The 56,025-nt window shown below is 65.0% G+C and carries 52 protein-coding genes and 1 pseudogene (1 of these 53 only partly in view); 30 read left to right on the top strand and 23 right to left on the bottom strand.

From position 1 onward, the window contains the following. The first annotated feature begins 24 nt into the window (after nt 1-24). Nucleotides 25-219: a hypothetical protein gene (locus Q0082_RS12245; protein ID WP_147158801.1), complete on the top strand. Its 195-nt coding sequence runs from the start codon at nt 25-27 to the stop codon at nt 217-219. A 138-nt stretch (nt 220-357) separates the two neighbouring features. On the opposite strand, the gene Q0082_RS12250 is transcribed toward Q0082_RS12245, so the two are convergent. Next, entirely contained in the window at nt 358-1,335 is a 978-nt protein-coding gene (locus Q0082_RS12250) for a serine hydrolase (protein ID WP_298192976.1), read from the bottom strand. A gap of 185 nt (nt 1,336-1,520) precedes the next feature. On the opposite strand from Q0082_RS12250, the gene Q0082_RS12255 reads away from it, so the two are divergent. Next, nucleotides 1,521-2,918, top strand: coding sequence for a phosphotransferase (locus Q0082_RS12255; protein ID WP_298192979.1), 1,398 nt, complete (start codon nt 1,521-1,523; stop codon nt 2,916-2,918). After that, nucleotides 2,915-4,216 carry an acyl-CoA dehydrogenase gene (locus Q0082_RS12260; RefSeq protein ID WP_298192981.1) on the top strand — a complete coding sequence of 434 codons (1,302 nt, stop codon included), beginning with the start codon at nt 2,915-2,917 and terminating at the stop codon, nt 4,214-4,216. Before Q0082_RS12255 ends, Q0082_RS12260 begins: the two co-directional genes overlap by 4 nt. An 84-nt stretch (nt 4,217-4,300) precedes the next feature. Here the strand turns inward: Q0082_RS12260 and metK are convergent, their stop codons facing one another. The 6 genes from metK to hisS all read right to left on the bottom strand — a co-directional run bounded on the left by metK (nt 4,301) and on the right by hisS (nt 11,484). Then, nucleotides 4,301-5,506, bottom strand: coding sequence for a methionine adenosyltransferase (gene metK, locus Q0082_RS12265; RefSeq protein ID WP_298192984.1), 1,206 nt, complete (start codon nt 5,504-5,506; stop codon nt 4,301-4,303). A gap of 40 nt (nt 5,507-5,546) precedes the next feature. Then, a complete protein-coding gene (gene lnt / locus Q0082_RS12270) occupies nt 5,547-7,091 on the bottom strand; it encodes an apolipoprotein N-acyltransferase (RefSeq protein ID WP_298193147.1) in 1,545 nt (514 codons plus the stop codon). 60 nt (nt 7,092-7,151) lie between these two features. Then, entirely contained in the window at nt 7,152-8,015 is an 864-nt protein-coding gene (locus Q0082_RS12275; RefSeq protein ID WP_298192986.1) for a DUF4167 domain-containing protein, read from the bottom strand. A 295-nt stretch (nt 8,016-8,310) separates the two neighbouring features. Further along, entirely contained in the window at nt 8,311-9,141 is an 831-nt protein-coding gene (prmC, locus tag Q0082_RS12280) for a peptide chain release factor N(5)-glutamine methyltransferase (protein ID WP_298192987.1), read from the bottom strand. Continuing rightward, on the bottom strand, nt 9,134-10,204 hold the full coding sequence (gene prfA / locus Q0082_RS12285) for a peptide chain release factor 1 (RefSeq protein WP_298192990.1): 1,071 nt from the start codon (nt 10,202-10,204) through the stop codon (nt 9,134-9,136). Before prfA ends, prmC begins: the two co-directional genes overlap by 8 nt. Then, complete coding sequence (gene hisS / locus Q0082_RS12290) at nt 10,201-11,484, bottom strand: histidine--tRNA ligase (RefSeq protein WP_298192993.1); 1,284 nt, start codon at nt 11,482-11,484, stop codon at nt 10,201-10,203. The genes prfA and hisS overlap by 4 nt, the downstream gene beginning before the upstream one ends. Before the next feature lie 117 nt (nt 11,485-11,601). Here hisS and Q0082_RS12295 point away from each other — a divergent pair, with 117 nt between their 5' ends. The 3 genes from Q0082_RS12295 to ppa all read left to right on the top strand — a co-directional run bounded on the left by Q0082_RS12295 (nt 11,602) and on the right by ppa (nt 14,933). After that, a complete protein-coding gene (locus tag Q0082_RS12295) occupies nt 11,602-13,605 on the top strand; it encodes a peptidase M61 (protein ID WP_298193151.1) in 2,004 nt (667 codons plus the stop codon). Between the two features lies 1 nt (nt 13,606). Then, nucleotides 13,607-14,293 carry a DUF1345 domain-containing protein gene (locus Q0082_RS12300; RefSeq protein WP_298192996.1) on the top strand — a complete coding sequence of 229 codons (687 nt, stop codon included), beginning with the start codon at nt 13,607-13,609 and terminating at the stop codon, nt 14,291-14,293. Nucleotides 14,294-14,399: 106 nt separating this feature from the next. After that, nucleotides 14,400-14,933, top strand: coding sequence for an inorganic diphosphatase (gene ppa, locus Q0082_RS12305; RefSeq protein WP_298192997.1), 534 nt, complete (start codon nt 14,400-14,402; stop codon nt 14,931-14,933). 28 nt (nt 14,934-14,961) lie between these two features. Here ppa and Q0082_RS12310 read toward each other — a convergent pair whose 3' ends face one another. After that, the gene (locus Q0082_RS12310; RefSeq protein ID WP_298192999.1) at nt 14,962-16,308 is read right to left on the bottom strand and encodes a TldD/PmbA family protein; all 1,347 of its coding nucleotides are present in this window, start codon (nt 16,306-16,308) and stop codon (nt 14,962-14,964) included. A 69-nt stretch (nt 16,309-16,377) separates the two neighbouring features. Beyond that, complete coding sequence (locus tag Q0082_RS12315) at nt 16,378-16,761, bottom strand: hypothetical protein (protein WP_298193001.1); 384 nt, start codon at nt 16,759-16,761, stop codon at nt 16,378-16,380. Between the two features lie 187 nt (nt 16,762-16,948). On the opposite strand from Q0082_RS12315, the gene lptB reads away from it, so the two are divergent. Both lptB and rpoN read left to right on the top strand, forming a co-directional pair. After that, entirely contained in the window at nt 16,949-17,716 is a 768-nt protein-coding gene (gene lptB / locus Q0082_RS12320) for an LPS export ABC transporter ATP-binding protein (RefSeq protein WP_298193004.1), read from the top strand. A 50-nt stretch (nt 17,717-17,766) separates the two neighbouring features. Next, entirely contained in the window at nt 17,767-19,296 is a 1,530-nt protein-coding gene (gene rpoN / locus Q0082_RS12325) for an RNA polymerase factor sigma-54 (protein WP_298193007.1), read from the top strand. A 66-nt stretch (nt 19,297-19,362) separates the two neighbouring features. On the opposite strand, the gene Q0082_RS12330 is transcribed toward rpoN, so the two are convergent. From Q0082_RS12330 to Q0082_RS12345, 4 genes are read right to left on the bottom strand one after another with little or no spacing between them, the layout of a single operon-like run. After that, nucleotides 19,363-20,211 (bottom strand): phosphodiesterase, encoded by an 849-nt coding sequence (locus tag Q0082_RS12330; protein ID WP_298193010.1) that lies wholly within the window; start codon nt 20,209-20,211, stop codon nt 19,363-19,365. A gap of 19 nt (nt 20,212-20,230) precedes the next feature. Then, a complete protein-coding gene (locus Q0082_RS12335; RefSeq protein WP_298193013.1) occupies nt 20,231-22,114 on the bottom strand; it encodes a cytochrome c3 family protein in 1,884 nt (627 codons plus the stop codon). A gap of 8 nt (nt 22,115-22,122) precedes the next feature. Then, the gene (locus Q0082_RS12340) at nt 22,123-23,040 is read right to left on the bottom strand and encodes a hypothetical protein (protein WP_298193015.1); all 918 of its coding nucleotides are present in this window, start codon (nt 23,038-23,040) and stop codon (nt 22,123-22,125) included. Between the two features lie 3 nt (nt 23,041-23,043). After that, nucleotides 23,044-25,620 carry a cyclic nucleotide-binding domain-containing protein gene (locus tag Q0082_RS12345; protein WP_298193018.1) on the bottom strand — a complete coding sequence of 859 codons (2,577 nt, stop codon included), beginning with the start codon at nt 25,618-25,620 and terminating at the stop codon, nt 23,044-23,046. Nucleotides 25,621-25,881: 261 nt separating this feature from the next. On the opposite strand from Q0082_RS12345, the gene Q0082_RS12350 reads away from it, so the two are divergent. Beyond that, the gene (locus tag Q0082_RS12350) at nt 25,882-26,925 is read left to right on the top strand and encodes a tetratricopeptide repeat protein (RefSeq protein WP_298193021.1); all 1,044 of its coding nucleotides are present in this window, start codon (nt 25,882-25,884) and stop codon (nt 26,923-26,925) included. Nucleotides 26,926-27,189: 264 nt separating this feature from the next. Further along, on the top strand, nt 27,190-27,891 hold the full coding sequence (gene ctrA, locus Q0082_RS12355; RefSeq protein WP_054121404.1) for a response regulator transcription factor CtrA: 702 nt from the start codon (nt 27,190-27,192) through the stop codon (nt 27,889-27,891). Nucleotides 27,892-27,970: 79 nt separating this feature from the next. Here ctrA and Q0082_RS12360 read toward each other — a convergent pair whose 3' ends face one another. Continuing rightward, nucleotides 27,971-28,852: a helix-turn-helix transcriptional regulator gene (locus Q0082_RS12360; RefSeq protein ID WP_298193026.1), complete on the bottom strand. Its 882-nt coding sequence runs from the start codon at nt 28,850-28,852 to the stop codon at nt 27,971-27,973. 65 nt (nt 28,853-28,917) lie between these two features. Continuing rightward, nucleotides 28,918-30,099 carry a calcium-binding protein gene (locus tag Q0082_RS12365; protein ID WP_298193029.1) on the bottom strand — a complete coding sequence of 394 codons (1,182 nt, stop codon included), beginning with the start codon at nt 30,097-30,099 and terminating at the stop codon, nt 28,918-28,920. A 179-nt stretch (nt 30,100-30,278) separates the two neighbouring features. Between Q0082_RS12365 and Q0082_RS12370 the strand changes: the two genes are divergently transcribed. From Q0082_RS12370 to Q0082_RS12380, 3 genes are all read left to right on the top strand, one after another. Then, complete coding sequence (locus tag Q0082_RS12370) at nt 30,279-32,639, top strand: TonB-dependent receptor (RefSeq protein WP_298193031.1); 2,361 nt, start codon at nt 30,279-30,281, stop codon at nt 32,637-32,639. Between the two features lie 56 nt (nt 32,640-32,695). Continuing rightward, the gene (locus Q0082_RS12375; protein WP_298193034.1) at nt 32,696-33,424 is read left to right on the top strand and encodes a tRNA (guanine(46)-N(7))-methyltransferase TrmB; all 729 of its coding nucleotides are present in this window, start codon (nt 32,696-32,698) and stop codon (nt 33,422-33,424) included. Between the two features lie 129 nt (nt 33,425-33,553). Further along, a complete protein-coding gene (locus tag Q0082_RS12380; RefSeq protein ID WP_298193037.1) occupies nt 33,554-34,801 on the top strand; it encodes a site-specific integrase in 1,248 nt (415 codons plus the stop codon). A 164-nt stretch (nt 34,802-34,965) separates the two neighbouring features. On the opposite strand, the pseudogene Q0082_RS12385 reads toward Q0082_RS12380, so the two are convergent. The 3 genes and pseudogenes from Q0082_RS12385 to Q0082_RS12395 all read right to left on the bottom strand — a co-directional run. Next, nucleotides 34,966-35,361: pseudogene (locus tag Q0082_RS12385) on the bottom strand (EAL domain-containing protein); the annotation flags it as partial. 184 nt (nt 35,362-35,545) lie between these two features. Beyond that, entirely contained in the window at nt 35,546-36,961 is a 1,416-nt protein-coding gene (locus Q0082_RS12390) for a hypothetical protein (RefSeq protein ID WP_298193040.1), read from the bottom strand. Continuing rightward, the gene (locus Q0082_RS12395; RefSeq protein WP_298193043.1) at nt 36,958-38,787 is read right to left on the bottom strand and encodes an SIR2 family protein; all 1,830 of its coding nucleotides are present in this window, start codon (nt 38,785-38,787) and stop codon (nt 36,958-36,960) included. Before Q0082_RS12395 ends, Q0082_RS12390 begins: the two co-directional genes overlap by 4 nt. A gap of 42 nt (nt 38,788-38,829) precedes the next feature. On the opposite strand from Q0082_RS12395, the gene Q0082_RS12400 reads away from it, so the two are divergent. Further along, the gene (locus Q0082_RS12400) at nt 38,830-39,108 is read left to right on the top strand and encodes a hypothetical protein (RefSeq protein WP_298193045.1); all 279 of its coding nucleotides are present in this window, start codon (nt 38,830-38,832) and stop codon (nt 39,106-39,108) included. 9 nt (nt 39,109-39,117) lie between these two features. Here the strand turns inward: Q0082_RS12400 and Q0082_RS12405 are convergent, their stop codons facing one another. Genes Q0082_RS12405 through Q0082_RS12420 form a run of 4 tightly spaced genes read right to left on the bottom strand, consistent with a single transcriptional unit; the run spans nt 39,118 to nt 44,542 of the window. Then, nucleotides 39,118-41,022, bottom strand: coding sequence for an ATP-dependent helicase (locus tag Q0082_RS12405; protein ID WP_298193047.1), 1,905 nt, complete (start codon nt 41,020-41,022; stop codon nt 39,118-39,120). 2 nt (nt 41,023-41,024) lie between these two features. After that, the gene (locus tag Q0082_RS12410) at nt 41,025-43,007 is read right to left on the bottom strand and encodes an AAA family ATPase (protein WP_298193050.1); all 1,983 of its coding nucleotides are present in this window, start codon (nt 43,005-43,007) and stop codon (nt 41,025-41,027) included. 13 nt (nt 43,008-43,020) lie between these two features. Beyond that, nucleotides 43,021-43,875 carry a nucleotidyl transferase AbiEii/AbiGii toxin family protein gene (locus tag Q0082_RS12415; RefSeq protein ID WP_298193052.1) on the bottom strand — a complete coding sequence of 285 codons (855 nt, stop codon included), beginning with the start codon at nt 43,873-43,875 and terminating at the stop codon, nt 43,021-43,023. After that, complete coding sequence (locus Q0082_RS12420) at nt 43,868-44,542, bottom strand: hypothetical protein (RefSeq protein ID WP_298193054.1); 675 nt, start codon at nt 44,540-44,542, stop codon at nt 43,868-43,870. The genes Q0082_RS12415 and Q0082_RS12420 overlap by 8 nt, the downstream gene beginning before the upstream one ends. 226 nt (nt 44,543-44,768) lie before the next feature. Between Q0082_RS12420 and Q0082_RS12425 the strand changes: the two genes are divergently transcribed. Genes Q0082_RS12425 through Q0082_RS12445 form a run of 5 tightly spaced genes read left to right on the top strand, consistent with a single transcriptional unit; the run spans nt 44,769 to nt 48,056 of the window. Then, nucleotides 44,769-45,776, top strand: a complete 1,008-nt coding sequence (locus tag Q0082_RS12425) for a zincin-like metallopeptidase domain-containing protein (protein WP_298193057.1) — start codon at nt 44,769-44,771, stop codon at nt 45,774-45,776. Continuing rightward, the gene (locus Q0082_RS12430) at nt 45,773-46,174 is read left to right on the top strand and encodes a DUF2958 domain-containing protein (protein ID WP_298193059.1); all 402 of its coding nucleotides are present in this window, start codon (nt 45,773-45,775) and stop codon (nt 46,172-46,174) included. The genes Q0082_RS12425 and Q0082_RS12430 overlap by 4 nt, the downstream gene beginning before the upstream one ends. Further along, entirely contained in the window at nt 46,174-47,406 is a 1,233-nt protein-coding gene (locus Q0082_RS12435; protein WP_298193061.1) for a hypothetical protein, read from the top strand. Before Q0082_RS12430 ends, Q0082_RS12435 begins: the two co-directional genes overlap by 1 nt. Next, complete coding sequence (locus tag Q0082_RS12440) at nt 47,403-47,789, top strand: hypothetical protein (RefSeq protein WP_298193063.1); 387 nt, start codon at nt 47,403-47,405, stop codon at nt 47,787-47,789. Before Q0082_RS12435 ends, Q0082_RS12440 begins: the two co-directional genes overlap by 4 nt. Before the next feature lie 57 nt (nt 47,790-47,846). Further along, nucleotides 47,847-48,056, top strand: a complete 210-nt coding sequence (locus tag Q0082_RS12445; protein ID WP_006954992.1) for a hypothetical protein — start codon at nt 47,847-47,849, stop codon at nt 48,054-48,056. Here Q0082_RS12445 and Q0082_RS12450 read toward each other — a convergent pair. Continuing rightward, complete coding sequence (locus tag Q0082_RS12450) at nt 48,040-48,228, bottom strand: DUF6771 family protein (RefSeq protein ID WP_298193066.1); 189 nt, start codon at nt 48,226-48,228, stop codon at nt 48,040-48,042. The two genes, Q0082_RS12445 and Q0082_RS12450, sit on opposite strands and share 17 nt — an antisense overlap. A gap of 180 nt (nt 48,229-48,408) precedes the next feature. Between Q0082_RS12450 and Q0082_RS12455 the strand changes: the two genes are divergently transcribed. The 11 genes from Q0082_RS12455 to Q0082_RS12505 form a co-directional block, all read left to right on the top strand. Next, complete coding sequence (locus Q0082_RS12455) at nt 48,409-48,627, top strand: hypothetical protein (RefSeq protein WP_298193067.1); 219 nt, start codon at nt 48,409-48,411, stop codon at nt 48,625-48,627. Nucleotides 48,628-48,764: 137 nt separating this feature from the next. Beyond that, a complete protein-coding gene (locus tag Q0082_RS12460) occupies nt 48,765-50,969 on the top strand; it encodes a ParB/RepB/Spo0J family partition protein (protein ID WP_298193068.1) in 2,205 nt (734 codons plus the stop codon). Nucleotides 50,970-51,035: 66 nt separating this feature from the next. Then, nucleotides 51,036-51,230: a hypothetical protein gene (locus Q0082_RS12465; RefSeq protein ID WP_298193074.1), complete on the top strand. Its 195-nt coding sequence runs from the start codon at nt 51,036-51,038 to the stop codon at nt 51,228-51,230. 84 nt (nt 51,231-51,314) lie between these two features. After that, nucleotides 51,315-51,782 (top strand): DUF6878 family protein, encoded by a 468-nt coding sequence (locus Q0082_RS12470; protein ID WP_298193076.1) that lies wholly within the window; start codon nt 51,315-51,317, stop codon nt 51,780-51,782. Nucleotides 51,783-51,792: 10 nt separating this feature from the next. After that, nucleotides 51,793-52,206 carry a hypothetical protein gene (locus Q0082_RS12475; RefSeq protein ID WP_298193079.1) on the top strand — a complete coding sequence of 138 codons (414 nt, stop codon included), beginning with the start codon at nt 51,793-51,795 and terminating at the stop codon, nt 52,204-52,206. Then, complete coding sequence (locus Q0082_RS12480; RefSeq protein WP_298193082.1) at nt 52,203-52,472, top strand: hypothetical protein; 270 nt, start codon at nt 52,203-52,205, stop codon at nt 52,470-52,472. Before Q0082_RS12475 ends, Q0082_RS12480 begins: the two co-directional genes overlap by 4 nt. A 77-nt stretch (nt 52,473-52,549) precedes the next feature. Next, complete coding sequence (locus tag Q0082_RS12485; protein ID WP_298193084.1) at nt 52,550-53,296, top strand: hypothetical protein; 747 nt, start codon at nt 52,550-52,552, stop codon at nt 53,294-53,296. Between the two features lie 76 nt (nt 53,297-53,372). Continuing rightward, nucleotides 53,373-53,846 (top strand): hypothetical protein, encoded by a 474-nt coding sequence (locus Q0082_RS12490; protein WP_298193087.1) that lies wholly within the window; start codon nt 53,373-53,375, stop codon nt 53,844-53,846. After that, the gene (locus Q0082_RS12495; RefSeq protein WP_298193090.1) at nt 53,843-54,646 is read left to right on the top strand and encodes a hypothetical protein; all 804 of its coding nucleotides are present in this window, start codon (nt 53,843-53,845) and stop codon (nt 54,644-54,646) included. The genes Q0082_RS12490 and Q0082_RS12495 overlap by 4 nt, the downstream gene beginning before the upstream one ends. Before the next feature lie 324 nt (nt 54,647-54,970). Then, the gene (locus Q0082_RS12500; protein WP_298193092.1) at nt 54,971-55,165 is read left to right on the top strand and encodes a hypothetical protein; all 195 of its coding nucleotides are present in this window, start codon (nt 54,971-54,973) and stop codon (nt 55,163-55,165) included. Between the two features lie 94 nt (nt 55,166-55,259). Then, nucleotides 55,260-56,025, top strand: the 5' end (the start) of a protein-coding gene (locus Q0082_RS12505; RefSeq protein ID WP_298193094.1) for a strawberry notch-like NTP hydrolase domain-containing protein. The gene runs 3,590 nt beyond the window's last position; 766 of the gene's 4,356 nt are visible here — the first part of the coding sequence; the start codon lies at nt 55,260-55,262; the stop codon falls past the right edge of the window.

A 56,025-nucleotide genomic window follows, 5' to 3' on the forward strand; every position in this document is an offset into this window, starting at 1 on the left:
ACTTCAATCCAGGGATTGTAACGCATGCGCAAGCTCCTCCTCGCCGCAGTCGCCGGCACTGCCTTCGCTCTCGCCGGTTGCTCGGAAAAGGCTCCTGAAGCCCCCGCCACCGAAGCCGCCATGGAATCGACCGACGCTGCCATGGACGCCTCGGCTGCTCCTTCGGAAGACGCTTCGGCTCCGGCTGCTGACGCTTCGAGCGAAGCCGCCAAGATGTAATCAACCCCGCAAGGGTTTGATAGAGATAGAGGGGCGTGATCGCATCGGCGGTCGCGCCCCTTCTCTTTTGTGCGCCACTCGCGCGCATAGAGAGCCCGCACCTGATCCAGTGCGGTACATTGCCTGCGTATCAGAAAGTCAGCGGCGCGCCGTCTCGAAACCGCTGGGCAGCGGCGTCTGGCTGAAGCCATCGTAAAGCACGCGCGCGATCTGGGCGATCATCCCGGCATGCGCGGTATGGCCTTCCGGCCCTGTGACGAAGATCGCGATGGCAAGGTGCCGCCCATCGGGCAGGCGCACGATGCCGACATCGTCGGTCACCCCGGCTAGCGTCCCCGTCTTGTGCGCAAAGACCACGCCTTCGGGCAGGCCGCTGCGGATGCGGTTCTTGCCGGTGCTCGTGCGGGTCATCGTATCGAGCAGCACCGCGCGGCTTTCCGGGCTCAGCGCGCCGCCGCGATCGATCGCAGCCAGCAATTGCACCATCGCGCGCGGCGTGCTGCTCGTGCGCGTGTCGATCGTCGTCACCGGATTGACCTGGCCGTCGTCGCGCACCAGCGTTGCCATCGTGTGATCGAGGTGCTGGCCTGACACGCCGATGCGGCTGAGCCAGGTGTTGACCGCGCCGATCCCGCCGACTGCGGCAATCAGGCCATCGGTTGCGTGATTGTCGCTGCGCGTGATGGAAAGCTCCATCAGGCTCTGCGCGGACATCACCATCCCCGGGCGGACCGCCGCGACCGCGCCGCGCGCATCGGCGGATTCGGCGACGGGCACCATCATCGGGAACTGCTGGTCAAGCCGCAGCCTTCCCTGCTCGACGCCGGAAAGATAGGTTGCGGCAACGGCGATCTTCGCCGTGCTCGCCATCGGAAACGGCATATCGCCGTTGATCAGGATCTGCCCGCTGCCATCGAGATCGACTGCGGCAACCCCGATCCGGCCGCGCCCCTGCGCGACGATCGCGGAGACCTGACTCTCGATCGCGGCTTCGCGCGCGGTCTGCAGGCTGGAACCGGGACGCGCCTCGGCAGCAGGGGCGCCGAGCGCGAGCGGAACGGCGCACCACAGTGCCGCTGCGATCCACTTGCTCAGTCTTTTGGTGCCGGACGCCATGGTCCCCCTTAGCTGATGATCCGTTTAGGATTGATTAGCACCCTAACCTGTTGTGATTCCCCGGCAAGCGCCGATTGCTGCAAGTGGTCGCATGTGCCGCGCGGCCTGCCGTGCCGACGCGGGTGCTGGACATTAACCGCGCGATTAATGATAGTGGCGCGAAGAACAGCAAAGCGAATAGCCCGGTGCAGATCGGGCGAGAGGAGCAGATGGCGGCGCAGGCGCAGCAAGGCGGTGCTGATGGGCTGGCTGATAGCCTGGCCAAGGGGTTGGAGCACGTCATGATGCGCGCCGGCTGGCCCGGCCCGGTCACCGGTCTCCTGCGCTTGTCCGGTGGCGCCAACATGCAGAGCTGGCGCTTCGAAACGGGCGGTGAAGCCTTCGTGCTGCGCCGCGCGCCTTCAGCCGAATGGGTTGCCAATCGGCAGCTCGACATGGCCAAGGAAGCTGCGGTGATTCGCTGTGCGCTTGCCGGCGGCGTGCCCGCGCCCGAAGTGGTGGCCGAACTCGCACCTGAAGACGACATCGGCCTCGGCTTCATCATGCGCTGCGTGCCGGGCTCGCCTGATCCTGACAACGCGCTGTCCTCCCCGCCGGCGCTGCTCGATGAGATCGCTGCGGCGATGGCCGGGGTCCACGCGCTCGATCCCGCCGATCTGCCGTTCCTCCCCGTGCTCGAACCCGCCGCCGGGGTCGAGGCGCTTGCCGCCCAGTTCGCCGAAGCGGGTGGCGACCGGCCACCCATCGCGCTTGGCCTTGCCTGGCTGCGCGCAAACCTGCCGGCGCCCGTGCCACTCGCCGTGCTCCATGGCGATCTACGCATCGGCAACATCATGGTCGAAGACGGGCGCCTCTCCGCACTGCTCGATTGGGAACTTGCCCACCTCGGCGATCCGCACGAGGACCTCGCCTTTGGCTGCATGACCGTCTGGCGGTTTGGCCGGCTCGACAAGCGCGGCTTCGGCCTCGGTCAGATCGAGGACCTTGCGCGCGCCTATGAAGCCGCAGGCGGCACCACGTTCGATCCGCCGCGCTTCCGCTTCTGGCTCGTTTACCGCACGGTGTGGTGGGCGCTCTCCGCGCTCTCGATGGGCAGGGGCTGGCGCAGCGGTGCGGACCGCTCGCTCGAACGCGTGGTCGTTGCCCGCCGCGCGGCGGAGCAGGACCTCGACCTGCTCCTGTTGCTGGAGGACGATGCCCCGGTGGCGGAGCGTGCACGGCCCCTGCCACCATCTCCTCCCCCGCCGCCGCCCGGCGAAGGCGAACCGAGCGCAGCCGAAATCCTCACCGCCGTGTCCGAATGGCTCGCGGCGACGGTCAAGCCGCACATGGCAGCACCGCGCGAACGCTTCGAGCTCGCCGTCGCGCAGAACGCGCTCGGCATCGTGCGCCGCGAACTCGCCGGTCGCCCCAGCCCGCACGACAAGGCGCTCAGTGATGCCATCCTTGCCGGGGGCACCACGCTGGCCGAGCCTGGCCTGCTCGCACGTCTGCGCCGCCGGGTGCTCGATACGCTGGCCGCCGACATGCCGAAATACCCTGCGCTCAGCGAAGCGCGCCGCATCTGGGAGAGAACGGAATGAACTTCGATCTGCCGCAGGATCTCGTCGATTATCTCGCCGAGCTCGACGCCTTCATCGAGGCCGAGATCAAGCCGCTCGAGCAGGCGGACGACAACATCCGCTTTTTCGACCACCGCCGCGAATACGCGCGCACTGATTTCGAGAATCAGGGCCTGCCCCGCCACGAATGGGAAGCCCTGCTCGTCGAAGCCACCCGCCGCGCCGATGCTGCCGGCCACTGGCGCTTTTCCGCGCCCAAGAAGTATGGCGGCAAGGACGGCAAGAACCTCTGGATGGCGGTGATCCGCGATCACTTCACGCAGAAGGGCCTCGGCCTCCACAACGATCTGCAGAACGAGCACTCGATCGTCGGCAACTTCCCGTTCGTCAACATGTTCGAGCACTTCGGAACGCCCGAACAGCAGGAGGAATTCATCCTCGGCGGCTTTGCGCGCACGCGCCGCGTTTCCTTCGGCCTCACCGAAGCGCGGCACGGTTCGGACGCGACACACATGGAAACCCGCGCGGTGCGTGAAACGCGCGATGGCGTTCCCGGCTGGCGGATCGACGGCGAGAAGATGTGGATCACCGGCATGCACATCGCCAGCCACTGTGCAGTCTTTGCGCGCACGGCGGGCGAGCCGGGCGATGCGCGCGGGATCACCTGCCTCCTCGTGCCCAACCCTTCGCCGGGGCTGGTGATCGAGGAATACATGTGGACCTTCAACATGCCGACGGACCACCCGCGGCTTTCGCTCACCAATGTCTGGGTGCCGGAATCGGCGATGCTCGGGCCGGAAGGCGGCGGCCTCGCCATCGCGCAAAGCTTTGTCCACCAGAACCGCATCCGGCAGGCTGCGTCCTCTTTGGGCGCCGCCACATTCTGCATCGAGGAATCGGTGCGCTATGCGCGCGAACGCAAGCCCTTCGGCGAAGAGCTGGCGCGCAATCAGGCGATCCAGTTCCCGCTCGTCGAGCTTGCTACCCAGTGCGAGATGCTGCGCCTGCTGATCCGCAAGACGGCGTGGGAAATGGACCGGCTCGAAGCTGAGGAAGGGGGCCACAAACGCATCGAGCGCGAGCTGTCTGACAAAGTCTCGATGTGCAATTACTGGGCGAACCGGCTGGTCTGCGAAGCGGCGGACCGGGCGATGCAGGTCCATGGCGGCATCGGCTATTCGCGCCACAAGCCGTTCGAGCACATCTACCGCCATCACCGCCGCTACCGCATCACCGAAGGCGCGGAGGAAATCCAGATGCGCAAGGTCGGTGCCTACCTGTTCGGCTATCTCGGGCCGAGGAAGGGCATGTTCGGATAAAGGAAAAGGCGCAGGAGCCCCAAGCTCCTGCGCTGTCTCTTTGTCCGGTGCCCGAGGGCCATGCCGCCCGGACCATTCTCGTGCTTAGGCGAACGCCGCCTTGAGGTCGTCGACCAGATCGAGGCGTTCCCACGGGAAATAGTCGCCGTCCGCCTTGCGGCCGAAGTGGCCATAGGCGGCGGTCGGCTGGTAAATCGGCTTGTTGAGGCCGAGGTGCGTGCGGATCGCGCGAGGGGTGAGGCCGCCCAGCTTGGCAATGCCCTTGATCGCCGCTTCGATCTTGTCGTCGCCGACAGTCCCGGTGTCGTGCGTGTCGACATAGAGCGAGAGCGGCTCGGAAACGCCGATGGCATAGGCGATCTGGATGGTGCAGCGGGTGGCGAGGCCGGCGGCCACTACGTTCTTGGCGAGGTAGCGGGTGATATAGGCCGCCGAGCGATCGACTTTGGTCGGATCCTTGCCCGAGAACGCCCCGCCGCCGTGCGGGGCCGCGCCGCCGTAGGTGTCGACGATGATCTTGCGGCCAGTCAGGCCGGCATCGCCATCGGGGCCGCCGATCTCGAACGAGCCGGTCGGATTGATGTAGTACGTCGTCTCGCGCAGCAACACAGGCGGGATAACCTCGGCCACCACGCGTTTCACGTAGGCGTGGAGCTCAGCTTCCTTCTCACCCTCGTCATAGCCCGGTGCGTGCTGGGTCGAGACGACAACGGCCGTCGCGGCGACCGGGAGCGAGCCCTCGTAGCGTAGCGTAACCTGGCTCTTGGCATCGGGTTCGAGGAAGGGTGCGGCGCCCGAGTGGCGGTCGGCGGCCATCCGCTCGAGGATCTTGTGGCTGTAGTAGAGCGTCGCCGGCATCAGGTCGGGCGTCTCGTCGGTCGCATAGCCGAACATGATACCCTGATCGCCCGCGCCCTCGTCCTTGTTGTCCGCCGCATCGACGCCTTGCGCGATGTGGGCCGACTGCCCGTGCAGCCGGTTGATGAACTCGAGCTTCTCCCAGTGGAAGCCGTCCTGCTCATAGCCGATCCGCTTCACTGTCTCGCGCACGGTGCGTTCGATCTCGTCCTGCGCGCCGGGCGCCCATGCGCCGTTCTCATAGACGCCCTTGCAGCGGATTTCCCCTGCCAAAACAACAAGCTGGGTTGTCGTCAGTGTCTCGCAGGCGATGCGCGCCTCGGGGTCCTTCGAAAGAAACAGGTCCACGATAGCGTCGCTGATCTGGTCGGCAACCTTGTCCGGGTGGCCTTCGGATACGCTTTCGGACGTGAACAGGTAATCGGTGCGCATGCTGGATCCTGCAATATAAAGATTTCTTTATGTGGGTTCCCTAGCGCCCTCGGCGGCGCCTTGCAACCACGAGCGAAGCGCCGAGCAGCGCAAAGACCCAGGCCAGCGCCAGCCGGTTGCCAAGCCGGGCGAACAGCGTGGGCGGATGCGCAGGCGGCACTCGGCCGTCGAGACGGCCGGCGGTGAGCCGCGGCACGGACTGGCGAACCACGCCGTCGGCGTCGATCACTGCGCTGATCCCGGTGGTCGTGGCACGCAGCACCGGCAGGCCTTCCTCGATCGCCCGCATCCGTGCCTGCGCAAGGTGTTGCGGCGGGCCCCAGGCGCCAAACCAGCCATCATTCGACGGGTTGAAAATGTAGTCCGGCCGGTGGGCGCGGTCGGTCACTTCACCGGAGAAGACGATTTCGTAGCAGATCTGCAGGCCGGCCTTGCCAAAGCTGCCCATCTCGAGCGTGCGCGGCCCGGGACCGGGCAGGAAATCAAGGCTGCCCGAAACCAGCCGCGACAGGCCGAGCGGGGCGAGCCATGTGCGTAGCGGCAGATACTCGCCATAAGGCACCAGATGCGCCTTGGCATAGCTGCCGCGGATCGCGCCATCGGCTCCGAGCGCGGTGACGACATTGCGCGCAGCCGCCACCTCGCCGCCCTGCACGACAAGGTCGGTCGCTCCGGTCAGCAGCAGGCTACCTCGCCCGATAACCTGCCCGATGCGTGCCCGGGCGAGGGCGGGATCAGCGGCGAAGGTCGTCGCATTGTAGAAGCCCTGCGGGTAGCCCGGGCGCAGATAGTCGGGCAGGCCGCCTTCGGGCCAGAGCACCACGCGCGGTGTGTCGGCTGCGCGGGGTAGCGAGAGGCGGGCGATGCCCTGAAACTGGCTCTCGTAGAGACTGGGCTCGTTGATCGTGTCCTGCCCGATATTGGGCTGCACCAGCGTGTAGGTGAGGTGGCCTTCCCCGCCGCTTCCCTGCAGGGGCAGCATCATGAGCCCCGCTGGAACCGCGGCGACGACTGCCGATGCATAGAGCCGATAGGCCTGTGCCACGCGCCACGCGAACAGCCAGAGGCCGGCGAGCAGCACCACGATCCCCGACAGGGCATAAGTCCCCGTCCACGGTGCAATCGCGGCAAGGCCGGGGCGGGTGAATCCGCCCAGCGCCACCATCGCGAGCGGATTCCAGGCAAAGCCGGTGAACAGGGTCGCCCGGAGCAGTTCCGCGATGACCCACGAGCCCGCGAATGCCGGCAGCAGCGCGGCGCGCCAGCGCCTGGCCAGCCAAACAGCAAAGAATGCGGCGAACGCCGGGAACACCGCGAGGTACACCGCCAGCAGCACCACCGCGATCCACCCCAGCCACGCCGGCATCGCCGCCTGATAGGTGAAGGCCGTGGCGATCCAGTTGTTGCCGAGCGCGAAATAGCCGAGCCCGAACAGCCAACCGGCCAGCGCCGCGCGGCGGGCCGAGCCGGCCTGTTCGAGCCGGTCGATCAGGAAGGCCAGCGCGGCCAGCGTGAACGGCCACAGGGCAAGCGGCTGGAAGCCAGTCGCCGCCAATGCGCCCGCGCCGATCAGCGCGAACGGCATCCAGCGCGGGGCAGGTTTCTGCAAGCGGCGGCCTCGGTCAGGCGCTGCGAACGGCCGCGATCAGCCTTCCGCCGCCTCGGGCAGCGGGTTCTTGCGAGGGCGACCACGGCGCTTGGGCGCAGGAGCCTCAGCCGCAGGCACATCCGCAGCAGGGGCTTCTTCCACTGGCTCGGGTGCCGCGCGGACGCCGATTGCCGGGGGCAGGCTCATCGGATCGAGTGCTGCAACCGGGGCTTCGTCGGCCTCACGGCGCGGGCGGCGGTCGGTGCGCGGGCGCAGGCCGCGCTGCGAACGGCTTTCGCGCACGAAGGGATTATCGGCGGCATCGCCGACAGGTTCGCCTTCATCGGCGCGCACCATGCTTTCGGTGGCGGCGGCAGGCTCGAAGCGGGGACGCGGAGTCTCGCGCGGCTCACGCGGTTCGCGGTTCTCACGCGGTTCCCGATTTTCGCGTGGCTCGCGGTTCTCGCGGGGTTCGCGCGGTTCGCGGAACTCGCGCTGGTCCCGGCCCTCGCGCGGTTCGCGGTTCTCACGCGGCTCGCGCTGCTCACGCGGCTCGTCGCGGCGGCTCTGCGGGCGGTCGAATGCGGGGAAATCGTTGTCCATCGAGAAGTCGGTGCCGTCGTCCTCGCCTTCACCCTCGGTCCAGCGCTCGCCATTGGGGCGCTGCCGCTGGTCTTCGACCCGCGTGCGGCTGTCGGCGATCACGCGGAAGTAGTGATCGGCAAACTGCAGATAGTACTCGGCCTGGACCCGGTCACCATTGAGGTGCGCGTCTTGCGCAAGCTTGCGATACTTCTCCAGCATCTGGGGGGCATTGCCCCGCGCGCGGCTATCGATGCGGTTGAGCTGCTGGCCGCCACCCTGCGGGCGGTTGTTGTTCCCGCGACCGCGCCGGCGGTTGTTACCACGATTGTTGTTCAAGTCAGGCACTTTCCTGTTTCGGTGCAACCTTGGCCCAGGCACGTTAAACTTTGTGTTCAACCTGGATCCGACGTGGCGCAACTCGTGGGTCCTGTAAGGCAAGCCCCGCCGCCGCGCATATTGACCACGAGACGTACTATTCGTGGTTCCCAGCATCTGCGCGTTGCCAGCCTGCCTTGCCGGCGATCGATGCAAATGGTGGAATGAGCCGGGACGGGAAGCCTTCATCCGTCGCCCTGCCTGAAGCCTGATTAGTGACGCACCGCTGCCTTGCCAAGCGAAATGTTTGCCAAAATCACGCCATTTCGACGCAGCGGGGCCGTCCGGCGAGGTCGTGGTGCACTTTGGCGGCAAGCCCCGTCCCTTGCGCCAGTGCCGTCACCGCGTCTGCCTGCGCCGCGCCGATTTCGAACAGGGCGGTGCCGCTGCGCGCCAGCAGGGCGGGCAATTCGGGGATCAGCAGGCGGTAATCGGCAAGCCCGTCCGGGCCGGCAAAGAGGGCCTCGGCAGGCTCGTGCGCGCTGACGGAGGGGGCCAGCGCAGCATCGTCTTCTACATAGGGCGGATTGGCGAGCACGAGATCAAACCGGCCAAGTCCGTCTGCCCAGCCGCGCTGCGTCCAGTCACCAGCGATGATCTCGGCCCGCTCGGCAAGCCCATTGGCGGCGGCGTTGTGGGTGGCGATGGCCCGCGCCGGGGCCGAGCGTTCAAGGCCGATCCCTTGCGCCTCCGGCCAGAGCGAAAGCGCGGCCAGCAGCAAGGCGCCCGAGCCCGTGCCGAGATCGAGAATGCGCGTCGGCGGCCGTCCTTCACGTGCCGCGCGTGCTGCGTCGATCACGGTTTCGCTGTCTCCGCGCGGAATGAGCACGGCCGGACTGACGGTGAGGTCGAGCCCGTAGAATGGCTGCGTGCCAAGGATATAGGCGATCGGCTCGTGGTTCAGCCGGCGATCCAGAATGGACGTGAAGCTCGCTGGAGGTCCGGAATGGAGGTGCCGCAGCAGCAGTTCGGTGCGGGAAACGCCGAGCGCATGCGCCATCAGCAGTTCGGCGTCGAGCCGCGCGGTATCGCTGGTGGCGGAAAGCAGTTCCGCCGCCTCGCGCAGCGCCGATCTGATGTCAGGCATCGAGCGCCGCGAGGCGCTTGACCTGATCCTCGGCGGCCAGTGCGTCGATCAGTTCGCCAAGGCCCGGGCCTTCGAGGATCTCGGGCAGGCGGTGGAGCGTGAGGTTGATGCGGTGGTCGGTGACGCGGCCTTGCGGGAAGTTGTAGGTGCGGATGCGTTCGGACCGGTCGCCAGAACCGACCATCGCCTTGCGCGCCTCGGCCTCGGCGCCCTGTGCCTCGTCGCGCATCTTCTCGTAGAGCCGCGCGCGCAGGACCTGCATGGCCTTGGCCTTGTTCTTGTGCTGGCTGCGCTCGTCCTGGCAGGTGACGACGATTCCCGAGGGCAGATGCGTGATGCGCACCGCGGAATCGGTGGTATTCACATGCTGCCCGCCCGCGCCCGAGGCGCGGTAGATGTCGATCTTGAGGTCCTTGTCCTCGATCGCGACGTCGACCTCATCGGGTTCCGGCAGCACGGCGACGGTGGCGGCGCTGGTGTGGATGCGTCCGCCGCTTTCGGTGACGGGCACGCGCTGTACCCGGTGGACGCCGCTTTCGTACTTGAGCCGCGCGAACACCCCCTGCCCGGCGACGTTGGCGACGACTTCCTTGAAACCGCCGATTTCGTTGGCGTTGGCCGAAACCATCTCGACCCGCCAGCCCTGCTCGGCGGCAAAGCGCTCGTACATGCGGTAGAGGTCTGCGGCGAAGAGCGCTGCTTCGTCGCCGCCAGTGCCGGCGCGGATTTCGAGCATCGCGGGGCGGCTGTCCGCGCTGTCACGCGGCAGCATGGCGATGGCGAGCGCGCGTTCGGCTTCCGGCAGTTCGGCGCGCAGATGCGTGATTTCCTCTTCGGCGAGGGCGCGCATCTCCGGATCGGGATCGCTGCTGGCGCTGAGCGCGGCGAGCTCGCTGCGCATCGTGCTGACATGGGCAGCGGCGCGAGCGACGGGCTCCAGCTCCGCGTAGTCCCGGCTCGCCGTGACAAACGCCGGGCCTTCCAGCGTGCCCGAAGCCAGCCGCGCTTCGAGCTCAGCGAAGCGGGCCGCGATCTGGGCAAGGCGGGTGTCGGAGACGCTCACCGCAGCTCCGCGAAGAACGTGTCGTAGACTTCGCCCGCCTTTGCAGCGACGGGCGAGCCTTCCTCCGTAGCGCGGAACGACTTCGAGGGATTCCCATCGCGCACGTCGAGCGACACCAATGCAGCCGGGTTAAGCTTCTTGGCGCGATCGAACCGCTTGCGCGGGCTGCCGGTTGCAACCAGTTCCGCCGCCAGACCGGCTCGCCGCATGGCGGCAACGAGCGCCAGCGCTTCAACCTCGCGAGCTTCGTTTTCAGCGACAACAGCCACGTCCGGCCCGGCCTCGCCCTTGTCCCCCACCAGCATCGCCAGCCGTTCGATACCCGCCGCCCAGCCGACCGCAGGAGTGTGCGGCCCGCCGAGCGCCTCGATCAGGCCGTCATAGCGTCCGCCGCCGAGCACGGTGCCCTGTGCGCCAAGCCGGTCAGTCACGAACTCGAATGCGGTATGGCGATAGTAGTCGAGGCCGCGCACCAGCGTTGGCGCGCGGGTCCATGCGACGCCTGCTGCGTCCAGTCCGGCGGTCACCTTGCCGAAGAACGCCTGCGCTTCATCCGAAAGGAACGCGTCGATCATCGGCGCATCGGCGGTGAACACCTTGTCGCGCGGGTCCTTGCTGTCGAGGATGCGCAGCGGGTTCTTCTCGAGGCGCTCCTGCGAATCTTCGGACAGGTCGCCCTTCACGGCGCGGAAGTACTCGATCAGCGCAGCGCGCCAGGCCTCCCGGCTAGGGGCATCGCCCAGCGTGTTAAGCTGCAGCGTGACGCCGTCCGCAATGCCCAGCTCCTTGAGGATCTGGTCCGCCATCACCAGCAGCTCGACATCCGCCTGCGGTTCGGCCGCGCCCAGAATCTCAGCGTCGATCTGGTGAAACTGCCGGTAGCGACCCTTCTGCGGGCGCTCGTAGCGAAACAGGGGGCCATGCGTGGCAAGCTTCAGCGGCGCATGCTGCTGCCAGCCGTTCGTCAGGTAGGCGCGCGCGATTCCGGCGGTGAACTCGGGGCGCAGCGTCAGCGATTCGCCGCCGCGATCCTCGAAGCTGTACATTTCCTTGGAAACGACGTCGGTCGTCTCGCCCAGGCTGCGGCTGAACACGGCGGTCTTCTCGAACACCGGCATTTCGGCGCGGCGGAACCGGTAGAGCCGGCGCACGCGCTCGAACGTCTCGACCACGAAGGCAAAGCTTTCCGCATCGGGGCCGAAGATGTCCTGCGTGCCGCGGATCGCCTGCGGGGTCGATGCGGCCTGCTTAGGGGCGGATCTGGGGGTTTCGCTGCTCATTGCGCCTGCGCGATTAGCGCCAATGCGGGCGCGGGGAAAGGGGCCGGGATTTTCCGGCGGACTGCCCTCTTGGCTAGGCCGGTTGCAGTCTGGAAGGGTTCGCGCCATGAAGCGGCGATGTTCACCACGCACAAGCGGCCTTTGCGCCCCGCCACCCTGCGCCCTGTCCTCGCCTTGATTGCAGCGCTCCTTGCCACTTCCGCTCCCGCCGGCGCGCAGGTCCAACCGCCGTCGAATACCCGCCCGATGGCGGTGCCGATTGTGCAGTCGATCCCGGATGCCGAGGACAAGCCCTATCCCGGCACGATCCAGCTCGCGATCGATGCCAGCGATACCACGACCGGCGCCTACCGCGTGACCGAGACGATCCCGGTGCCCGCGGGCCTTTCAAGGCTGACGCTGCTCCATCCCAAGTGGCTCCCCGGCAACCATGGGCCAAGGGGGACTATCGCCGAGCTTGTCGACGTGCGGTTCTACGCCGGTGGCCGGTTGTTGACCTGGACCCGCGATCCGGTCGACGTCTTTGCCTTCCATGTCGATGTGCCGGCCGGCGCGAGTGAAGTGACCGCAAGGTTCATCCACACCTCGCCGCTGCGCGAGAGCGAAGGCCGCGTGACGATGACGCGCGAGATGCTCAATCTGCAGTGGGAGAAGATGAGCCTCTATCCCGCCGGGTACTACGTGCGGCAGATCAAGGTTAAACCCATCGTCACCGTCCCGGCAGGCTGGCAGGTCTTCACCGCGCTGGATGGCAAGGCCGCGAATGGTAACGTCGTGACGTGGGACGTGACCGACTATGAAACGCTGGTCGATTCGCCGATTTATGCCGGGCTTTACGCCGCCCGCCACGATCTGGGGCAGGGCGTGTGGCTCGATCTCGTGGCCGACAAGCCCGAGCTGCTGAAGATCGCGCCGGAGAACCTCACGACGTTCCGCAACATGGTGGATGAGGCGATGCTGGCCTTTGGCGCCAAGCATTTCGATCACTACGATTTCCTGCTGGCGATGACCGACCGCATGGGCGGCATCGGCCTCGAGCATCACCGCTCGAGCGAGAACCAGTACGAGCCGCGTACGCTGGTCGACTGGGCGGCAGGTGACTGGGACCGCAATGTGATCCCGCACGAGTTTTCGCACTCATGGGACGGCAAGTATCGCCGCCCGGCCAAGCTGTGGACGCCGGACTATCGCGTGCCCATGCAGGACAACCTGCTGTGGGTCTATGAAGGGCAGACCCAGTTCTGGGGCCTTGTCCTCGCGGCGCGCTCGGGCGTTCAAAGCAAGGAGCAGGTGCTGGGCCAGCTGGCCAATTATGCGGGTTCCTTTACCCAGTATCCGGGGCGCGAATGGCGCTCGGTCGAGGATACGACGCATGATCCGATCATGGCCAGCCGCAAGCCCAAGCCGTTCTCATCGCTCGCCCGCAACGAGGAGTACTACACCGAAGGCGCGCTGGTCTGGCTCGAAGCCGATGCGATTATCCGCGATGGCACGGGCGGCAAGAAGGGCATCGACGATTTCGCCAAGGCATTCTTCGGCGTGCGCGATGGCGATTGGGGCGTGCTGACCTACGAGTTCGAAGACGTCGTGAAGACGCTGAACGGCGTTTATGCCTACGACTGGGCGAGCTTCCTCAAGACCCGGATCCAGACACCTGGCCAGCCGTCGCCGCTCGGCGGGATCGAGCGCGGCGGTTACCGGCTGGCGTGGAAGGAAGAGCCCAATCCTTATGACAAGGCGCGCATGGCATCAGCGAAGTACATCTCGCTCAACCACTCGATCGGCCTTGCCATCGACAACGACGGCAAGGTGAGTGGCAGCCGCTGGGATGGCCCGGGCTTCAAGGCCGGGATCGTCACGGGGATGCAGATCGTCTCGGTGAATGGCAAGACCTACGATCAGGAAACGATCAAGGCCGCGATCACCGCCGCCAAGGGGACGACTGCACCCATCGAGCTGATCGTGAAGCGCGACGATGTCGTGCGCACGGTGCAGATCCCCTACTACGACGGTCTGCGCTGGCCCTGGCTGGAGCGCGCCGCGCCGGGCACCGCGCCCACCGGGCTCGACAGGCTGTTGGCGCCGCGTGCGCCCGCTGCAAAAAAGCCGGCCGCGAAGTGACGTGAGCAGCGGCGGCCGCACCAGCGCTGACCGGGCCAGACGGAGGTTCGGCCAGCGCTATGCGCCGCTGCGCTTTGTGCTGTTTCTCGTGCTGCTGATTACTGGTTCGGCGACGCGCGGCTGGATGACCGGTTATGGCGATCCTGCAGATGTGCTGGTCGTCGGCTTCGATTTCGCGGCGGCAGGCTTCCTGGTCTCGCTGATACCCCTGCTGCGCGCCTGCGACATCGCGACGATGCGGCAGCATTCAGAGGAGAACGATGCCAACCGCACGATCGTGCTCGCGGTCAGCACGCTGATCACGCTGGTCGTCATGGCCGCGATCGCGGGCGAACTGCCCGCCGCCAAGCACGGCGAGCCGGGTGCGCTGCTGCGGCTGATTGTCACGCTGCTGCTGACCTGGCTTTTCGCCAATGTCGTCTACGCGCTGCACTATGCGCATGAGTATTACCGGGGCGGGTCGGTACCCGGCGAGGATGCCGGCGGGCTCGAGTTTCCCGGCAGCGGACATCCCGATTACCTCGACTTTGCCTACTTCTCGCTCACGCTCGGGATGACCTTCCAGACCTCCGACGTCGTGATCTCCTCGCGCGCGATTCGCCGGATCGTGACAGCGCATTCGTTCGCCGCCTTCGTGTTCAACATCGGGGTGATCGCTTTCACCATCAACGGTATCGGCGGGATATGAGGCGCGCTTTCGCGCATACCCCTCACGTTCATGTTGCGGCGCACAACGCGCGGCGCTAGAGGCGCGTTACGTTCTCCAAGCCACCCCGGCACAGCGAAGGCATCCCATGCGCATCGACATGATCCCTACCGGCGAAAATCCGCCCGAATCGCTCAACGTGATCATCGAAGTGCCGGTCGGCGGCGAGCCGGTGAAGTACGAGTTCGACAAGGCCTCGGGCGCGCTGTTCGTTGATCGCATCCTGCACACGCCGATGCGCTATCCCGCGAACTACGGCTTCGTGCCGCACACGCTTTCGCCCGATGGTGACCCGCTTGATGCGCTGGTCATCGCGCGCTCGCCGTTCGTGCCCGGTTCGGTCGTGCGGGTGCGGCCGATCGCGGTACTCAATCTGGAGGACGAGCACGGCGGCGACGAGAAGCTCGTCTGCGTGCCCGACGACAAGACGTTCCCCTATTACCGCGACGTTGCCGAGCAGAGCGACCTGCCCGAGATCGTGCTCCAGCAGATCGAGCACTTCTTCACCCACTACAAGGACCTCGAGAAGGAAAAGTGGGTTCGCGTCGGCAAGTGGGGCGGCGCCGAGGATGCCAAGCGCATCACCCTTGAAGCCATCGAGCGCGCAAAGACCGCAAAGTAAGCTGCGGAATGAGGGTGCTGCGGCGCCCTCAATCCCCCGCGACGCTGAGCCCGTCGATCCTGAGCGTGGGCACGTCGATGCCGCGCCAGATTTCGAGGTCGTCCGCCGCGACCAGCCGGGCGAACATGTCGATCAGGTTGCCGGCCACGGTAAACTCGGCGATCGGCCCGGTGATTTCGCCATTCACGATGCGGAAGCCCGAAGCGCCCCGGCTGTAGTCGCCGGTGACGCCGTTCACGCCGTGGCCGATCAGTTCGGTCACGTAGATCCCGTCGGCAATATCGGCCATGAGCGCGGCCCGGCTGACCGCACCGGGCTGCAGCACGAGATTGCCGGCCGTGACATGCGGCGCGCCCGATCCCCCGCGCGAGGCGTGGCCGGTGGGTGCTGCGCCAAGCTGGCGCGCTGAAGCGGTGTCCATCAACCAGCCGGTGAGGCAGCCGTTCTCGACCAGGTTGCGCGGAGCGGTGGGCAGCCCCTCGCCATCGAACGGGCGCGAGCGGGGAGCACGTTTGCGCTGCGGGTCCTCGCTGATGGTGATGCTGGAATCGAAGATCTGCGCCCCATCCTTGTCGAGCAGGAAGCTGGCCCGGCGCGCTATGGCGGAGCCCGACATGGCGCCGAGCAGGTGGCCGATAAGCGAACTGCCGACGCGCGGATCGAACACAATCGGATACGTACCGCTCTTGACCCGGCCCGGATTGACGCGGGCGATAGTGCGCTCCCCCGCCTCACGGCCGATTTCGGCGGGCGAGAGCAGGTCGGCCCTGTGGCGCGCGCTACGCCAAGAGTAATCGCGCTGCATGCCGCTGTCTGTACCCGCGAGCACACTGGCCGAACGGCTGTGGCTGGTTGCGGCATAGGCGCCGCCGAAGCCGTGGCTGGTGGCGAGCGCGACGACCCCGCGCCCCGCACTGGCGCTGCCACCCTCGCTGTTGGTCACGCCGGGAACGGCGCGTGCGGCATCCTCGGCTTCCTCGGCCCAGCGCCGCAGCGTCTGCGGATCGGGCTCCTCCTCGTCGACTAGATCGAGATCAGGCACGCCGGTGCGCAGCAGCAACTCTTCGGGCGCGAGGCCTGCGAATTTGTCGGCCGGCGCGGCGCGGGCCATGTCGACCGCTCGGCTGGCGAGTTCATCGAGCGCGCTGTCACCAAGGTCGGTCGAGCCGATCGAGGCCGATGCGCCGCCAACGAATACGCGCAGGCCGATATGCTCGGATTCGGAGCGCTCGACATCCTCGAGCGCGCCAAGGCGGACCGAAACGGCTTCGGACGAATCGGCGAGGTAGACGGCATCGCCGGCTTCGGCTCCGGCCTTCAGCGCGCGCTCGATCAGCGCGTGGCAGAGCTCCTGCGCCTCATGGGGGGAAAGCATGGGGGAAACGGGCCTTTCAAGCGAACGTTCGTCTGGCCCCGCATATAGGCGCCGCCGCGCGGCGGGCAATCAGAACAGCGAAACAAGCGCCCTGAATACCGCAGCGAGCAGGAATGGCAGACCGATCGCCACGGCCCAGGTTGCAAGCTGATCGCGGCGGAAGCTGGCTTGCAGCGCTGGATCAGCGGCTTCGGCGTCGCTCAGCTTTTCCCAGCGGCGTTCGAAATGGCGGAACATGGGAATGATCCCGGCCACAAGCACGACCAGCGCCAGCATCGGCAGCATGGAGCCGCCTTCGCCCTCTAGCGTGCGCAAGGTCACGAAGATCTGGAGGCTGGTGTATACGAGCAGACTGTAGGCGACGGTGTCGCTCATCCGCTTGCGCCAATCGAGTGCGTGGCCCTGCATCGCTGTGCCCTCGCGTCCCAGATCCGCAGCAATACCCTTGCGCATCGGATGTGCCCCCCGTTTTGTACCTCTCCGCAAAGAGTAGAACACGCATTCGGCTATGTTTCAAGCACTGCAATATTACCGGGGCCCAATCGCCCTGCATCTTGCAGCAAGCCATGCATAAATCCTGCCAGATTCGCGCAGACGGGCTTTGCCCGCGCGGCGGACCGGGCTATGGACCAACGCGATTATGGACGAAACGCCCGCCACTGCGACCAATCTTGCCGCGCTCGAGAAGGGCGGTCTGGAAGTCGTCTCGATCGCCAAGAGCTACGACAAGCGCGCCGTGCTCACCGATATCTCGCTGTCGGTAGGCAAGGGCGAAGTGCTCGGGCTGCTCGGCCCCAACGGCGCGGGCAAGACCACCTGCTTCTATTCGATCATGGGGCTGGTGCGGCCGGACTCGGGGCGCATCCTGCTTGACGGGGTCGATATCACGCGGCTGCCGATGTACCGCCGCGCCATTCTCGGCCTCGGCTACCTCCCGCAGGAAACCTCGATTTTCCGGGGCATGACGGTCGAGCAGAACATCAACACCGTGCTCGAACTGGTCGAACCCGACAAGGTCACCCGCGCCGCGGAGCTTGACCGGCTGCTCGATGAGTTCGGCCTCACCCGCCTGCGCACCTCGCCCGCGATGGCGCTTTCGGGCGGCGAGCGGCGGCGCTGCGAGATTGCCCGCGCGCTGGCAGCCAACCCCTCGATCATCCTCCTCGACGAGCCGTTCGCGGGCATCGATCCACTCTCGATCAGCGATATCCGTCACCTTGTCATCGATCTCAAGAATCGTGGCATCGGCGTGCTGATCACCGATCACAACGTGCGCGAGACGCTCGATATCGTCGACCGTGCCTGCATCATCTATGGCGGGCAGGTGCTGTTCGCCGGCAGCCCCGAGGCGCTGGTCGCCGATCCCAACGTGCGCCGCCTCTATCTGGGCGAGGGCTTCACGCTGTGATGCCGCGCTCCGGCATGAGCGCGTCGCCCGGGCCGGGAGGCTAGCGGACAATGGCGCTGGGTCCGCGGCTCGACCTCCGCCAGAGCCAGTCACTGGTCATGACCCCGCAGCTCCAGCAGGCGATCAAGCTGCTGGCACTGTCGAACCTCGAGATCGAGGCCTTCATCGGCGAGGCGCTCGATGCGAATCCATTGCTCGAACTGGGCGAAGCCGCACCCGAAAGCGGCCTCGATTCCGCCTTCGAGGGCGAGCCCGAGGCGCTGCGGCGCACGACGCTTGAAAGCTCGCCGGTCGATCAACTGGTGAGCGAAGGGCGCGCGGCAGATGATCGACCGCTCGATATCGACGCTGCCACGCTCGACCGCGACCGGGATACCGGCGATGGGGCGCGAACCGACTTTACCGAAAGTCTAGGCGACTCCGGTGCGGGCGGCAGCGGCGGCGAAGGCCCTGATATCGACGAGCGTGGCGGCGCCAGTGAAACGCTGGCCGAGCATCTCCATGCCCAGATCGGCGCCGTGACGTCGGACCCGGCGCTGCTGTTCGCCGCGCGCTGGCTCATCGATCAGATCGACGAGGCGGGCTACCTCACCACCACGCTGGAAGACGCGCGCGAAGCGTTGGGCTTGCCGCAAACGGCGATGCAGGCGGCGCTCGGCCTCGTCCAGTCGCTCGATCCGACCGGGGTCGGCGCGCGCTGCCTTTCCGAATGCATTGCGTTGCAGGCGCGCGAGGCGGACCGCTACGACCCTTGCATGGCGCGGCTGATCGACAATCTCGACCTCCTCGCGCGCGGCGAGATCGCGCGGCTGAAGCGCCTGTGCCAGGTCGATGACGAGGACTTTGCCGACATGCTGCGCGAACTGCGCAGCTATGATCCCAAGCCGGGCCTGCGGTTCGGCAGCGGCCCGGCCGAGGCGGTGGTACCCGATATCCTCGTGCAGGCGGTCACCGGAGATGACGGAGTTCCGGGCTGGGACATTGCGCTCAATCCGGCGACGCTGCCCCGCCTCGTCGTCAACCGGCGCTACTATGTGGAAATGCGGCACGCCTGCGTCGCGAAGGATGCCAAGGCCTGGCTCGGCGAACGGCTGGCGGATGCCAACTGGCTGCTCAAGGCGCTCGACCAGCGGCAGAAGACGATCCTCAAGGTCGCGGCGGAGATCGTGAAGCAGCAGGAAGGCTTCTTCCGCCTCGGGGTGGCGCACTTGAAGCCGCTGACCTTGCGCACCGTGGCCGAGGCGATTGCGATGCACGAATCGACCGTGAGCCGGGTGACCTCGAACAAGTACCTCCACTGCGCGCGGGGAACCTTCGAGCTCAAGTATTTCTTCACATCAGGCGTTGCTTCGTCCGATGGCGAGAGTTCGGTTTCGGCGGAAGCGGTCAAGGCGGCGATCCGCCAGTTGATCGATGCGGAAGATCCCAAGGCAGTCCTCTCGGACGATGCGCTCGTCGATCTGCTCAAGGAACGCGGCTTCGACCTCGCGCGGCGCACGGTGGCGAAGTACCGTGAAGCGATCGGGCTCGGCAGTTCGGTGCAGCGGCGCCGGCAAAAGGCGCTCGCCGGCGTGCGTTGAATTGATCCGCTCACGCGGATGCGGCCCCGGTCCGCTCCTGTTTATGCTAGGCAGAAACAGGCAAAGTCAGCTCGGCCGCTCGGCCAGCATATGCTGGATCATCCCCTGCAGATTGGCGTCATAACGCGCCAGCACGGTGTGGTCCTCTGCGGTCTGCCAGTGGGTCACCAGTTCGCGACCATTCCACCAGTGCAGCGCATAGGCGGGCGGATCGGCGACGATCAGCGGCCGCTGGTCGGGCTGGTCGGGATCTATCGGCCTTAGGTCGAGCGCGACTTGCGGCGCGGTCGAGGGGCAGGTGGCGACGACGAGGTCCTGCCAATGCGTCGTCACCGCGCGGTGAATATGCCCGCAGATCAGGCCGATCACGTTGGTCCTGCCACGCAGGCAGTCAGCCAGCCGCATGGTCCAGGGCTCGGCGGGATCGGTGTTCATCCACGCGATGCCGACCTCGATCGGGGGGTGATGCTGCACGATCAGCGTCCTGCGATCCGGCTCGGCATCGAGCTGCGCCGTGAGCCATCTGGCGCGATCCTCGCAGAAGGCGCCGCCGTGGCGACCTTCTTCCAGCGTATCGAGCACGAGGATGCGCATGGCCGGGGTGTCGATCGCATATTGGAGGAACCCGCCCTCGAACTTCGCTGCAGGAAACACCTCCGCGAAGTTGGCGCGCTCGTCGTGGTTGCCTAGCGCGTAATAGACGGGAAACGGCAGGCCGGAGAGCGCCTCGTCCAGCCGCTCGTAGCTCGCGCGGTCGCCGCGATCGATCAGATCTCCGGTTGCCAGCAGCAGGTCGGGCTGCGGAACCATCGCAGCCAGTTCCGCCACCACCCGGTCGAGCCGCTGGCGGTTGAACTCGCCGGGGCTGTCAGGCTCGAAGCCCAGATGGATATCGGTGATCTGCGCGATCAGCATCCGGTCGTCCCAGGGGCTTCTAGCGCAGAGCAGGCGGATGGCGCGGCCGATCCCACACCGCCGTGAGCAGTGCGGGGCCCTTGCGCTTGTCTGCCGGCTTCCATGGCGCGCCGTTGTCCATGTGGTATTCGTGGCACATTGCGCAGCCCGATGCGACCGGTTCCTTCACGTGCGCGCTTGCAAGTTTTGCACCGCCCTCACCCACGTGGCACGTGCGGCAGCCCCCTGCACCGTCGATCCCGGGCACCAGTACGGCATTGGCGTCGTTCGAGGTAGCGGCCTTCACGTGACAGGTCGCGCATTCGGACTTCCGATGGTCCTTATGATCGAACCAGCCCTTGTTGTAATAGCGCCCGTTCTGCGCGACCTTCTGCACGGTGAAGCCCGCCGTCGCTGCGCTGCCGCCGCGTCCGATCGTGTGGCAATCGTAGCACATGCCGCCCTTGCTGAAGACCTGCGCTACAGCCTCGTCGGCTTGCAGCGGATAGAAATGCACTGCGCGGGCATAGTCAGCGGCACTCGATTGCTGCGCCGCTGCACCGGGAATGCGGCGCGCCATGCCGGAAAGGCTGGCCGGCCGCGGCGGCATGCCGCCCCGGAACGCCGCGCGCAGATCGGCGACGACCTGCTCGGGCTGGCCATGGCGCAAGGTGCGGAACGTGCCGCCGATCTCGTCGAACGTGAGCGAATGGCACGATTGGCAGGCCTTCTCCATCTCGACCGGCTTGAACCGCGCGCCCCCGCTGTCGGTCTGGTGGCAATCCTTGCAGTTCAGCGAATCATTGGCGGCAAACTCGCCCGGACGGCGGCGCACCATCTGGGCGATGCCGTTGGTCTTGGAGAGGTGCTGGGCGTGGGTGAACTTGAGCCCGGTGTTCTCCTTCATGCCGTCCTGCCAGACGGCGCGCTGGAACACGGGTTTGCCGTCCCCGCCGATCCCGGCCACGAGCATCGGCCGGAACTGGGGATGGGCCGTCCCGAAATCGGCGGCATCGGCGATCTTCGTGTCGGGCAAGCGCGTTTTCAATCCATCGTGGCAGGTCGTGCAGAATTGCTGCTGAGTGGCCGGCATAGCACCCGCCCCCTCATGCTCGGTGTGACAATCCACACACCTTCCGGCCGGTTTGTTGAAGGCATTCGCCACCGCGCGCTGGAATCCGGCGAACCCGGTCGGCTCCCCGCGCGCCTTCAGCAGCCGCCCGCCATCGGCGATATGCTGGTGGGCGTCCTGCGTGTGGCAAGTCATGCAGGCATTGTCGCGCACGGCGACGAAGGGCTGCACGTGGCAGGCCTGGCAATCGCCATTGAGGTTCTTGTGCGCGAGGCTCAGATTGCCCGAGGACCATGCCGTGTCGCCATGAATACCTGCCGGGCGGCGCGCATCCTTGTGCAGCGCGAGCGGCTGGTAGGTCGCCCAGCTCCAGATCGGCACGGCAAGGAACGCCAGCAGCATCAGCGCGGCAAAGCCCCAGGCGGAAAGGCGTTTGCCCGGCAGCAGCTTCTGCAAGGTGTAAGCGCTGCCGATGTCGATCGCCTCGGCGCTTTCCGAAACGGCTTCGACCCGGCGCACGGTGAAGGCGGGGAGGCCGCTTTCCGCCTCGCGCGCCAGCGTGATGCGGTGGCCGCCGAAAGCGAGCTCGGCACCGGTCGCGATCTCGAGTTCGCTCGACGTCGTGGACCGCCCGTTGACGGTGAAGGGCTGCTCTCCGATCGATTCGATCAGCAGCGTATCGGCATCAAGCGCGCGGATCCGCGCATGGCGGGGATCGACGGCAAGGTCGGGCAAGTGAATGCCTGAGGATCCGTCGCGGCCGATGACGAGAACGGGATCCTCGACGACCGCGCGGCGGACGATCTCCTCCCCGCTGGACTTGAGGGCGATCTGGCGGACGACAAAGCTCATGGGCGCGCTCACCAGTAGAAGAAGACGCTGACGATATGCGCGGAGAGCGCGGCGATCAGCGCAAAGGTCATGGGGACGTGGACGTAGAGCCAGGCCTGCAGCCAGCCCTTGATCCTGAGATGTCGCCTCAGCCGTGCCAGCATGGCTTCCTTGCGGGTGAGCAGTGCGTCCACCTTGTCGAGCGGATCATCGGCAATGCGCGGCCGATGCGCCCGCAGGCGCCTGAGCTCGCCCGCCGCCTCGCGCGTGGCATCGCCGGGATAGCGACCGCTGAGACGGTTGATGATCGAGCCGGTGAACGGGTCCTGTTCGAGGCTGCGGTCAACCAGCACCGCGCACTCCCTGTCGAGCGGCTGGGCGGCATCGTGGAGCTGGCGGTCGAGCGAGCGCAGCGCCTCCACCATCTGCTTTTCGGTGATCGCGCCTTCCGCGTCATAGCGGTTGGAAGAGAGCGCACGGGGGAGGGTGGCGTAGGCGGTCACGCCGAAAATCCCCGAGATGATCACGATCATCATCAGCGCCCACGCAAGGGTGTGGACATTCCACCCAAAGGCGAAGCCCGAATGAAGCGTGCCGATCACGATCAGTAGCACGCCAAGCCAGACATGCGCCGAAGTCCAAGCCTTCAACGACCAGCGCCCGGGCGTGATCGCCCGCTTGCGCATGCCCAGCGCCGTCAGCCAAAGGATCAGCAGCGCGCCCACGGTGCCGAGCGTGTAGCCCAGCCAGCTCGACCCGAAATGGTGCGGCGGCAAGGGCACGAAGATGTACAGCACCGTCAGCGCCGTCGCGAGCGCGGCCGAAAGCTTGATCCACTTGCCGTTCTTGTGGACGAGGAAGCCCTCGTGCGTGCTCTGCCGTTCGCGGGTCGCGCCGGTGCGGCGGCGGGGTGCCTGAACAGGAGGCTGTGCCGGTGTCGTCGCCATGGCTCAGGCCCCCTCGTTCTCAAGGCGGGCGACGGTCAGGAACTCGTCGGGCGATACGCGGATGGCTGCCCCCGTCGGGCACGCGCGCACGCAGCTCGGCCCCCCTTCGATGCCGGCGCACATGTCGCACTTGATCGCCTTCTTGCGGTCCAGCTTGTCGTCCTGAACCGGATCGCCCGTGTACTTGGTGTTCTTCTTGGACCACTTGTAGGGCGGTTCGCCCGGCCCCGGCCCGCTGCCGAACAGCAGCCACGAGAAGAGCGAGGGCTTCTTTGGCGGCACCTTGTCCATGCGGATCACGCCATAGGGGCAATTGCGCTGGCAATTGCCGCAGCCGATGCAGGTGTCGTCGATGAACACCTCGCCGTCCGGCCCGCGGTGGATCGCGTTGGGCGGACAATCGGCCATGCAGTGCGGATGCTCGCAGTGGCGGCACGAGGTCGGCACGTGAAGGTGCGCAAAGCTCTTGCCTGCCTCGCGGTCGAGCCGGGAAAGGCCATCGTGGCTGTCGGCGCAGGCCTTTTCGCAGTTGTCGCAGCCAACGCAGAGCCGCTCGTCGATGAGCAGCACGTCGGTCGCCTCGCCCAGACCCTGTGAGACGAGGAACTTGGCCTGCTCGGAATAGAGATCGACGACACCGGAGAAGCCGTCCTTCTTCGATTCGACGAAGGCATTTGTCGCGCGCCGAGCTTCCATGTCCTTGCGCGCGCGTTCGAGGAGGGCGGGCTTGGCCGCCAGCACGCGGGCGAATGCCTCCCCGTCGATCCTGATGACTTCGCTCTTGATCGCCGCCCGCACCGTCGCCGTGCGTTGCCCGCCATCGATCAGCGCCATTTCGCCGACGTAGGAGCCTGCAGGCAGATAAGAGAGGAACACCGGCTTCCCGCCGACCACCTTCTCGACGATCATCGAGCCGACGCGGATCACGAAGATGTCCTTGTCGTCCGCGCCTTCGGTGATGATCGGCTCGCCCGCGCGCACGCCCATGATCTTCGCGGTATCGACCACCTCGCGCACGTCGTCGGGAGTGAGGCCCGAGCCGAACATCTGCAGCAATTGCCGCTCGGTGGAGATTCGCTCGATCGCGCGGCGGGCGCTCGGCACCTGGCTCTGGAGCTTCAAGGCAGCATTGCGGCTGATTTCGACACAGATGCAGTCGCTTGCCGCCACCACGGTCGCGCCGCGCCGCCGGCCGGAAATGAGGCCGACTTCACCAAAGATCGAACCCTGCTGGATCGGCACGACCTTGCTTGCATCGTTCGGGTCGATCCGCACGTTCACCGATCCCTCGGCAATGGCGAAGAGCGAGGAGCCGGGATCGTTCTTCTCGAAGATCGTCTCGCCAGCCTTGTAAAACCGCGCATCGGAATCCAGCATGAACTCGCGCAGCTGCAGCGTGGTCATGCCGTTCAGGATGGCGATATTGGTGCGCAGCAGTTCGAGCCATTCGGCGACGGTGCGCTTGCCGGGGAGGTCGGCGAACTTCGCCTCGAGCAGCGGCTCGTCCGCCGGCTTGAGGCCGGTGTTGCCGTTGATGAACTCGATGACGTCATAGCCCTGGTTCATGCAGTGCTTGATCAGCGGATAGCCGGCGAGCGCGCCGATGACGAAAATGCCGGGCGCGGTCGATTCGAACTGCGGCGAAAGCGTCGGGAAGGCGAGCCGGTCATTGCTCGCGAATTCGATCCCGCAGCCTTCAACAAAGCCGCGCGGCGGGGCCGAGCCGATGCGCGCGATGATCCGGTCGCAGCGGATGCGGTCCTCGCCGTCGCGGGTATTGAGCGTGATCCAGCCCGGCTCGATCGACTTGGTCTCGGTTTCGTAGCGGATGCTGAGCTTGCCCGCCGCGTCGTCCTCCACCAGCGCCTTGGCGTTGGGTTCTTTCGCGGTGGCGAAGCTTTCGCGCACGTTCGCCGATTTGGGCGAACGGTTGAGCACGGTGACGACGTTGCCTTGCGCCGGGTCCTCGGCCAGCCCGCGCGCGTTCTCGATCCCCGCGTCGCCGGTGCCGACCACCACGATGTGCTCGTCGAGCACGGCATAGGGGTCATCAAGCTGGTAGGTTACATGCGGCAGGTCCGCACCCGGGCAGCGCATCAGGTTCGGGTTGCCCTGCGTGCCGATAGCAAGCACGACCGCCTCGGCCATGACAACCTCGCCGCTTGTCAGCGTGATCGCATAGGGCGGCGCATGGCGCTGCAGTTCGGTTGTGGTCGTCGATCCGTCTCGCGCGCGGGTCACGATCTTCTGGACCGAGCCTTCGATGGCGGGGCCGGTCCCTTTGATCGACTTGACCTCGGCGTTGTACTTGACGTTGACGCCGAGTTCTTCGGTTCGCGTGTTCCACCGGCCGAGGATGTCCTCGCGCTTGCCGGCATCGAACTCCTGATCGGAGCGCAGGACGAGCTGCGATGGCGTGGCCATCACGTGCTTGCCCTTCTGGTACTTGAAGATGGTGTCGGAAAGGTGGTCGGTCTTTTCGAGCAGCACGTGCGGCAGCCCAAGCTGCGCCGCGCGGCTAGCGGCGCTCATCCCCGCCGGGCCCGATCCGATGATCGCAACCTTGAATACTTCGCTCACCGGTGCAGGTCCCCCGCCATGCCAGCGCGGACCCTTTTTCGCTGGCCCTGCGCCTCGTTTCCCCGACTTGCGATCCCGTTTGGCCAAGACTTTAGCGCAAGCGCTGCACTTTGCCAGCCGCAAATTGGCAGTGGCACTGCCCGGCCAGTACCGCTTTGGTGCGCCCGGCAAAGCTGCCGCCACCGCTTGCATGGAGCCCGGGGCAGAGGATATGCCCGCCATGAGGGGCAGCGCCGATCATGGCGCACAAGGGAGCATGCGATGACCGAGGCCGAACAAACGCCGACCGCAGAACCTGCTGCCGCGTCCGCCTCTCCGGCACCTGCTCCTGCACCTGCTACAGCGTCGGGCCGTGGCGGCCGGGTCGTGCTCGTGCTCGCGGCGGTCGTTGCGCTCACGGCCGGCAGCATTGCCGTCTGGCGCGGGCAGCGCGATGCCGAGATCATTGCCCTGCCGCCAGCGCCCACGGAGAGCCAGGCGCCCTCGGTCGATGATGTGATCACCCGGCTCGAGGCGCGGCTCAAGGCGAAGCCCGATGATGCCGAAGGCTGGCGGATGCTTGGCTGGTCCTACTTCCAGACCGAGCGCTACGCCGAAGCAGCAACCGCGCTCAAGCAGGCGACCAAGCTCGATGCTACCCATGCCGAGACGTTCTCGTTTCTCGGCGAAGCGCTGGTTCTTGCCAGCAAGACCGAAGGCCGCATCCCGGCAGACGCGCAGGCCGCGTTCAGCAAGGCGATCAAGCTCGATCCCAAGGATGCGCGGGCACGCTATTTCCGCGCCGTGGGGATGGACCTGGCGGGGCAGCACCGCAAGGCGATCGATGCCTGGTTCGCGCTGCTCAAAGATACCCCGGCCGACGCGCCCTATGCCGAGGATATCCGCGCGGTGATCAAGAATGTCGGGGACCGCTACAAGATCCCCTACGAGGAGCGGCTCGCCGCCGCGCAGTTCGCACCGCCGGCAAGCGGCATGGCGACCAATGGCGCAGCGGTTGCCGCAGGCGCGATCCCAGGTCCGAGCTCGGCCGAAATCAAGGCCGCTTCCGCGCTGCCCAAGGGCCAGCAGGAAGCGATGATCCGCGGCATGGTCGACGGCCTGGAGGCCAAGCTTCAGAGCAACCCGGGCAATGCAGATGGGTGGATCATGCTGATGCGCAGCCGCATGCAGCTGGGCGAACCGGCCAAGGCGGCGAAGGCTCTCGAAGGAGGGCTTGCCGCCTTCCGCAACGATCTTTCCGCGACCCGCAAGCTGCGTGAAGCGGCCAGCGCAATCGGTGTGCCGGGCGCAGCGCCTGGCCGATAAGGAGCCACTTCTTAAAAAAGGTTTCGTTCCGTATTACGCGCTCCGGCACGATGGTTAGTACGAATGAGGGATCTTAACTATTGACGCAAAAAGGGAAATTGCCGATCTGGAGACGGTTTCCGGATGCGTCGTATGCCTAGTGTACCGACCCGTACGCTTACGATAAATTAACCTTTCATGTTCATTGGTCATATGGTTAATGACGGCGAAGGCCCCGGTTGTGAGGGCTCGAGCCATCGGGGAATGGCAACAAGGGGCTGATCCATGCGCGTGCTGTTGATCGAGGACGAGCCGACCACGGCCAAGGCGATTGAGCTGATGCTCACGACCGAAGGCTTCAATGTCTATGCAACCGATCTCGGGGAAGAAGGCCTCGATCTCGGCAAGTTGTATGATTACGACATCATTCTGCTCGACCTCAACCTGCCCGACATGCACGGGTACGACGTGCTCAAGAAGCTGCGCGTCGCCAAGGTGCAGACGCCGGTGCTCATCCTCTCCGGCATTGCCGAGATGGACTCCAAGGTCCGCAGCTTCGGCTTCGGTGCCGACGACTACGTCACCAAGCCGTTCCACCGCGAAGAGCTGATCGCCCGCATCCACGCCGTGGTGCGCCGCTCGAAGGGCCACTCGCAGTCGGTCATCCGCACCGGCAAGCTTTCGGTCAATCTCGATGCCAAGACGGTCGAGGTCGATAGCGCCCGCGTCCACCTGACGGGCAAGGAATACGCGATGCTCGAGCTGCTCTCGCTGCGCAAGGGCACCACGCTGACCAAGGAAATGTTCCTCAACCATCTCTATGGCGGGATGGACGAGCCTGAACTCAAGATCATCGACGTGTTCATCTGCAAGCTCCGCAAGAAGCTCGCGCATGCCTGCGATGGCGAAAACTACATCGAAACGGTCTGGGGCCGCGGCTATGTGCTGCGCGATCCGGACGACAAGCTGGACGTCGAAGCGGCCTGATCGGCCGAAAATCCCCCCGGTACTCGACCTCCGTGCGCAGCGGCCCGTCAGCAATGGCGGGCCGCTTGCGTTTGGAAGGTCAGCCGATGCGGCGGAAGGTGTTGGTTTCCAGCTTGGGCATGTTGCTGCCGGCCCAGATGATCGTCTCGGTCATCGACTTGCGGTCGCGCGAAACGGTGTAAACCCGGGTGGAAACCGGCGCACCGTCCTTGCCGAGCGTCATCACCAAGGTGCCCGGTGCGGGCTGGCGGAGCGAGCCGCTATCGATGAAGGCCATGTTGCCGGTAACCGGCACCGGCGCCGCATCGAGCGCGGCGGTGGATTCGGCGTGAAGGGTCGCGCCGTCCAGGTTCACGATCTGCACCTCGGTGGTCCAGCGCTGGTCCGGCGCAACGGCGAAGCTGATGGTCACGCTTTTCGGACGTTCCCCCTCCGGCACCCCCGCGACATCGAGCGCCCAGCGGCCGACCAGCGGGGATGCCAACGCGGCCCCGGCGGCGGCTTGAGCGGCTTGCGGCCGGGCGGCGTTGAAGGGCGCGTCGGCCGCCATGAACAGCGCGCCTGCCGCGATGAGTGGCATGGTGATCAACATGGCAATCTTTCCTTTCGGTCCTGACAGCCCGCGAAGTGCGGGCCGGACCGATCCCTCCGCTGCGGGGGATGTCATTGCCAGATCAGGATTTCTGTCCCAGATTTTCTGGGCACCGAGCTGCCGGGCGAGTTCACGGCTGCTCCCCACGCCGGTCTTGCGGCGGGCATCGCGCAGCCGCTCGTTGATCGAGGCTTCGGTCCAGCCGAGCTGCGCGGCGATCGACTTGATCGTGTGCCCTTCCGCCAGCAGGCGCAGCACCTCGAGTTCGCGCGGGGTCAAATGGCGTGCAGGCGCGGGAATCGCGTCTGATGCCTCGGCCACCGCCCCGACCACAGCCTCGCCGCGGCCTGTATCAATCCTGCGATCCATTGTCGGCATGGCGCAGGCTCACCACAAGCCCGGCCGCCGGTCCATCCCAATTTTCTTGGGAGTGCCTAGAGGATCAGGATGTCGCTTGCGGCGAGGTTGGGATGAAGGTCCGTCCCGATCTGGGCAATGGCCACCCCGGCCTTGCCGCCCACGCCATCGGCGTCGAAGAACAGTATGCCTGTTGTGCTGTTGTAGATGAGGTGATCGTTGGCATCGCGGGCCGATGTAGCGGTAGCGCTGGTTGACCGGATGAAATTGCTGGGGTCGAGCCCGTTCGTGCCGAGCCGGTCCAGGCCAGTAAAAACCTCGCTCGAAAGCACGATCTTGTCCCTGCCGCGGACGAAATCAGTGATCACGTCCGCATTGCCGCTGACCGGTGCCGCGTCGAACACGAAGAGGTCCTTGCCGCCGCCGCCGGTCAGCACGTCATTGCCAGTGCCGCCGGACAGCGTGTCTGCCCGCAAGCCTCCGACCAGCGTGTCGCCGCCGCCGCCGCCGCTGAGTCCGGCGCCCACTCTGCCCGCCGTCAGCTGGTCCGCCAGATCGCTGCCTTGCACATTCTCGATGCTGACCAGCCTGTCGCCGTTGGCCTGCAAGGCAACGCCGAGGTTGATCGTCTGCCCGGTCGAAGCCGTCGCGTAGGATGCGGTATCGCTGCCGATGCCGCCATTGATGATGTCGGCCCCGTTGCCGCCCTCGAGCGCGTCATCCCCGGCTCCGCCCACCAGGGTATCGATGCCGTCACCGCCGAAGAGCAGGTCGTTCCCGCCGTTGCCGAACATCTTGTCGGCCCCGGCGAGGCCGAAGGCGAGATCGCTGCCTTCGCTGAGATCGAATCGGTCATTGCCCTTGAACATGTCCGCGATGAGCGCGAGGTCATCGGCCTTGCTGGCAGAAGCAACTGCCTTGGCAATGTCCACCGTGCCAACCGAGATCCCGGTGATCAGGACATTGAGCGATTGCCCTTCAAGTCCGTCGCTCAACGCGCCGTCCGTCAGTGCTATGCCTGTCACCCTGCCGGAAACCGGAATGCCGTTGATGAACGAGAAGTTCTTTCCACCGAAAGCAACCAGCTGCGTGGTGTCGGTCGTGAACTGATAAGCGGCGACATCCTGGAAGACATTGCCGAGCAAAGCAAAGTTCACGTTGTCGAGAAAGCTGAAGTGTTCTGCGATTTCTCCCAGCACGCTCAGATCGAGCATGGACGTCATGTCGAAGGTATCCAGTGCAGCGACTTTCGCCATCATCAGGTTCCATTCTCGCGGTGGATGGGATGCTTCGTCCGGCCTAGCACCCCGCCGTGTAGCGTGGCAATCGCGCAGCCGCCGGCGTCTTTTTCCTGCACAAAATGAAATGAACCACACCGACCTTGCCGGTTGTCTTGAAGGCCTTGCCGGTCCAGTTCAATGCCGCCCGTACCCGGATCATGAGTTCTGCCACCAAGGCCATGCGCTGCTTCCATCTGCATCCGTTCCGCGCCTGCGCGCTGGCGTCCCTGCTTGCGTTCGCGGCCTCGGCGCAGGTCGAGGCGCAGGAGGGCGCCGCCGTTCCGATTCTGGTCACTGCGCCCGGCGCTGGCCTCGACAGCGATGATGCCCTTGGCCTTTCGCGCGGCGATCTGGCCCGCAGCGGCCGGCCTGACCTGCTCGGCGCGCTCACCCGCCAGTTGCCGGGCGTCACCCTGCAGGACGCGCAGGGCAATCCGTGGCAGCCGGCGCTGGTCTATCGCGGGCAGACCGCCTCGGGCGCGCAGGGGCAGGCGCAAGGGCTGGCGGCCTATCTCGATGGCGCCAGGTTCAATCTCCCCTTCGGCGATACGGTGTCGTTCGATCTTGTGCCCGATGCGGCGCTGCGTGACGTTGAACTGGTCGATTCGAGCCCGGTCTATGGCCTCAATGCGCTGGGGGGCGCGCTCGTCCTCGAAACCGCAACAGGGCGGACCGATCCGGGCGTGACCGCAAGTGCTGCGCTCGGTGCCTATGGCGCGCATGACGTGAGCCTCGCCGCAGGCGGTGCGGCGGGCCGGGTCAGCGCGTTCGCCGCCGTGCAGTTCCGCGGTGAGGGCGGTTGGCGTGATTACAGCACCTCGCGCCTCGCCAGCGGCTACGCCGACGTCGGCTACGATGGCGTCGCCGCAGGGCTTCACGCCAAGCTAATCGCGGCGAGCACGGGGCTCAGCGGCAATGGCGCTGCGCCCGGAGAACTGCTCGCGGTGCGGCGCGCTGCGGTCTTCACCCACCCCGACCGCACCGAAAACCGCTTCGCACGCGTCAGCCTCCATCCATGGGCCGATCTCGCCCCGACGACGCGGCTGCAGGCGGCCTTCTATCTGCAGTGGCAGCGCAGCCGCGCGCTCAACGGCGATGCCGCCGATATCGAGCCCTGCGAAGACGAGCCCGGCCTGCTCTGCCTTGAATCCGAAGATGATGGCGAGGAGGAATCCGAAGTCCTGACCGACCGGCTGGGCCGTCCGATCCGCGCGCTGGCGGGCGATCCTGTCTACGCCGTGTTCAATCGCGGCCTCCTGCATTCCCGCGCCTTGGGCATGCTGGCCCAGATCACCGACCGGCGGGCCCTGCTGGGCGGCACCAACGTGCTCACGCTGGGCACCAGCCTGGATTATGGGCGCAGCGCGTTCGCGGCCTCGACCGTTCTCGGCACGCTGGACCGGACGCGCGGTGTGCAGGTCGCTGGCCCGGTGATCGCGCAAGAGGACAACGCGATCGCGCCGGTTTCGGTCGTCGCGCGCAATCTCTATGCCGGGTTTTTCGCGGCGGAGACCCTCCCACTCGGACCGAGCCTGCACCTCGAGGCCGGGCTGCGCTACAATTATGCTGCGATCCGGCTCGACGACCGCCTCGGCAGCGCGCTCGACGGGCGGCACAGCTTCACCCGGCTGAATCCCGGCATCGAGCTGGATTGGGATCTGGCGCCCGCTCTTTCGCTGCGCGCCGGCTATGCCGAGACCAACCGCGCACCGACCCCGGCGGAGCTCTCCTGCGCTGATCCCGAAGCGCCGTGCAGCCTCGCCAACTTTTTCGTCGCCGATCCGCCGCTGCGACAAGTCGTGGCGCGGACATGGGAGCTGGGCGGCTCCGGCAAGGCGGCTGTAGGCGGCTGGCGCCTGTCATGGCTCGCCTCAATCTACCGCGCCGGCAGCCGCGATGAGATCCGCCGCGTCGCTTCGGGTGTGCGCGGCCGCGCCTACTTCCAGAACTTGGGCAATGCGCGGCGCCAGGGCATCGAACTCTCGCTGGTCGCCGAGCACGGCGGTTTCCGCGTGGGCGCGACATATGCCCTCACCGATGCCACCAATCGCTCGCTGGTGCGGATCGCCAGCCCCGGCAATCCGGATGCGGAAGCGGACGGGGCAATCACGGTCAGGCCAGGCAACCGCCTGCCCGGCGTGCCGCGCCACAGCGCCAATCTCAATCTGGACTATACCGGGAAGATGGGGGGCGGAAAGGCGGGTGCGTGGCGGCGCATCAGCTTCGGCGGCACTGTCTCAGCACGGTCGGGGCAGGTGCTGCTGGGCGATGAAGCCAATCGCGCCCCGCTGGTGCCGGGCTACGTGCTGGTTGATTTGCGCGCCGGGATCGAACTGCTGCCGGGCGCCATGCTGTTCGGCGAAGTGCGCAACCTGTTTGACCGCGCGCATGCCACGTTCGGCACGTTTGGCGAGATCGGCGAAGTACCACTCGCCGAAGCGCCGGGCGCATCCTCGCCGCGCTTCCTCGGCCCCGGTGCGCCGCGGCGCTGGACGATCGGGATTCGGCACGGGTTCTGAACGCCGCCGATCATGCGCATTGACCATTGGGGGCCTCGCTGCCAGAGGCGCGCACCATGACCGCGCACAAGCCGGGCGATCCGCTCACCATCAACCGACTCTATGGCCGCGCCAAGGGCAAGCCGCTGCGCAGCGGCCAGCAGGCGCTGATCGAAACGCTGCTGCCGCAGATCGCGGTGCCCGATGAAGGGCCGGTGACGGCGGAGGCGCTGTTCGGCGACGCGCGCCCGCTGCACTTCGAAATCGGCTTCGGCGGCGGCGAGCATATGGCGGGGCGGGCGGACATGCTGCCCGATCACGGCTTCATCGGCGCGGAACCGTTCCTCAATGGCGTGGCGCAGGCGCTGGTGCATGTCGATGGCGGGCGCGGGTCTGACGGCACGGCCACGGGCCTGCCACTGCGCAACGTGCGCATTCACCACGGCGATGCGCTCGAAGTGCTGGCGCGCGTGCCCGATCAGGCGCTCTCGTTCGTCTATCTGCTCCACCCCGATCCCTGGCCCAAGGCGCGCCACGCCAAGCGCCGCATGATGAACGACGGGCCGGTCGACCTCATCGCCCGCAAGCTGAAGCCGGGCGGCGAGTTTCGCTTCGGCACCGATCATCCGGTCTACCTTCGCCACGCACTGATGATAATGCGCCGCCACACCGACCAGTTCGACTGGCTCGCGCAGCAACCCCGCGATTTCCAGACCCGCCCGGGCGGCTGGCCGGAGACCCGCTATGAGGCCAAGGCCCGCGCGCAAGGGCACGAGGTGTGGTACTTCCGTTTTAGGCGTAAATAGGGGTACAGCGTCGTAGATTATTCGTAGTTTTTACAATATGTTGAATACGACAAGGCAGGTTGCCGCTTCGCGGGTTTTCCGTTATCGTGCTTACACGGTGATTACACGGAAACCCCCTGGAGGCGTGAAATGGCGACAGGTAAAATCACAAAGCGGTCGGTCGATGCCCTTCGCGCGGCCGGCCTAACAGGCTTCCTGTGGGACGATGATCTGAAGGGCTTTGGCGTTCGCGTCATGTCGACCGGGTTCGCGTCCTATGTTCTGCAATATCGGATGGGCGGTCGGGAATCGAAGTCGCGCCGTTATACGATCGGGCAGCATGGCTCGCCTTGGACGCCGGTGACGGCACGAACGGAGGCAGAGCGACTAATGCTGCTCGTCGCTCAAGGCATCGATCCGGTTGCCGCGGATCAGCAACGTCGACGCGAAGCTGTCGATCTGGCTTTCTCCAACTATGCAGATCGTTTCTCAGCCTCTTGCAAGGGCAAGGGCTGGACGACCTTGGTCACCAGATCGCTCCGGCTGCACGTCACGCCGGTCCTTCGTGACAAACCTTTGCCCAAAATCACGCGCGCCGACATCGTGAGCATCTTTGACGCCATGCCGGTCGATCAGGCTGCGAATCAGCGCAACGTCTTTGCGGTTATCCGCCGATTGTTCAAATGGGCGGTCAGTCGCGGTGACATGGAGCGAAGCCCCATGGAGGGCATGGAAACCCCTCCTCCTGTCAAGGCCCGGGACCGTTGGCTGAGTGACGACGAACTTCGGCGCGTTTGGATACAAGCGCCCAAAACACATCGGTGTTTCGGCCCTATCGTGCGTCTGCTGATCGTAACAGGTCAGCGTCGGGAAGAGGTTTCCAGCCTGCGCTGGGAGGAACTCAACCGGGACGAGCGCATGTGGAGGCTGCCTGGCGACAGAGCGAAGAATGGCGAGCCGAACAGTGTCCCGCTAAACGATCTGGCGCTCGCCGAACTTGATATACAGGCAGGGGGCCGGAAATGGCCACGGAAAGGGCGGGTCTTTGCGACCTCGACCGGTGCGGGCTTCACAGGGTACGCGAAAGGCAAGGCCAAACTGGATCGTCTGGTGTCCGAAGACGGAGCCGATCCGCTGCCAGCATGGCGCCTTCACGATCTTCGCCGGACACTGGCAACCGGATTTCAGCGCTTGGGTGTCCGATTTGAGGTGACGGAGGCCGTGCTCAACCATGTGGGTGGTTCAAGGTCGGGCGTCGCCGGGATTTATCAGCGACATGACTGGAAAAAGGAAAAGCAGGAGGCATTGCGGGATTGGAACGACCATATCACCGGCCTGCTGGCAGCAACGCCTGACGAATTTGCCGTTGATGAGGACGACTTCAGAGAGGCTGCGTGACTGACGATTGATCAAGGTTAGAGGAATGATCCAGACATTGGCCTCCCCTTTGATATTGATCTCAGACGCTTAAGCCGTGCTATTGGTGAACGGTGAGTTCGAGGCGGCTCTTGCCGTTTGGCGTGCGGCACATTCCGGGCGTCTCCGGAAGACAGTTCGCGCCATCACTCCAGTCGTTCGTCGAGTTTCTTCAGTAGCAGATCAAAAGCGCTGCCGGCATCAACTGGCCGATCGAACAGATAGCCTTGCCCAAAATGGCAACCCAATGCTCTTAGCTTTGCCTGCTGTTCGGCCGTCTCGACGCCTTCGGCAACGACCGTCATATTCATGGTTCGCGCAAGATCGAGGATGGCACAGACGATACCTTCGCCCTGCGTAGAGCCGTCCATGGCCTGTACGAAAGAGCGATCAATCTTGATGGCATCGAAGGGGAGCGACTGAAGATAGCTGAGCGACGAAAAGCCGGTCCCGAAATCGTCAAGACTGGTTTTTACACCCCAAGACCGGATCTGGGCGATGATCTCGCGCGTGCGAACGGCATCGATGATTGCGACGCCTTCCGTTACCTTAAAGGATTCGGGTTAATGATCTGCGCGAAATTCGATCAAACGCGGTAATTTGAGCGATAAATGAAATCGACCGGAGCGCCATCGACGCCATTGTATATGGCGGCGTTGCGATCTCGATGCGAGGAGGCGCCGCCGATATGATTTCCTGTGAATTTGATTAACCTGTGAACGGCTCTTACATGAAGAAGCGGAACTGATATGTGCCTTTGCCAAGGCCGGGCATTCGCTTGATTACCTGGGCCAGAGTCTTCGCATAACTCATGGTGACGGGCAGCGGATCGTAGAGCCCGTCATTGTTCCAGTTCATTTTCGACAGCGCCAAAGCCGCCCTTGCCGTGTCGTCCCATGTTCCGTGCCCGGCATGCCTCACCAGCCGCAACGGTCGCGGTGTCCCTTTGCCGCCTTGAAAATAGGGGCGGCGCCCAAAACCATCGACCGAACCATGCATCCAGAGCAGAGAGTCCTTGCCGCTGAGGCCGAGCAGCGTCCCGCGCTTTACCGGATAGCCATCCGCTTGCGACTTGCTCGGATCGGTGCGGTCCTGTTCCCATCGTGCCGCCTGCCAGCCATTGTCCTCGACGATCTGGATGAGGTCGACCGCCTCGATGTGCTTGAGCGCTTCGAAGCAGCCTTCGATTTCGGCTTCCTTGAACTCTGTCGACTTGTGGATCATCACCCGGGTTGGCGGCCGGCCGCCATGGCGTCGACGATAAAGGTCCAGCGAGCGGGTGATGACCCGGAACATCTCGGTATGGGAGAGGAAGGGATTCTCCCGCTGCACGTTCACGTCGCCAGTATCATAGGCAATGAATTCTAGGCCGGCGCCATCGGCATCGAACACCTGGCTGCAACAGGTCACGAAGCGGGCCAGCTCTGACTCGACCGGCCTTAGCGCATAGGAGATGCCGATATAGGCCGTGTCCGGATCCACATCTGCCAGTTTCCATGGAACGCCGCCCGCCTTGGCATAGAGGGCAAGGCCGATCCGCCACATCACGCTCGCCCGGCATCGATAGGACAGGGCGCTGTCTTCGCGCACAATCTGGATCGGCAGTTGCCGCGCCGCAGTGAAAGCCTTGAGCTGGTGGTGCAGATCGAAATCATCAGCGCCATAGAAGCCGGCAGACCAGCGTTCAGGCAGGTAGACGAACAGAACGTCGAAATCCGCGCGGTTGGCGTCGAGCAGTTGGATCGAGCGAATGAGCCGATCCGCAAGCAGCAGGCCGGGTGCAGGACAATCCTTCAACTCTCCGTTTAACTGGGCGTCGAGTTCGCGCCGACAGTGGCTTGCGGCCGGCGCGAGGCGAGTCTGGAAGACGCTGTTGAAGCTGGCCCACTCCGGCAGGTAGTCGGTCCGTTCCTGAGGCCTTGCCGGCTGATTGAGTTCACGCAGAAAATCAAACAGCCGTTGGGACTCTCCGGCCGGAGAAAGCGTTGCCACGCGGATGGGCGACGGCGTGAACATGCTCGAATAGGGCCCGAATCGGGCCAGTCCCCGAAGTGGATGGATGTCCCGATCGGATGGTCTGTCCGGATGGAACAAGAGATGCGGCTCGGGCAGCCGGACATGATGCTGCAACTGTCCGATCATGGCTTGGCGGCCCAGGAGAACGCCGACTGGCGATCGACGTCAAAGGCGGCGTCCAGCCCATCCCCGATGGCAAGAGCGCGCAAATTCTGGCCGGTAAAGCGGCGAGACCAGTAGTTGATGAGTTTGTCGAGCATCTGGTTGTATCGGCGTGCGGTCCGCTCCCGTGCAAAGTCGGCGGTAATAGCCTTGGTTTCTTCGCTACCGCCGTCGAAGACGATCCTGGGTTCCAGCAGCAGCCAGAGTTGATCGCTGGCCCAATCGAGCCGCAGACCGATCCCTTCCCGCCAGGCGATGTCGCGTTTGCGGGGAACGTTGCCGAATATCGGGCCGCCGATCACTTGGCGTAAATCCTGCCAGGCGGGGTCTCCCGGTGCGCGCGGTGCCAGTATGTCGGCCGAGCCTCTTGCCCGTGCCTCCATGTCATGGGTCCGCGCGATGGCCGCGACGAGAGCCCGGCGCAGCAATCCTCGCTCCTGCGAGTCGTATCGTAGCCGGCGATCCTCGAATGTGGCGATGCCGAACTCCGTGATGCCGAACGGCGTGAAGACCCTGCGAAATTCATCGTCGCTACCGAAGCCAAGGACGCCTGCCCGTGTCCGCGCTACGATCAGCTTCCCGTCCGCTGCCTCGACCGCATCCCGCACATCCTTGCCGCCGCCGATCTCGCAAACGATTTTGCGGCAATTGACCGGACGTGTAATCTTGACCGCGTTCATCCGCAGGACGGGCCACGACTTCTTGCCCAAGGGTGCAGGAGCAGCAGAGAAGCGACGGCGCTCCTGGCCCTCCGTGCGCAAATGAGAGGTGTCGATGTCCGGCAGCAGCCGCAGCAGATCGATCATCGCCTCGTCAAAATTCTCGATGCGGACAATGCCGGCTTCGAGGCCCGCAGCTCTTGCTCGTGCTATCAGCTGTGTCACGCGTTCGAAGGGAGGTGTCTCACCGCGGTGCATCCAGAAGAGACCGTTGGGAAAGGCACCGGGTTGGCCGACCGCCTCTTCCAGCGCATCCATAATGGAGGAATCTCGGCCGCTATAACCGGCTACGACAAGACCAAAACGTCGGCAGGCATCGACCAGTTGCCTGCGGAATTGTGCATCCTGATGGCGCAACTCCTCGCTGGTGTTCTTGAGGCGCCGCGAGCGGAAGTCGCCGTGCAGCTTGATCTCGATCGGCCATTGTTGTTCGGAGATAAATTCTCCTGCCAAAAGCGTCCCGTCCAGTGACGCCATATTGAGGGCTGCCGTCGTGTCGAATGTCCGTGCGCAGGCGTCTGCGAGAAGATGGTCGAAATTGGTCGTCCACACGATGTTGCAATGCGCGGCGCGAAGCATGGCGGCCAGTGCCAGATGACCCTGGGTTGGCTTCATGCCCCGGATCATGTGGTCTATATAGGTCCGCCGGTCCTGCTCCTGGGGGTAGGTGGCTTCGAATAGCGCCGAATATTCGTCAGACGCGCCTGGCTTTGGCAATGTGTCGGATTCGGCCAGAAAAGCGTCGAGAGTTGCCAATATTGCGGGAGAAGAAAGGTCCGCAACAGACTGAGGGGAGACTTTGCGCTGTGTAATGTAAAGTTCGCGCTTGAAGCGGCAGATCATGTCCCAGGCCGTCAGGATACCAGCTGCAGCTGAAACGCCGGCGCCCAGGAACCACATCAACTTTGCCGACCGCATGGAAAAGCGCCGCGCAAAATCATCCATGGTTATTTCGATGTCACCGTCTTCCTCGCTCATCTTTTGAATGATTACCCTGTCATCGGGTGGGCGCCAGAGGGATTTATCGCTTTCTGGCGTAAAACCGGGGATAGCCGCATTGATCCCAGACATTGTTCAGCATATGTTCGCGCTTTGCTGGTCCGTGCCCCGAACATGAACGGCCATCTCTTCGACGGGCAAACGGAGGGTCCGATGACTGCGATACGCTATCTGTCCCCAAAGGACGAAATTCCCGTTGAGCGCCATGTCGCCGTGATCGTGCATCGCGGTTTTGGCGGGATGGAACAGGCCTATTTCTTCGACAGCGCAAAAGGCGATAACGGCGGCTCGGCTGGTTTCGATTGGCGCATGTCCGAAGCTATCGAGCGAGCTACGCGCTTCGCGCAGGAACAGGGGATCGAGCAAGTGGTCGTCCGCTCGGCGCGCGTCTGACGGATATCGTCACGCGATCTGGTGGGTTTGGATACCCGCTGATCTGAGCAGATCATAGAGCGTCGCGATCTTGCTGCGGTTGCCTCGATGCGCCGTATAGGTGAACAGGACGCGCTGCTTGGCGCGCGTGAAGGCGACGAAAAAGCCGGCGGTGGCCTCGATCTGGTCCTTGTCGAAACTCCACCACGCGCCATCGTCGAGTCCGACGAAGATGACGCTGTGATACTCAAGGCCCTTGCTCTTGTGGATCGTCATCAAGGGAATGGCGTGAAGACCTTCGTAGGTATCGAGTGCGGCATCCCAATTCACGCCGCCGGCCCCGCAAAGGTGCAGATGCTCCGCCGCCGCATCGAGCACCTTATCCAGCCATCCGCCCTGCCGGTAAGCCGGGTAAGCCGCGATGAGGCGATCACGCCCGATCATGGATATGATGCTGTCGATCAGTGAACGCGCATTTGCCTTGTTGGCCGGTGGGATGGGATATCGGGCTTGCAGATCAAGCGCGAAACCATCGAGTTCACGCGCCAACCGTGCCTGGTCGCCGTCGTCATCGGGTGCAATACCACGTAGAAAGGCGAGCCTGTCCTGACAAAGCGTCCAGTATCGGCCGCTGGCCTTGCAGACTGCAAGCCGCAGGATTTCCACAATCAGTTCGCAAGCGTCCTCGGCGAGCAGTTCCTGGAGCATGACGTGCCCGACCATGCCTGCCTCGTTGCGAAGCGGTATCCCCTGCGCTGCGAAGGCCGGTTCGAGGACGGCCGCATAGTCTCCCGCCTTTTGCCGGACGAGCAAAACGAAGTCTCGAGGTGATAGGCCATGGCTTTTCATCTCGGCCGCAACAAAAGCGGCCAGATGGGTCGCTTCGGCTTGCGCTGAGGAGAAGTCCCAGATCGCGCAGCTCTCGCCTGTGATCGAACCGGCCGCCATGGCAACGGGCTTGGCCGATTTCGTGTCGAGCGCCTGGGCCAGCACATGCTGGATGCGCACCAGATCGGGCGACGAGCGGTAGTTGTTGTAGAGCGGCGTGCGCGTTGCCCCGAAATCGGCTTCGAAAGTCGCGAAGGGCGCATCCATCGCCATGGCCCAACGCATGATCTGCTGCTTGTTATCGCCGACCGCAGTGATCACGGTGCCAGTTCCCATGAAGATGGTCTGCACCAGATCATATTGAATCTGGGTCGTGTCCTGAAACTCGTCCATGAACAGATGCGAGTAGGTCAGCCTGAGGGCATCGCGCGCCATAGGATTGACGCGAAGCAGCAGTTCCGCGAGCCGGCCGATCATCGGGAAGGAGAGATGGCTCGTGACCGAGCCGTGCAGGGACGATTGCCAATATTGGTCGGCTGCCCATTGGCCTGGTGTAGGATTGCTCCAACCGCCGACCGGCAGACGTGATCCGACGAGATGCCGCCGCTCGAAGGATTTGACGGCTATGGCCTGGAGATCGGCGTAGGTGCCGACACTGGCAGGCGGGGATCCAAGTTGATTCTGAAGATAGTCGCGAAAGTCCCGTTCGCCTGGAAAGATGATTTCATAATCGGGCGTCGGGCGCCAGCGCGCGGGGAGAGCCTGGCCAAAGCGATCGATCAAGCCTTTGGCGAAGGCGTCGAATGTCATGGAATCGAGGCGGCCGGCATGGTCGCGATGGCAGCGCTGGGCGACCCGCGACGCGAGATTGACCGCGGCGTCGCGCTTGAAACTGATCGCCAGGATGCGGCGCGGGCGCGGCGCACTGCCGGTCTGGAGGAGATAGGCCGCCCGCTGCGCCAGCAATTCCGTCTTGCCGGCGCCGGGACCGGCGATGACGGAGCGATTGTCGCCGGATCGCACCACGTCGAGCGCGTTCGCTTCCAGCGAAGCGACGCCGACAGGCTCCCATTGATCGGGCCGAACGTGCCGAGACAGAACCGCCATGGTCAATCCCGCCGCAGCGATTTGGCGACGTGCACGAGCAGCGCCTTGAGCACCGGCGGCATGCTGGCGATCAGCTCCTTTCGCTTGATATGAACCAGGGCGGCCAAGTGGGTCGCTGGCTTGCTCTGCGTCAGAAAGTGGTAGCGATAGGCCGGGAAAAGATCCTCGTACCCCGCATAGGGCCCGGTCCAGACCGTCAGGCCGGGGCCAGCCGTGCCCAGCACTGCCTCGGCGGCTTTGTCCTTGGCCATCCTTGGGCCACCACCAGCCGGGATTACGGCGTCATAGGCCGCGGGAAAGGCCTTGAGCATTGCCATGTCGAGGTCGAGCGGCGCGGAGAAATAGACGCCATATTTCTGCAGGAAATCGACCCAGCCCGGAAGCTTATCCGCCTCTGCCCATTCGTGCATTTTGGCAAACTGCGCGTCGGTCAGGACGCCATTGGTGGTCAGGAGCAATGTGTTCTTTTTCTCGCCCCGCTCGATCAGCTTTTCAATCGCCGTCTTGATCCGGCCAAAACCGCCGCCCTTGCGCCCAAGGTCGAGGTCCAGAAGGGTCGCGTAAGGGATACCGAGCTGCTTCAGCAGCCGCCAGAAATGCTGAACATGGCGGCCGCCCAGCGGCACGATCGCGACGAAGGCGGGGTCGACCAGCAGATCGAGCGCTTCGGCAAGCTTGGGCAGCACGATGCGCTCCGAATCCCCTTCGACGAGGACCACGAACCGCGCGAAATAGAGTTCCGGATAGGCGAGCATCGCGCCGCGAACGAACTTGGCTTCCTCGCTCGCGCCTTTGGGCAGCTTGATGGATTTGACCGTCGATATGCGCGTTTTCGGTTCACAGCGGCAATAGCGCACTTCGCGGGGATCGACCCGGCTCAGCACCGCCGGGGAATGGCTCGTGATGAGCGCCTGTGCTCCGCCATCTTCGGTCAGGGAGCGGATCTGCCGGACAATCCGCGCCAGGAAGTAAGGCGAGAGATGGTTTTCCGGTTCCTCCAGCGCAAACAACGTCAGCGCCGGGATGCGCATGTTGTCGTCACGGAACCCGTCAACCGTTCCAGCGACCACGGCGCGTTCGAGGTCGAACACCGCCGCCGCGAGCGCGAAATAGAAAAGTGACTGCTGCCCGTCGCTGAGCGCGTCGAGCCCACGTTCGTGGCCATCCGGTCCCTGTTCGAAGACGACCGCAATCCGGCTGACCACCTCCTCGAAGCGCCGGCTGACCAGGCTGAGTCGTGGCTTGGTATCGACCACATCATCGTGAAGCCCCGCCCAGCGTTGCTGAAGCGCCTTACCGATTGAGGCGATCGCGGCTTCTCCCTCGAAGGCTTCGGTCAGCGTTTCGCTGGCCTCGGTGACCGCTTCCTCGGTGTCGGATGACCATTCGATCGCGCGGAGGAGACGCGCGGCCAGCGCGCCTGCCGTCGCCCGGATCTGTGCCGCCGCATCACGGCTGGCAGGCGTGTAATAGAGTTGGATCAAACCCCGATCGGCCGCCGATACCGGGTGGCGCTTGTCAGCCGGCGGGTCGGCGTCAAGCGTCTCAACCCAGAACAACTCCTGCGACACTTCGCCCTCGACCGTGCCGTCATCTTCCCACCGGGCTTCAAGACGAAGTCGGCAGACCGGATCATCCCCCGCACGCGCTATATGCATGCGTCGGAAAGCCGGCGCGACGGTCTCCGGCGTCGCGGTGCCATCGCTCAGTTCCGGCAGGCCGATCAGGACATCGATGAAGAGATCCTTGGGGTCCCGATCATCGGGATCATCTTCGGCACCCAAATGAAAGTCGGAGCGCTGCACCGTGCGCTGCGAGCGGGTGACGCCGAACAACTTGGACAAAGCCTGCAGCAGCGCGGTCTTTCCCGAGGCATTGGGGCCGACCACGGCAGTGATATCCGCTGCTATATCGATCGCAATCGGATCAGGCCCGAAGCAGCGGAAGCCGGCGATGGTGACAGTTTCGATAAGCAAGCGAGACATCCTCTTCGATTGGTCACAAGGCAGCGGTAAGCTTGTCCAGTTTTGTCATGAAGAAACGCTCGCTCCACAGTTCGAGCGATCTGGCTTCGGCGGGACGCAGGAAGCGCCGCACATCGTCGGCCGCTGCTTGCCAGTCGATCGTGGCGATCGTATCGCTGAGCGCCTGTTTCAGCCAGGGCATGTCAGCGGCGATGTTTTCATCGCCCGCCCACGGGCCGGCCTGGATCAGCGCGGTGCGCAACAGGGTGAGGTTGGGCGTCGTTCCCTTCGCGACATACCAGGAGAAGTCATACCAGTCCCTGCCCTTGAGGAAGCCACGGCAGAGCAGTGCATGGATCTTGAGCGCGAAATTGGACGCCAGATCCTGGTGCCGCACTTCATGATCGGCCGGAAAGTCGAGGTAGGTCGCATCCTCGCCCGAGCCGGTGGGCGGGTTGACGTCGATCTCCAGCTTGATGCGGATCGTCCTGGGTTTGCCGGTTCCCGCGAAGGACAGGTCGAGCTGGCTCGCGATCGAATCATTCTTGAGCAAGGCCTGCCGGATCGCGCTTTCCATTTTCGCCCTGGGCAGCGCGTCGAGTTTGAGCCCGAACTGCTCGAAAACCTCGACAAGCACCTTGAGATAGGGTGACCAGTCGAAATCCGGATCGGGTGCGCGCAGCAGGAAATCCAGATCTTCGGAAAAGCGCGGCAGCCCATGGAGGATGCGCAGCGAGGTGCCGCCCTGAAACAACGCCACGTCGAAGAAATCGGCGCGCCACAGGCCGTAGAGCGCGATCTCCTGGAGGATTTCCTTGACGGCATTTTCTTCCTCGAGGGCATTGGCCGCCTCATAACGGCGCAGCTTGTCCCGGATGATATCAATCATGGCTGGAGGCCTTTCGGGCCATCGTGACGGCATTCTCGAGCGCCGTGAGGAAGATGTTTACGGCCTTGTGCTTGTAGACCGCTTTGAGTTTGGCGAAGTCCTTGCGGCCAAGGCCTGAGAGTTCGCCCTCGTCGATCCGCAGGCCATGAACGAGCCAGTCGAGCCCGTTCCAGTTCTCCTTGCGCAGCGCCACGAGATCCATCAGCGCGCGCAGCGGTTGGGCGATGAAGGCAGAACGCTTGCTCACCTCCACCCGATCCACAGCGGTCAGGAAGCGATAATCGGCGATGGCCAAGGGATGGAAGTCGAAGGTGCCGAAGCCGGGCGTCTCATAATGCAGCGTTTTGCGACCCGGCGAGACGCTGGCGGTCGTGAAGACACCTTCGGGAATCCAGCCATGCCAGGCGAGTGCGCTTTCAAACGAAATATAGCTGCCCGGAACGAGGCTCTGGGCAATTGCGAAGGGGTGGACGGTCTCGGAGCGATAGCGCGATCCCAGAACATAGGTGCCACGCTTCACGCGGAGCAGAGAGCCGTCCTTGAGTGCGCGGTTGACGAGGCCATAGCGGCGCGCATCACCGCCACCCAGCACCCGGCCGAGCTGGCGATCGCTCAGGATATGATCGGCCAGGCCTGCTGCCGAAATCTGCTGTGCCAAGGAGGACATAAATTCCTCGATACTTCCAATTTCTGAAAGTTTCCAGAATTTCTTTGAAATTGCCGGGAGGGGGAAAGCCTTCCCCTGCCGGTGAGCCGCGTTCCGCGTCGCTCCGGCCCCCTTCCAACGGGGCTCGTGCCCCGTAGCGCCCCGAGAGAGGGAGAGGAGAGCCGGTTAGCCGTGACGGGTTAAGGGGCGAGAGAGGCTCGCCACCGGCCCGTCATGGAGACAGGCCATGGCACAGACACGCCGCCCCCGCCCCACCGGCGCACGGGTGAACCTCTATCAGCAGATCACCGAGCGCATCATCGCCGAACTCGAAGCCGGGCGCGTGCCCTGGGTCCAACCCTGGGGAACGGCGCGGGCGGCGATCGGTATGCCCTACAATGCCGTCAGCCATCGGCGTTACAGCGGCCTCAACATCCTCACGCTCTGGAATGCTGTCGTCGAGCGCGGTTTCTCCGGCCATGCCTTCCTGACCTTCCGGCAGGCGGTTGCGCTTGGCGGCTCGGTTCGGCGCGGCGAGCATGGCGTCGGTATCATCTATACGCGCCGCTTCATTCCCGGCGAGGAACGCCGCCGCGCCGAAGTCGAAGGCCGCGAGCCGTCCGGTGGGATTCCGTTTCTGAAAAGCTTCACCGTGTTTTCGGTCGAGCAATGCGATGGATTACCCGCCCATGTCTGCGAGCCGCCGCCACCGGTCCCCGAAGGGCTGATCCTCCCGCAGGCCGAGGCGCTGATCACCGCGACGGGGGCTGACTTCCGCATCGGCGGCGGACAGGCCTATTATTCTCCTCGTCACGATTACGTCCAGGTGCCACGCCCAGACGACTTCTTCGATCCGGTGAACTGGCACCGGACGGCTTTTCATGAGCTGGGTCATTGGGTCGGCGGTGCGGCGCGGTTGAACCGTGACCAGAGCGGCGTCTTCGGTTCGGTCGCTTACGGGAAGGAAGAATTGTGCGCCGAATTGACGGGAGCCTTCGTCTGCGCCGCGCTCGGGATCACGCCCACCGTTCGGCATGCGGACTATATCGGTTCCTGGCTGGAAATCATCCGCGAGGACAGCCGCGCCATCCTGCGCGCTGCCAGCGCCGCCTCCAAGGCCGCCGACTATCTGCTCGCCTTCCGGCCCGAGGCCGGCGTCGCCGCCAATGACGACGATCCCGACCCAGATCCCGATTGCGCTATGGCGCTCACGGCGACGCAACGGGCCGGCTTTAATCGGGGAGTGGCGGCATGACGCTTCTCACCCCCGACTTGCGCGCGCAGCTTCGCGCCAATGATGCCGCCCGGATCGACGCCCGCACCCGTGGCGATGCGGATCTCGATCCCGTGCCGGTGGTGCGCTTCTTCAATCCCGTCGGCGCAGCCACCTGGCTCGCCACTGAAATGGATGAGGATGGCGTGCTGTTCGGCATTGCAGATCTTGGCTTCGGCTGTCCGGAATTGGGCAGTTTTGCGCTCGAAGAGCTGGAATCGATCCAGCTTCCCTTCGGTCTCGGCATCGAACGCGACATCCTGTTCGAAGGCGCGTTCCCGCTCTCGGCCTATGCGCAGGCCGCGCGCCGTGCCGGATCGCTGATCGAGGCCGAGCGCATCCTGTATCGGGCTGCCAAGGCTGTGAAAGGCGGTGCGTGATGCGTTTTCGCAAATGGCCAAAACCCGCCGCCTATGAGGAGACTTCACGCAAACGCGCGGCCTTTGTCCATAAACAGCGGCGCGAGCGCGAGGCCCTGCCGCTGTTCGCGGACTTGATCGGGCAAACCCAGCACAGCGTCGAGGAGGAGATGGCGCAGCGCGCCGTCTGGTGGCCCGAGCGGCAGCAGCGTTTGCGCGATGAACGCGCCGCAGTATGGCGCCGGGCACGAGCAGGGCTGTTCGACTTCTCCACCGATCGGCGACAGACGATCCGCCGCATCTGGCGAGACTGTCCCTATCCGGCCGATCCCTACAGCTTCGCGGACCTGCTGCACCAGATCCGCATCGGCAAGGTCGATCCCGGTCGTCCGCCCTGGACATATCATGCCCGCGCGCAGGCGCGCATCACGTCCAGTCCCGCCAGCTTTACCGATGCGTTCAAGCGGGTCGGCCAACGCAGAATCGAACCGGCGCCCGACCTTCCTCCCGTTGAGGCGCCGCAATATTGCGGCAATCTTGGGCATGGCATTCTGTTTCTCGACGCCGTGCCGCCGGTCGAAGCCGATGGTCCTACAACCTTCCAGGTCCGGGGCGTCTGCACCGACGCCGAGATCGCGCTGATCGGACGGCTTGCCGAAGCAGAACGGCAGCAGCCGGTTCGGGTAGTGCGGGTCGATCTGCCGCACACCCGCGCCACCGGTTTCTCGCATCGCCTGCTGATCCTCGCCTGTTCGGCGACCAAGCGTCGTGATCCCGGATGGATGCCGGCCTGGGACCGCTATGATGGTCCGCTCTGGCAGACCTGGCGCAGCGCCGATCCCGGGCGACGCCTCGCGCGGGTCGGTTTCCTGTCGGCACGCTACGGCTTCGGTGCCGGTGATCGGCCCATCGGGGACTATGATGCCCGCCTGACGCCCGAACTCGCCGAGCGCATGATCGCGGGCGGCATGACGACGCGCTGGCCGCGCCCGCCGTCTCCACGCAAACCCGACACGTATGGATCGCATCCCGGCTGTGAAATCGCCAGCCTCTGCTATCATGGCACGCGGCCGTTCACCGATGTCGCGCTGGTCGGTGGCGGCCTCTATCTCAAGGTGATGCGCGCCTTCCTCGACGGCTTCCGCGAGATGCGCTGCATCGTGCCTGACGCGCAGATCACCGAGATCAACGCGGGGATGGGCGTCATGCGCCAGCGCCTGCGCATCTGGCTCGAACAGGGGCGCGGGGGATGAGCGATCCCCGCATCCGTGCCGGTCATAATGGCGGGCCGGCGGTCGACGACGAACCCGAGCGGCTCCCGCCAGGACCGCATTATTGCAAATATTGTCGGCACTGGTCGCCGCCTTCCGAACGGGAGGCGCGCGCTTATGAAGCGTTTCAGCTCGGCTTGTCGAAACGACGGGTCAAGCGACCTTCGGGCACCTGCGACCGGGTGGTGCTGCAGCATGGCAAGCCGCTCGCCTTCGCGTCGACCGTCGATACGTTCGGCTGCCTCAATTTCTCGGCCAGGCCGCCCGCACCGATCATGCGCGGGCGCGGTTTCGTCACCATCTATGAAGGCGACCGAATCGTCTGGCAGGGGCATGAAGAGGATGTGCCGGACGAGCATCGGTGATCGGCTTGCATATTGATCCATGCTATGAGGAAAGCAATCCTGGTCAAGGAGCCGCCGATGCCCAAAAACCGCCAGACCTTTCATGACCCGCTGGACGAACTGCCGCCGGTCACGATTGAAATCCTCAAGGGCGACCTGTTGCGCTTCACCCAGGTCGATCGCGACGGGCGCACCAATGTCGTGACCTTCTCCGATCGCCTCGCGGTCCGGCGGGGCGTGTTCGATGCCGCGTCGCTCAAGGCCGAAGGACTCAGAGCGGAAGCCTGAACTGGTTGGGGTCGGGCGTGGGCGTTCTTTCCAGCCGTTCGATGATCGTTGCCGCAAGCGTGTCGGCGGCGCGTTCGCGCATCCGCTCGTCCGGCATCGTCAGTCCGACGCGTGCCCATCCCGGCGCCGCCATCAGGATGGCGGACAGTTCATCTCTTTCGATTCGCTCCATGAAAGAAATGGAACATATAGAGAACATAAGGGCAAGACGAATCCGTCCTAGCGTGCCCAGCCCATGCCGGACGGACGATTTCAGGGTAAGGGCAGGCGAGAGATAGAGGGCAGCCGGGAAGTCTCGTGACGGGCAGGAAGCCGGGAGAGAGTCTCGCGGCCGCTCGTCATGGAGAAACCCATGACTCAATCTCGCAAATCGTCGAACCCTGTCATCACTCGCCTGCGCGCCTTCGTCGCTGCATGGCTGGTGATGGAAGCCTCCCCCGACATGGAGGCCGCCGACTATGAGGCGCGGGTCCACGAAACCCGCCTGTCGCCGGGCCTGTCCCTCTTGCTCATCCTCCTGGGCGCGCTCCTGTGCTGGTCGGCAGTTCTGGTTCTGGCCGGTGTGCTGTGAGGGCGAACGCCTGCGCTTCGGGCGAGCAGCGCGGGCCTGCCGGTGGCAGGCCCGATAGAGGGAGAGGAAAGCCGGGTTTTCGTGACGGGCTGGGAGCCGGGAGAGAGTCTTTCGGCGGCCCGTCATGGAGACAAGCCATGGCCAAAGCGCCTCAGAAAATCACCCTCAGCGGCTCGCGCGACATTCCGTTTGACCGTCTGGTCCTGTCCCAGTCCAATGTCCGCCGGGTGAAGGCCGGCGTGTCGATCGGCGAACTGGCGGACGACATCGTGCGCCGCACCCTGCTCCAGAGCCTCAACGTGCGGCCGGTGCTGGACACGGAAGGCCAGGAGACCGGCCAGTTCGAGGTGCCGGCCGGTGGCCGGCGGTTTCGCGCCCTCGAACTGCTGGTCAAGCAGAAGCGTCTCGCCAAGGACGCGCCGATCCCCTGTGTCGTCAAGGCGGCCAATGATGCCGTCACCGCCGAGGAGGACAGCTTTGCGGAAAACACCTTCCGCGAGCAGCTCCATCCGCTCGACCAGTTTCGCGCCATGCAGGCGATGGTCGATAAGGGCGAGGACATCGAGTCGATCGCCGCGCATTTCCTGGTGACCCCAGCGGTCGTGAACCAGCGCCTGCGCCTCGCCAAGGTCTCGCCGACGCTTCACGCGATTTATGCCGAGGATGGCATGACGCTCGAGCAGCTCATGGCCTTCGCAGTCACCGACGATCATGCCCGCCAGGAGCAGGTGTGGGAAATGCTCGCCCACAGCTATAACAAGTCGGGCAGCTATATCCGCAGCAAGCTGACCGAAAATACCGTGCGTGCCGGCGACAAGCGGGTGCGCTTCATCGGCGTCGAGGCCTATGTCGCTGCGGGCGGCTGCGTGATGCGCGACCTCTTCGAGCCCGATGATGGCGGCTGGCTGACCGATCCCGCGCTGCTGGATCGTCTGGTTGGCGAGAAGCTCCAGACCGAGGGCGAGCGCATCGCCGGCGAGGGCTGGAAATGGGTCGCGACCGCGATCGACATGCCCTGGGGCGTCACCAACGGCCTGCGTGAGATCGACGGCGTGGAACTGGCCATGTCCGATGAGGAGCAAGAACGGCTCGCGGCGCTTCAGACCGAGATCGAGGATCTGGAAGCTGAATGGGCCGATGCCCCCGAGGTTCCGGACGAGGTCCAGGCGCGCATCGAAGTGATCGACGCTGCGATCGGCGCGCTGGTCGAACGGCCGGTGACGTTCGAGGCGAAGGACATGGCCATCGCCGGCGCCTTCCTGTCGATCGAGGTCGATGGGACGCTGTGCATCGAGCGCGGCTACGTCCGCCCCGAGGATGAGCCGGTGGTTCAGGCCGATGGCGAGGAAGACGCGGGTGTCGACAGCCAGGGTGGGTATCATGACGGCAATGACGATGGTGACGAGGATGACGGTGCGACCGGCTCCCCGGTTTCCAATGTCGTCGCGATGGGCGCGGCGAGTAGCACCGCTTCCGGGGATGACGACGACGAGGATGGCGAGGTGGTCAAGCCGCTGCCCGACCGGCTCGTCGCCGAACTCACCGCCTGGCGCACGCTGGCATTGCAGGATGCGTTTGCGCAGTCGCCTTCGATGGCTTTCGCGGCGGTGCTGCACGCCTTCGTGCTCGACTGCTTCTATTCCTCGACCTGCGAATCGTGCCTCCAGATCTCGCTCAATGAAGCCTCGTTCGGTTTCTCGGCCACGGGGCTGCGCGACAGCGCACCGGCGCGGGCGATCGCCGAGCGGCACAAGCGCTGGGCCGACCGGCTGCCCGATTCCGACAAAAATCTCTGGGACGCACTGCTGGCGCTCGACGGCAATGAGCAGGCCGGACTCTTCGCGCATTGCGCCTCGAAGGTGCTCAATGCGCAACAGGAGGTGGTACCCAAGTATGACAATGGGCGCATCTCCAAGAGCAGCGTCGAGCGCCGGGTGTCGCACAGCCATGTCCTCGCCAGGGCTGTCGGGCTCGATCTGATCGGTGCGGGCTGGCGGCCGACGGTCGCGGGCTATCTGGGCAGCGTCACCAAGCAGCGGATCATCGCCGACGTGGCCGAGGCGAAGGGCGCGAAGTTTGCCGAGATGATCGACCATCTCAAGAAGGGCGACATGGCCCGCGAGGCCGAGCGGCTGCTGGAGGACAGCGACTGGCTGCCCGAGCCGATGCGCACGCCGGTGCCGGTGGATGCCGCACCGATTGACGCTGCCCAAGGTGAGGAACCGGGGACGCAGGTTGATGAAGCTGAAGCGCTTCCGGCCTTCCTCGACGAGGGGGACCTGGTCGGGGCTGGCACTGCTCCTGGCAATGATGACGACGCTGCGCTGCCGGAAGCGGCCTGATCGTCCGGGTGGGGTGGCGTTTGCTTCCCCGCCTTTCCTCCCAATTCGTTCCTGAAGGATCGACCCATGTCTGTTCCCAATCTTGAGACCGCCAGCGCCGATAGCCTGGCGCCTGTTCTGCATGCCGCCTTGCAACGCCTTGGCCAGCTCGGACGCGAGGGCGCCGTCGCGCTCGCCCGGCTCGTCGCGGATGACGATGCTGATTTCGACGAGGCGGCCGAATGGATCGCCGACATCGCCAGCGGAGCTTTGCGCGAATGACACGCCGTCACCGCCGTTCACCTTCCCCTTTGTTTCAGAGAGTTCGGTCCTCGCATCGGGCTTTCGCCGTTCTGGAGATCCGTCATGACGGACACAACGCAGGCAGCCATCGACATGGATTCGCTCATGTCGAAATATGCGGCCTGGGAAGCCGCCGCCGCCGCGCTCATCCCCGACAACAAGGCTCGGCTCTTCGCCTTCCTCGCCTCAGCCAATATTACGCGCGTCACCGTCCGCTTCGACGGCGAGGGCGATAGCGGCCAGATCGAGGATATCACCGCCTACGCGGGCGACGCCCAAGTCGCCCTGCCCGGCGGCAAAGTGGCCAGCCTCGACCTGCCCTATGGACAAATTGAGCCCGTCGAGCGGTGGCACAGCGCCGAACTGGCGCTCGAGACCATGGCCTATGACCTCCTCAAGGAGAAGCACGATGGCTGGGAAAATTCGGACGGGGCTTACGGCGAATTCACCTTCGACGTCGCCGCCGGCACGATCACGCTCGATTACAATGAGCGGTTCATGTCGTCCGAACAGTATTGCTACAGCTGGTGAGGAGGGAGCGATGGGACATTGCTATCATCATGCGCTGTCGTCGGTCCGCACATGGGGCGGCGTGCCGGAGGACTATCTGCCGCTGCACCAGTGGTTTGATCAGCCCTCGAAGGAGATCACCGCGGACTTCCGGCATCGGGCGCTACGGCACCATGCTCAGGGCATATTCGAACTGGAGAGGGCGTTTGGGGCGACAATCACCATCTCGACCGGCCGGGTCGTTCCCGTCCGGCTGATTGGCGAGCGGCACGTCCGAGAAGATCTGGGGTTCATTCCAAGCTTCGCCGACTGGGTGAGGTGCATTCGCCCCGAACCCTGGATGGGACGCGCACAGCCGATCCACCGCGAGGTCGATCCCTTCGCCGCCGGCGACCCGGGACGACAACCTGCTCCGGCGGCGGCCATCGCGGGAGAAGGGCCATGACCGCCATCTATCCGCTGCGGCTCTTCCTCGATTGTTCGACGGCGCATCTTTCGCCCGATGCGCGCGCCTATGTCGACAGGTCGGACGTGATCGCGTCGCCCACGCCCTATGGCTGGTTCGTCTGGGCCAGCGAAGAGCCCGGCGACGATGTGCCGCCTGAACTCGCGACGATCATGGCGTATGCCCGCTCGCTCGGGGCGGAATACATCAACTTCGACCGCGATGCCGACGAGATCGACGACTTGCCCATCTTCGACTGGGGGTAGCCGGTCGTCGCCTTTCCACCTTTCAATCACCGAGCCCGGCCATCGCGCCGGGCTTTTGCATATCTGGAGACCTGATAATGGCTGACTATCATTCGCCGACCGTCGTGCGCCCGAGCATTCCGGCCGTGGCGATTACGCCGCTCGAACTGGCCCTGCTCACCGCCATGTTCGAGCATGAGCCTGATGGCGACGCGCTCTATTTCTTCGCTACCGAAGGTGCATCGAGCAGTGTCTCGCTCGACATAGCGGAGGCAAAAACGCTGCTTGCCGCCGAAACCATTGTTGAGGGAGAAATCGCCGTCTTTGTGCGGGATCGACTGGCCCAAGCCGGTCCCGATGATGTCGAACTGGAACTCGACCTGTCCGATCTGGATGAGACGCATATCTTCCAGCCGATCGTGCGGCGTTGCGACGCCCTCGATCATGTCGTCATCACCTCGGCCTGGACCTGTACGAAGATGCGACCTGATGGTTTTGGTGGCAGTGTCACCGTCGTGACGGCGGACCATGTCCTGTGGAGCTCCACCAACGAGATGGAGGCGCAATTGCTCGACTGCGCCGACTATGGCGATCTTGGCTGTGCGCCCGGGCACGGCAAGCATCCTGTGCTGGCGCTCGATGAAGCGGAGATCCGCTCCATGGTGGCGGATATCCAGCAGGCCTATGAGGGCACCGATGCCGCCGGCGTCACTGTCAGCGACGACCAGATCAGGCAGGCTTGCATCGCGCTGATCCCGACGCTCCATCTCGATGAGCAGCTTCGCGGGCTTGAGTTCAGCGCTGCCATGGCGGCGATCCGCCTCGCGCGCGTGGCGACCGCCTGACCCTCTTCTCTTTCCCCAAACTCTCTCGAAAGCCCGGCCGTCGCGCCGGGCTTTCGCGTTTCAAGGAGCACGAACAATGTCCGCACAGCATATCTTCGACGCCGCGCCGCTCGGCAGCTTCATCACTTTCTCGAACGGCGAGCCGCGTCCGCCTGAGCGCTTCACCCGCAAATTGCGGGCGTGGAACGAGCAGAACGGAATGGGACGTCTGGTCGAAAAGGTAGCCGGTCGTGACGGCGCCTATCCTTCGCCGGCGACCTTCGCACTGCATCTGGGAAATTATGGCAGCCAGGGCATTATCGTGATGAAGGTTCGTCGGACCTACACCATCACCAGCCAGCTCCGCTTCGCTGTTGCCGAACAGCCCAGAACCGGGATGGTGCGCATCCTGTCCCGCCGCGACGGGCGCGAGGAACTCCACCATCTCGCGTGCGACCGGGCTTCTGCCGAAGCCTGGTTGATGGAGCATCGTTATCGTGACGCGGTCATGGAGGAGGTTGCGGACCCCGATGGAGTAATGCCTCCCGTCAGGTTCGGGAGGGCGGCATGAGCGCGGTCATTCCGGACTATGGCACGAGCGCCGACGGGCATTTCGCCGCCCGGATTGGCGATCTGGCCTATATCGCCATTCCGGCACGGGACGGTTTGCGTTTCGCCTCAGGCTGGCGACTGCGGCGCCCGATCGACGAATGGACCGAGGCTGACGTCTATGGCAGCGAAGGCATGGTTCCCGACGCGGCGGGCTTTCGGGCGCACGTCGAGGATCTCGCGCTCCATCTCACCCAACGCGAAGCCCTTGGCCGCACGGAGGTGCGGATGCGCGTTTCGACGCCTTGGGGGTTGTCGCAGGGTGCGACTATCTATGCCGAGGGTGTGGTCTGCCATTCCACGGCCTCGCATGGCGGGTTCAAGCTGGACCGCACCCGCAACGCCGCGCTGCATCCCGCGCTGAGGCTGAAAGGTGGCTGGTATGAAGAGGATGGGGACTGGGCGCGAGTGGCGGTCGGCTATCCCGATCTCTTCACGGACCGGGAAAAAAGATCAGCCGACCGGACATTGCGCGATTGGGTGCCTGACGCTTGGGAAGCGGTTCATGGCCGGGCACTCGGCATCGAGGAATCCTTCACCCGCGACCGCCAGCGGTTCGCGCGCGAGCATGCCGATGACTGGGTGGTGATCTCGGCTGTCACGTCGAGACAGTATCCGGGCTTCGTCGAGACTATCGCCGCGCTCGGCGGCCATCGTGACGGATCGGACAAGCGCGCCTGGCTCGTGCCGGTCCAAGAATACAGTGCGGGACGAAATGGGTTCGTGATCGATCCCGCGCGGCACGCACCAATTCCCGCCTGACCCAGAGCCCGTTCCGCATGGCGGGACGGGCTTTTCTTATGCCCGCCGACCAGAGCCAGCAGCATACCCGCACTGCGGCATGCTGCTTTGGCACGGCTGTGCCGACCGTCAACGGACAAGTCATTCCCCTGCGGTGACGTCCGGCCGCCATCGCCCTGTCTCCAGGTTTGATCTTCCCGCTCGATCCTTGCCGGTAAGGGGCACGGCCTCGTGTCCGTCAACCCGCAGGGGGTTTCCCTCGCACATGCTCGGTGACGGTCTCATCCGGCCCCTTGTTTTCGGCGTTGGTGGGAATGGTTCCGCCAGAGGAACTGGAGACAGCTCATGACCGACCACACGCCCCCTTATGGTTCCGACGATATCGCGTTCTGGCCCGATGGCACCTGGGGCACGCCCGGCGATGTCCGGGTCGGTGAATATGCGCATATGACCGACGTCAATGAGATCGTGCGCTGTGACGATCATGCCCGTCTCAAGGCGCTGGGCGTCGAGGAAGACCTCGAAATCGATCCCCGGTGAGAGGGAGAGGCTGGGCCGGGAAGGGAGAACCCGGCCGGGGTGAGAGAGCGTCCGGCGGGTTTCTCCTGTTGCGCTCTCCCGGAGACCTTCCCCCATGACCCAGCCTTTGTCCGACGCGGCGCTTCGCACCGCTCCTTCCCCAGCCGCATCCGGATTCGCCACGAAAGGCCTTGCCCTACTGGCTGCCGCACGCGGCCTTCTGCCCGGCCTTGAGGCCGGGCGGCCGATCGATAGCGCAGTGCTGCGCGCCGCCATGGCGGACGCTTTCGGCGGGACCGATGCGGATGGCGCGTGGGACTGGAAAAGCGCCTATGATGCGTGCGAGGCTGCCGAGATCCTGTTCCTGCGCCGCTACGGTCAGACGATCACCGGCCGCTCCCCTGCGAGCGCGCTGGCGCTGATCGAGCGCGTGGCCGGCCTGCTGCCGACGCATACGCGCCGTTCGGAAACCTCGCAGGCACTCCAGCAATATTCAACGCCCCCGGGCCTTGCCTATGTCGCCTCGATCGCGGCTGCGCTGGTTCCCGGCGATCATGTGCTGGAACCCTCCGCCGGCACCGGCATGATGGCCGTCCATGCCCTCCTCGCGCGGGCAGGCCTGACGCTTAACGAGCTGGCCGAGACCCGCGCCGAATTGCTTGGATCTCTGTTTCCCGGCATTGCCGTCTCGCGGCACGACGCCGCCTCGATCGACGATCGGCTGCGGCTTGCTGTGCGCCCGACCGTGGTGATGATGAACCCGCCCTTTTCGGCAGTTGCTCATGTCGACCGGACGATGCGTGACGCTGCGATGCGCCATATCGCCTCGGCGCTGGCCCGTCTCGAACCGGGCGGCCGTCTGGTCGCGATTACCGGCGCGT

Source organism: Novosphingobium sp., assembly GCF_027489515.1.
Classification (GTDB): Bacteria; Pseudomonadota; Alphaproteobacteria; order Sphingomonadales; family Sphingomonadaceae; genus Novosphingobium.

What these genes read in the sequence shown, in the direction of transcription:
- Q0082_RS12435 (WP_298193061.1), top strand. Translation starts at nt 46,174, where the DNA reads ATGCGTTTTCGCAAATGGCCAAAACCCGCCGCCTATGAGGAGACTTCA.
- Q0082_RS12475 (WP_298193079.1), top strand. Translation starts at nt 51,793, where the DNA reads ATGGGACATTGCTATCATCATGCGCTGTCGTCGGTCCGCACATGGGGC.
- Q0082_RS12260 (WP_298192981.1), top strand. Translation starts at nt 2,915, where the DNA reads ATGAACTTCGATCTGCCGCAGGATCTCGTCGATTATCTCGCCGAGCTC.
- Q0082_RS12315 (WP_298193001.1), bottom strand. Translation starts at nt 16,761, where the DNA reads ATGCGCAAGGGTATTGCTGCGGATCTGGGACGCGAGGGCACAGCGATG.
- Q0082_RS12365 (WP_298193029.1), bottom strand. Translation starts at nt 30,099, where the DNA reads ATGATGGCGAAAGTCGCTGCACTGGATACCTTCGACATGACGTCCATG.
- Q0082_RS12400 (WP_298193045.1), top strand. Translation starts at nt 38,830, where the DNA reads ATGAACGGCCATCTCTTCGACGGGCAAACGGAGGGTCCGATGACTGCG.
- Q0082_RS12295 (WP_298193151.1), top strand. Translation starts at nt 11,602, where the DNA reads ATGTTCACCACGCACAAGCGGCCTTTGCGCCCCGCCACCCTGCGCCCT.
- Q0082_RS12395 (WP_298193043.1), bottom strand. Translation starts at nt 38,787, where the DNA reads ATGTCTGGGATCAATGCGGCTATCCCCGGTTTTACGCCAGAAAGCGAT.
- Q0082_RS12350 (WP_298193021.1), top strand. Translation starts at nt 25,882, where the DNA reads ATGACCGAGGCCGAACAAACGCCGACCGCAGAACCTGCTGCCGCGTCC.
- Q0082_RS12495 (WP_298193090.1), top strand. Translation starts at nt 53,843, where the DNA reads ATGAGCGCGGTCATTCCGGACTATGGCACGAGCGCCGACGGGCATTTC.
- Q0082_RS12340 (WP_298193015.1), bottom strand. Translation starts at nt 23,040, where the DNA reads ATGGCGACGACACCGGCACAGCCTCCTGTTCAGGCACCCCGCCGCCGC.
- Q0082_RS12430 (WP_298193059.1), top strand. Translation starts at nt 45,773, where the DNA reads ATGACGCTTCTCACCCCCGACTTGCGCGCGCAGCTTCGCGCCAATGAT.
- Q0082_RS12245 (WP_147158801.1), top strand. Translation starts at nt 25, where the DNA reads ATGCGCAAGCTCCTCCTCGCCGCAGTCGCCGGCACTGCCTTCGCTCTC.
- Q0082_RS12420 (WP_298193054.1), bottom strand. Translation starts at nt 44,542, where the DNA reads ATGTCCTCCTTGGCACAGCAGATTTCGGCAGCAGGCCTGGCCGATCAT.
- Q0082_RS12405 (WP_298193047.1), bottom strand. Translation starts at nt 41,022, where the DNA reads ATGGCGGTTCTGTCTCGGCACGTTCGGCCCGATCAATGGGAGCCTGTC.
- Q0082_RS12390 (WP_298193040.1), bottom strand. Translation starts at nt 36,961, where the DNA reads ATGATCGGACAGTTGCAGCATCATGTCCGGCTGCCCGAGCCGCATCTC.
- lptB (WP_298193004.1), top strand. Translation starts at nt 16,949, where the DNA reads ATGGACGAAACGCCCGCCACTGCGACCAATCTTGCCGCGCTCGAGAAG.
- hisS (WP_298192993.1), bottom strand. Translation starts at nt 11,484, where the DNA reads ATGAGCAGCGAAACCCCCAGATCCGCCCCTAAGCAGGCCGCATCGACC.
- Q0082_RS12250 (WP_298192976.1), bottom strand. Translation starts at nt 1,335, where the DNA reads ATGGCGTCCGGCACCAAAAGACTGAGCAAGTGGATCGCAGCGGCACTG.
- Q0082_RS12485 (WP_298193084.1), top strand. Translation starts at nt 52,550, where the DNA reads ATGGCTGACTATCATTCGCCGACCGTCGTGCGCCCGAGCATTCCGGCC.
- ppa (WP_298192997.1), top strand. Translation starts at nt 14,400, where the DNA reads ATGCGCATCGACATGATCCCTACCGGCGAAAATCCGCCCGAATCGCTC.
- Q0082_RS12440 (WP_298193063.1), top strand. Translation starts at nt 47,403, where the DNA reads ATGAGCGATCCCCGCATCCGTGCCGGTCATAATGGCGGGCCGGCGGTC.
- Q0082_RS12480 (WP_298193082.1), top strand. Translation starts at nt 52,203, where the DNA reads ATGACCGCCATCTATCCGCTGCGGCTCTTCCTCGATTGTTCGACGGCG.
- Q0082_RS12465 (WP_298193074.1), top strand. Translation starts at nt 51,036, where the DNA reads ATGTCTGTTCCCAATCTTGAGACCGCCAGCGCCGATAGCCTGGCGCCT.
- Q0082_RS12375 (WP_298193034.1), top strand. Translation starts at nt 32,696, where the DNA reads ATGACCGCGCACAAGCCGGGCGATCCGCTCACCATCAACCGACTCTAT.
- Q0082_RS12490 (WP_298193087.1), top strand. Translation starts at nt 53,373, where the DNA reads ATGTCCGCACAGCATATCTTCGACGCCGCGCCGCTCGGCAGCTTCATC.
- Q0082_RS12445 (WP_006954992.1), top strand. Translation starts at nt 47,847, where the DNA reads ATGCCCAAAAACCGCCAGACCTTTCATGACCCGCTGGACGAACTGCCG.
- Q0082_RS12450 (WP_298193066.1), bottom strand. Translation starts at nt 48,228, where the DNA reads ATGGAGCGAATCGAAAGAGATGAACTGTCCGCCATCCTGATGGCGGCG.
- Q0082_RS12470 (WP_298193076.1), top strand. Translation starts at nt 51,315, where the DNA reads ATGACGGACACAACGCAGGCAGCCATCGACATGGATTCGCTCATGTCG.
- rpoN (WP_298193007.1), top strand. Translation starts at nt 17,767, where the DNA reads ATGGCGCTGGGTCCGCGGCTCGACCTCCGCCAGAGCCAGTCACTGGTC.
- lnt (WP_298193147.1), bottom strand. Translation starts at nt 7,091, where the DNA reads ATGCCGTTCGCGCTGATCGGCGCGGGCGCATTGGCGGCGACTGGCTTC.
- prmC (WP_298192987.1), bottom strand. Translation starts at nt 9,141, where the DNA reads ATGCCTGACATCAGATCGGCGCTGCGCGAGGCGGCGGAACTGCTTTCC.
- Q0082_RS12500 (WP_298193092.1), top strand. Translation starts at nt 54,971, where the DNA reads ATGACCGACCACACGCCCCCTTATGGTTCCGACGATATCGCGTTCTGG.
- metK (WP_298192984.1), bottom strand. Translation starts at nt 5,506, where the DNA reads ATGCGCACCGATTACCTGTTCACGTCCGAAAGCGTATCCGAAGGCCAC.
- Q0082_RS12370 (WP_298193031.1), top strand. Translation starts at nt 30,279, where the DNA reads ATGAGTTCTGCCACCAAGGCCATGCGCTGCTTCCATCTGCATCCGTTC.
- Q0082_RS12410 (WP_298193050.1), bottom strand. Translation starts at nt 43,007, where the DNA reads ATGTCTCGCTTGCTTATCGAAACTGTCACCATCGCCGGCTTCCGCTGC.
- Q0082_RS12380 (WP_298193037.1), top strand. Translation starts at nt 33,554, where the DNA reads ATGGCGACAGGTAAAATCACAAAGCGGTCGGTCGATGCCCTTCGCGCG.
- ctrA (WP_054121404.1), top strand. Translation starts at nt 27,190, where the DNA reads ATGCGCGTGCTGTTGATCGAGGACGAGCCGACCACGGCCAAGGCGATT.
- Q0082_RS12330 (WP_298193010.1), bottom strand. Translation starts at nt 20,211, where the DNA reads ATGCTGATCGCGCAGATCACCGATATCCATCTGGGCTTCGAGCCTGAC.
- Q0082_RS12425 (WP_298193057.1), top strand. Translation starts at nt 44,769, where the DNA reads ATGGCACAGACACGCCGCCCCCGCCCCACCGGCGCACGGGTGAACCTC.
- Q0082_RS12460 (WP_298193068.1), top strand. Translation starts at nt 48,765, where the DNA reads ATGGCCAAAGCGCCTCAGAAAATCACCCTCAGCGGCTCGCGCGACATT.
- Q0082_RS12335 (WP_298193013.1), bottom strand. Translation starts at nt 22,114, where the DNA reads ATGAGCTTTGTCGTCCGCCAGATCGCCCTCAAGTCCAGCGGGGAGGAG.
- Q0082_RS12360 (WP_298193026.1), bottom strand. Translation starts at nt 28,852, where the DNA reads ATGGATCGCAGGATTGATACAGGCCGCGGCGAGGCTGTGGTCGGGGCG.
- Q0082_RS12455 (WP_298193067.1), top strand. Translation starts at nt 48,409, where the DNA reads ATGACTCAATCTCGCAAATCGTCGAACCCTGTCATCACTCGCCTGCGC.
- Q0082_RS12415 (WP_298193052.1), bottom strand. Translation starts at nt 43,875, where the DNA reads ATGATTGATATCATCCGGGACAAGCTGCGCCGTTATGAGGCGGCCAAT.
- Q0082_RS12310 (WP_298192999.1), bottom strand. Translation starts at nt 16,308, where the DNA reads ATGCTTTCCCCCCATGAGGCGCAGGAGCTCTGCCACGCGCTGATCGAG.